The following is a 57671-nucleotide window of genomic DNA, read 5'->3' as shown; positions in this document are numbered from 1 at the left end:
TACGAGCAAGAAATCCAAATGTTGTTACAGGAGTAAACTCATGACGAAAGCGTTTTATCAACCCTTAGCCAAGGCGGCAGTGGCGTTAGCCATTGTCAGTAGTTTGGCTGGATGTTCAAGCCTAGGTGTACAACCTTGGGAAAAAGATCAATTAGCCAGAGCTGACATGGCCTTAAACAGCGAAAAACTCGATCTTGCCTTAGATGACCATATTTATTTCAGTAAAGAAGGCACCAGCGGTGGGCGTTCATTAGCGGGTGGAGGTTGTGGATGCAACTAACATCTAAGCAAAATATTGCCAGTGCATTGGCGTTAGCAAGCTGCAGTCTACTGAATCAACAGGTGAGTGCTGCTGAAGCTACTCCTGCAAATGATGATTGGAAAGTCGATGCTGCCATTATGTATTATGGTGAGCAAGACCGTGTGCAAGCTGCAGAAGCCATTGGTAATGTGCAAAAAGCCTTTGGCGAAACTTCACTCCTAGACATGAAAATTGTAGTCGACAGCTTAACAGGCGCATCGGCTTCTGGTGCGGTTGCCCAAGACGAAAGCCAAACCTTTACTCGTCCTTCAGGCGACGGCCAATATACCGTTAGCTCAGGTGAAACGCCGCTTGACGATACCTTTCACGATACCCGGGTACAGCTAAGCGCTAATTGGCAAGAAGTGCTTAACCAAGATTGGACGGGTAATGTCGGTGTGTACGGCTCTAAAGAGTTCGATTACCTCTCTATGGGGATTAATGCGGGCCTTGAGCGCAGCTTCAATAAAAACAACACGACGGTGTCGTTGTCTGGCGCGTTCAGTAATGATGTGGTTGATCCTGTTGGCGGTCGCCCAGTAGCCATGTCACAAATGGTGTTTCGGGGTAATTATGCCAGTGATGCCGATTATCAAGCCGCATTTGATCAAACTCGTTTAGCGGGTGATGATACTAAGCAAACGAGCGATATTATGTTCGGTGTCACTCAGATTATTAATCGTAATTGGTTAATGCAGGCTAACTATGGTTTATCCAGTGTGTCTGGTTACATGACTGACCCGTATAAAATTCTTAGTGAAGTTGATGCTAATGGCCAAACACAAGCTTACCGTTATGAAAATCGTCCTGATTCACGCTTGAAACACAGTGTGTTTTTACTTACCAAAGGTGCTTTAGATTCTGGTGTAGTCGATTTTTCATATCGTTACAGTACTGACGATTGGGATATTCAATCACATACGTTAGAAACCCATTATCGCTATTACTTTAGCCCAAGCATCTACGGACAATTACATTTACGTTATTACCAACAGCAGGCTGCTGAGTTTTATCGACCATTCTTAATGAGTGGCGATGCCATACCTGAGTATGCCAGCGCAGATTATCGTATTGGTGATATGACGGCTTATACCATCGGGCTTAAGTTTGGTCAGCGTTTATCCGGTGGACATGAGTTAAGTTATCGTATTGAGTATTATCAGCAAAATCCTGAAAATAATGGTACGCAATTACCGGGTCAGTTACAGAACTATGATTTATTCCCAGCAGTGAAGGCAATTGTAGCTCAAGTGAGTTATTCGTTTTAAGATGGATGTTATATCCATAAAACGAGTCACTTTACGTGCATAAACGGCTAACTACAGTGTTAAAAGCCCCAGAGGCGATGAGCTTACAGACTCGTCCTTGGGGCTTTTTAGGTTCATTTAACGCTATGGCAAGCCCATGCGAATTGTTAATGGCGGTGAATGACGAGCATGTTGCTCGGCAAATGCTCAATATTGCTTATGATGAAGCTAAGCGTATAGAACATAAATTTAGTCGTTTTATTGAAGGTAATGTGGTGTGGCAGTTAAATCATGCTCAAGGTGACACAACAGTCATTGATGCCGAAACCCTTCATTTATTTACCTTTGCTAAACAATGTTTTCAATTAAGCGAGACAGCATTTGATATCAGCGCTTGCCCATTAATGGCCCTATGGCGTTTTGATGGCAGCCATTGTGTACCGCTACAAACTGAGATTGATAAAGCCTTAGATCAAGTTGGTTTTGAACGTATTACATTGACTAACACTAGCGTTCATATGCCGGCTGGCATGAGTGTCGATTTTGGCGGTATCGGTAAAGAATATGCCGTTGATCGCACCGCAAATATATTGGCTCAACGTTGGCCTGATACCTCGGTATTAGTTAATTTTGGTGGTGATATTGCTTGTCCGGTCTCCAAAGCGGATGGCTGGCAGGTGGGGATTGAAAACCCGCAGAAGCTTGATAATGCTGCTGCACTATTAACTATCCGTCAGGGTGCTCTCGCGACCAGCGGCAATACTCGACGTTATATAGAAGTGAACGGTAAGCGTTATGGGCATATTATTAATCCTCAAAATGGTTATCCGATAGAACAGGCGCCATTATCGGTTACTGTACTCGCGCCAAATTGTGTTATGGCGGGAATGTTAGCCACGATGTCGATGTTAAAAGGGCCAGATGCTGAAGCGTTTTTACAGCAGCAAGGTGTCGATTTTAAGGTATTTAGGGGATAAGTCATCATGCGCGTGTTACTGGTTGAAGACAATAAACTACTCGCCCAAGGCGTGATGCTGAGTTTGGCCAAAGAAGGTATCCAGGTTGATCATCTGCCGTCCTATAAGCAGGCGGAGGTAGCCCTGAATAATGAAGATTTTAGCGCGATTATTCTCGATTTGGGGTTGCCTGATGGCAATGGCGCGGACTTACTAAAACTGTGGCGTCGTAACGGTATCTCGTTACCGATTATTGTACTCACTGCAAATACTGATTTTGATACACGTTTGATGTGTTTAGATATTGGCGCAGACGATTATTTAAGTAAACCTTTTGATGTCAGAGAGCTTATTGCAAGATTACGCGCTATTATTCGACGCCAGCATGGTCTAGACAATAATCAATTTAGTTATGGCGCGCTTAATATTGATTTTGCCCGCTGTGAAGTACATTTTCGCGGCGTGTTAGTGTCACTCTCTCGGCGCGAGTATCAATTATTGCTCGAGTTTGCTCAATCTGCTGGACGGGTATTAACCCGTAATCAACTTGAACAATTAACTTATGGTTGGGATGAAGTCGGCAGTAATTCGATCGAGGTGCATATTCATCACCTACGCAAAAAAACTGCCACCGAATTAATCAAAACTGTACGTGGTATAGGCTACATTTTAACGGAAACGGTATAATCTTTTTCGTGACAAGTCGTCAGTAAACAGCGTCACACCTAAATTGCGCTATGATGCTATTCAATACCATAGGACATTATGTTTTCATTACGATTATTATTAAGTTTGCTCATGCTGGTGGGGATTGTCCTCACCGTGACGTTTTCGAGCATCTTGAGCACCCGTGATGCGACGCATGAAGTTGAAGAGTTATTTGATGCGCAGATGATCCAAACTTCGAAAATGCTAGAAAAGTTTTATGTTGATCATCTAACGCAAGCGCAATTGGCTCAGCTTGTTCTCAAGCCTATCCTGTTCCATGTTGATGATTCGAAAGTCGACACATTTGCCGAACAAGCTAACCCTATTACCTTATCTTATGAGCATAAGTTGTCATTTCAATTACTGTCTAGCACCGGGCAGTTACTGGCTTACTCTGACAGTTCTGGCGATCAACTATTAACTAACTTTACTCAAGGTTATGATACTCGTCGTATCGGTAATGATTTATGGCACGTATACAGCTTTTTTTCATTGCCGCAGCAGGTATGGATTGTTACCGCACAGCGTGATGATGTCAGACAGGAGTTAGTATCATTAATCATCAGTAATACTTGGCGCTCGCCATTGATCATTACGCCGATCATGATGTTTTTTATGTTGGCGTTAACTTACTACCTATTTAAACCGGTAAAATTATTAGAACGTCATTTAGACAATCGTCCTGCCCAAGACCTAACCCCAATCAATTTCACGTTACCAACAGAGTTAGCGTCGACACAAAAAGCACTTAACAGTTATTTGCAGCGTATTAGCGAGACGATGATCCGTGAGCGTCGTTTTAGCGCAGACGCTGCACACGAGCTGAAAACACCGTTAGCGATTATTAAGTTACATAGCGACGGCTTAAGTGATGTATTGTCAAGCCAAGCCCCTGATGTTCAACTTGCGACCTTGGCCTATATAGAAGCCATAGGTGAGGGCGTAAACCGTATTAATCATATGGTAGAGCAGTTGTTGCTGTTGTCGCGGGTTGATGCGATTGAAGCGTTAAATCAAACAGATTGTAAGCTACAAGACATCATTGATAACGTGATAAATCAGTTATTACACGTGATTGCTGATTATGAATGGCATATTGATATTCCTGCGGACATGACCATTAACGCCGATGCGTTTTACCTTGAGTTAGTCCTGAAAAATATTATTGAAAATGCCTGCAAATACAGTCCTGCGGAATCATTAATTACCATTAAGGCTTCTCAGGATGATGAGTACACAATGATTTGTGTGCTTGATCAAGGTCGTGGGATGTCTGCTAAGGAGATAGCCTTAGCCAAAAATAGATTTTATCGTGTTGATGAAAATGCTTCTCAAGGAGCGGGTCTAGGTTTGTCTATTTGCCAGCACATTATCAGCTTACATCATGGGGAGTTGATCTTTAATCAGGTCGATCCTCATGGGCTTGATGTGTGTATCGTATTGCCACGAGTTTAGTTCAATATCGTTAATTTTGATGACGTTAGTTTAAAAAACAACATGGCAAACACACTTTGCTCATGTTGTTTTTTTCGCAATCGATTAAGTGCTTACTCTCTTTCTCTTGATGGCTTTATATCCCTTGATTGGCTTGTGCGATGTGATGAATTATCACGTTGCTGATTAACCGATCGTGTAACTTGCTGAGATGTGGAGCGGGATGTATCGCGCACTTGCTGTCTCTTTGGTTCATTTGTGCGTATTTGTTTCACTTGCTGTTGTTGATTGCGCATAGTGTTAACCTGCGGTTCACGTACTTTTTCAACTCGAGTATTACGCTGAGCTTGTTGTAACTCTTGAGTGCGCGGTTTGCTTGTCATATTTGCGACCGGTTTTGCCTCATATTTAGGCCCAGTTTGGGCCACATCGCGCTGACGACTGTAGCTTGACTTCATTGGTTCGCCTTTACGATCAAACGATTTTACCTGTGCAACTGGTTGACGTTGCTGACTTAATTCGCGTTTTAGTTGGGTACTTCTGTGTTCAACAGCATCATTGCGATTGACACTTTTAAGCGCTGATTTGTCACTATGCTTGTCCTGCTTAGCGTAATTGACTTGATTATGTTGATCGTTCACCTTGGTTGAGTAATGGCGTGGCTCATTGGCTAGCTGGCGCTTAGGCTCGCGTGAATAACTTACTTGCTGGTTACGTTTTTCATAATGGCCATTATAACGTTTGCTGATCACTTGGCTGTGGTACGCCACACCTTTGCGATGTTTAGGCTTATGTTGCCAATGTTGTGCACCATGGCTGTAACTTATTTTCCGTGGTGTGTAGTAACGGTAGTTTTGATGAACAGGTACGGCTATAACGCGGCGGTCATGCCAATGAAAACCACTAAAAAAGAAGTTAAAACTGATGTGTACGCCGGTGTCCCAGTAAATAGCGCTGTGGTTAGGGCGGTAGTGCACATAAGCTGGTGCACTCCAGTAAACGGGCGGGTAACGGTTCCAGCGCCAATCACCATAAACAATGCGACTGTCGTAATAAGGTACATAGACAATTTCAGGGCGAACCGACTCAATAATGATCCGACGCTCAACCCGCGACACTTTGACTTGCTCAAGGTCGGCTAAGTTATTGGCCTTATCGGCTTGTTGTCTCAGCGACTGAATGGTATCTAGCATGCGGCCTTCGTCTTGTAAAAAGGCATCTCCTACGCTTTGTGTCCAGGCTAAGTCATCATTTAAGCGTTGCAGTACATTGGGAAATGCCACTAGGGCTTTGACGCTTGGATCCCAGTCTTGTGACTCGACCTCTATCATGATTTGCTTAGTATCACGATCGCCTTGGTTTGATAACCAACGCTTAGCTTGAACAATTTCTAATGGATATGTTGACGCAATGAGGATGTGAGTTAATAAGCTGTCTGGATATAGCGCAATAGGCGCAAGCATTTGTGCCAACTCAGCATCACTGACCGCATCATCTGCAGCTGTGTAAGTGAGGTTATTAGTTGGCTGCGCCGCTTGCACACTTGTTAATGGCATACAAACCAGAGCTAAGGCAAGTAGCGCCTGAGCGGGTGCGTGAATGGCTTTTTTCATGTTATCTCCAGTGTCATTAATGACTGTTAAGCCAATCATAACGAGCCGAAGATGAACATAAGCTGAAGGCTAACCGAGAGAGTTAAAATATATAGTCAGGTTTAGCTAGAAATGAGTTATCTATTCATCAGATTATTAGACACTAATGCGTAAATTCAAATGCAAATTTGGCGCCGCCCAATGAGGTCGATTGACTTACGGTAAGCTTACCGTGATAACTATCGACCAGGTCGCGCGCAATCGCTAAGCCAATACCATGACCTTGATCGTATGTATCAGCGCGTATGCCTCGTTCGAAAATTTGCTGCTGCTTGTCTTCAGGTACTCCTGCACCGTCGTCTTCCACACTAATCAGAAGGCTATTAGGCCCTTGCTTAACCGTTAGTTTTACTTGGGCATTTGCGGCTTTACAGGCATTGTCTAACACATTGCCGAGCATTTCTGTTAAATCGGCTTCATCACCTTTGAAACGTGCATTGTGATCGCCTTGGTAATCAATGCTGAGTTGTTGCTGTTGGTATATCTTAGTTAAGGTTCTAACTAATCTCACGCTTATACTGTCAACACTGATCCCCAAATGCCACGCGCTACCCGCAGCACTTTGTGCGCGCCTAAGCTGATAGGCAATAATTTGATTTATGCGGTTAATTTGCTCGAGCGAGGCCTCGCTTAAGTTAGCTTGGGTTTGCATTACCGCCAAAGGGGTTTTTAAACTGTGGGCTAAATCGGCCAGGGCATTACGATAGCGTTTACGCTGATTTTGTTCGGTTTGTAATAAGGTGTTTAATTGCTTAGCGACTTTTTGCAGCTCAACAGGGTAGTGGGTGCTTAGCTGCATCGATGTCCCTTGCTCTACTGCACTCAGTTCTTGGCTAAATTTCCCCAAGGGTTTTAGAGTCCATAATAACCAGCTCAATTGCACTATCAACAATAGGGCCGTTAAGATCAGTAACCAAGTCCATAAGGTATTAGAGAATTTTTGGATTTGTTGAAGGTATTCCTGTTTATTTTTTATAATGTGTAGCGTCATGGTAAAAGGCTGTTCGCTGGTGGTAAAACTCACGCTAAAGCTATATATCAACTGAGGTTTATCATTAATCATGATCGAGTCGAAGGTACTTCTGCCCGTTGCTGGTTTAGGCAGATTAATGGGCGTGTTTAGGCCCAAAAATGAATTTGAGGTCCACAATAGCTGATTGTCTTTGGTGGTGATTAACGCATAAAGACCTGATCCGATGACATTAAATTGGTTTTCGAGTAAATGTGACGGCATTTGTAATTGGTTATTTTCCACTTCGGCCATGGCCAAGACCGAGTAAATATAAGCTTTTAATTGATTTTTGGCGGCGACATTCACTTGGGTCTCAAAGGCATTGTTTACTGTCATGCCAATAATCGGCAGCAACACCAATATTAACAATAAGGCGCTGACAACAATGCGAACTTTAAGCGAGTTGAGTAGATTATGCATTTGGGTCTAATTGGCGCAGACGATAGCCCTGACCGCGGAGCGTTTCAATTAATTGGTACTGATTGTCAGGGTCGAGTTTTTTACGTAAACGGCGAATGAAAACCTCAATCACATTCGAGTCTAAATCAAAATCTTGATCATAAATATGTTCAATTAAACGGCTTTTTGAATGCACTGAACCTGGATGCAACATTAGGTATTCAAACAGTTTGTATTCAGAACCACTGAGGTTAATGATTTGCTCGCCCTGTTTAATTTCTAAACTGCGAGTATTGATACTAAAGGGACCATTTTGGATAATAGGGCTTGCTTTACCTGCCGAACGGCGAATTAACGCATTAATGCGAGCAACCAGTTCTTCGAGTTGAAATGGCTTACTTAAATAATCATCGGCACCGGCATCTAATCCAACTACTTTATCTTGCCAACTGTCTCGAGCGGTTAAAATGATTATCGGGTAGCTAATGTCTTGCTCGCGTAATTGGCTGATTAATGACAAGCCATCGAGTTTTGGTAAACCGACGTCGATAATGGCGACATCGTATTGATATTCTTGAGCTTGAAATAACCCTTCTTCGCCATCATTGGCGACATCAACAGTATATTGCGCTTCGATAAGGTGTTGTTTGATGTTCTGTTGCAAGGCTAAATCGTCTTCGACTAATAATAATCTCATGGGTTAGTTCCTTGTCACTGCGCCATTGGTGGCATCGACTAATACATAGAAAATAACCCCATCATTGGTGAGTAGTTTAATCCGATACCCAGCATGTCCATTAACGTTAGCCGATTGTACTTTTAACACTTTGCCAGAATAACGACTTTGCGCTATTTGTACCGCATGTTGAGCACTTGCCACGACGAGGTTACTGTTCTGATTATTGTTTTGGCGATTATTATTAGGGCCGGGAGAGTGGCTAGCATGGGGCGATGAATACCATGCCGCATAAGACGGTACCGACGTGAGTGACAGTATCGTTAATATTAGGCCGAACATGATGGCATTTATGTTGAGCATACGCTGCATATTGTGATCCCTAATAACCTCAGTATTGCCAGTGTAAAAGATCCCTTTCTATATAGAAACATCTACTTAACCTAATCGATAAAATAGCCATAGGCACAAATAGCTGATTTGTCATCGTAGTATACGTTCTGACAGATGAACATTAGCTGAATCATTTACAGACACCTTGAGGTTTCTTGCTAGTCGCGCATAAATAGCTGATTGTTTTGGTTGTTATGATTAGCCTATGTTCAGCTTATGTTCATTTCCATTAGGTTTTAATGGCCTCAATATCAAGACAGCGAGGAATGAACATGAAGCATAATAAAACTAACATAGCCCAGATATCGGTAATGAATACCCAAATAAAATGGGGCTTAGGCTTATGTGTTGCCAGTGCGCTTTGGTTGAGCTCGCCTGTAGCACAAGGCGCCGAGCGCATAGCTGAACAAGGCCTTGGGACTTACAGCCAAGCAAGGAGCATTAACCTTAAAACCCCAGAGTCTGATGCCGATAAGCAAGCTAGGATGATGGTGTTACATGAACAAGCTAAGTTGCAAAACCTTGATGGCAACATCAAGGTAAAAATGACTCGCGAACAGGTGCTGGCTAAAAATAAAAAATCTGCGGCCACAGCTGAAAACCAGCAAAAACGAGTATTAGCGCAGCAGAATCAGGTGGTTTACTACGATTTCTCCTTCTACGGTGCCAATTCATATTTACTGGAAGATTACGATTACGACGGTTTTTATCAAACCTTTAGCGTGACTTTTGATGCAGATATAAATAGCAGTGCGGGCGATATTCAGGCCGATGTGTTTGCAGAACTCTATTTGAGTCAAGATGGTGGTCCCTGGATTCATTACTACTCAACCGATGTATTCACCTTACATGCAGACTCTAGCCATGATGACTATGAAGTGCTGACGACATTGGCTAATGGCTATCAAACCGATCATTATGATGTGTTGATCGATTTATATGAGTTGGGGTATGCCGATCCTGTCGCAACGATTAGTAGTGATCAATCTAATGCATTGTATGCTCTGCCGCTTGAAAGTAGTGATCGAGATGCGGTTTATGTTGATGAGGTCTATATCGAAACGGAACATTCTGGCGGGACCTTATCTTGGTTAAGCATTGCGTTGCTTGCCGGAGTGATAGGTTTGCGTAGACGTTTTATTAATAAAATATAACGAAAGCCTTAAGCTTTTCTGAGTTATACTTAACCTTTTTGATTTTAATTAGTTTTTATTGTGTCAGTTTCACTTATCCATGATGGATAAGTCGTTAGGAGTGAGTATGTTAGTAAAATTAAATACATCATTATTATGCAGTTCATTAATTGGTTCGGCGCTCTTGTTGTCAGGTTGCCAATTACCTAATCCTTATACCGGCGAATCAGAAAACACGAAAGCGACTAATGGTGCTATGATTGGCGCTCTGTCTGGTGCTGCTATTGGTGTACTTTCATCAAGCAAAAGTGATCGCGGTAAAGGTGCTTTAATTGGTGCTGCATCTGGCGCTGCTGTTGGTGGTGGTATTGGTTATTACATGGATGTGCAAGAAGCTGAATTACGTAAACAGCTAAAATCAACTGGTGTGAGTGTAACTCGCAACGGTGACAACATTGTACTAAACATGCCTAATGAAGTGACCTTTGCGGTTGATCAAACTGTATTAAGTGCACGCGCTAAATCAGTATTAAACAGCGTTGTATTAGTGGCCAAAGAATATGATGACACTCGCTTGAATGTAATTGGTTATACCGACAGTTCAGGTTCAGATTCTTATAACTTACGTTTGTCACAAGTACGAGCGAGTGAAGTTGCACAATATATCACTAGCCAAAAAGTCAGTGGTTCACGTGTATCTTCTACTGGTATGGGTGAGTCAAGCCCAATTGCGAGCAACTCTACCGAGCAAGGTCGTTCGCAAAATCGTCGTGTAGAAATTGTATTAACGCCAATCGGTAAGTAAACCCGTTAGTAAGCGTTAAAAATGCCATCGTAAGATGGCATTTTTATATGTGATGCGCTACGGGTTCAGTCAACATATCCGCGGTATTGTTGCTTGAATGTACCTGGAATAAAAGCATTATAAAGTGATTTGAATGACAATATTCCTAGACCAAATAGGATGAAAAAATATACCAATTGGCCTCTTGTGCGGAAATTTCTCACCTTTGGTGCCATATAATCATACGACAACAACATTTGTTGATTCATTTGCAGTTGATAAATCAATTCATCTTGTTGCCAAATCGATACCCGCATCCCCGATGTTAATGTCGCGGCAATTTGTTTGCATTTTGAACGGTGCAAATTTGGTGCAACAAAAGTATTGGGATAAGCCGAAATGACAATGTCATAGAAATCATTGATTTCACCGGTTTGTTGATTTTCAACAGCGTCCCTACGACATTCAATTTGATCAACTGTGATGTTATATCGATGTAGATTATCTAATGAACTCACCCAATAGTGAGGCATTACCCATGCTAATACCGCTATATTCGCCAACAAGTAAGCTCCGACAAAAGTCATACGCCAAACTATTGGTATCGTGGAAAATTCAAAAATAATTTCGCTTCTTCGCCAGTAATCTCGGTCGAACCCATTTTCTTTTAATTGAGGCTTAAGATTAAAACAGCCAAGTTTTTTACGTCGAGATATTTCGTCGCATAATTGCTTATATCGTTCAGGAAAAGCTTGTTTATTAATGTTGCGCTCAACATCGAGTAACTCATCATCCTTGTATTGCCGATAATCTATCTGTTTCACGCTATGTCCTTGCGCACCATTTTTTCATCGAGATCATGTTGTTTATTTGGTAGAGATATCTGTCACGGTTGAGGTGAGACTTCCTTGCTTTAACCGAGTATGAATCACATCACCATTGCTTAACTGATTGGCATTTTCAACGACATGATCATTGGTACTTGTGATTGAATAACCCCGGCTCAGTGTTGCCAGTGGGCTGACGGTATCAAGTTTATGTGCTGCTTGTGTAAGCCGTAATTCAGCTTGTTTAAAGCAGTCTTTGCTGGCGTCATTAAAACGTTCAATTAAATATCCAAGCCGCTGTTTTTCTAAGGTTAGGGTATTAATAGGTGAACGTTGTTGTAAGCGATTATGCAATTGCTGATGGCGCAATGTTAAGCGACTGAATTTATGCTGTAAGGCATTTTCTAGGCGCATTTGCATTTCATCAAATCGCTGTTCAAATTGTTGCAGTTTACGTTGTGGCTCATGACGTTGTAGATGATGAGATAACTGCGTTAATCGACCATACTGCTGTAATTGATAATGTTTCATACCCTGTTGCAAGCGTGATAACAGCAGGGCTAATTTTTCAGTTTTATTACCTTTGTCTTTTGATAATAACTCGGCACCAGCTGACGGGGTTGGTGCACGCACATCGGCAACATAATCACTAATAGTGGTATCAATCTCGTGGCCGACGGCACTAATAATGGGTAAGGCACTGTTATAAATAGCATGGGCTAAATGTTCGCTGTTAAAACACCATAAATCTTCCAATGATCCGCCGCCACGGGTAAGCAACAGCACATCAACTTCCATGCGTTGATTGGCAGTGACAATTGCTTGGCAGATTAAGTGGCTGGCCGTTGCACCTTGAACTTGAGTTGGGTATATAACCACTTCAATAGAGGGATCTCGACGTGCTAACACATGCAAGATATCTCGCAGTGCCGCGCCTGTTGCCGAGGTGATAACCCCAATACGTTGAATGTTATTTGGAATAGGGCGTTTGGTTTCTAGTGCAAACAAACCTTCAGCAGCCAGTTTAAGCTTTAACGCTTCAAATTCTTGCGCCAGTAATCCATCACCCGCCGGGAGCATCGACTCCAGCAGTAATTGATAGTCACCACGAGGCTCATAGACACTAATGGCACCTTTAACTAAGACTTGTTGACCATTGACGGGTTTAAAGCGCACCGATTGATTACGGCCCTTAAACATCGCGCAACGAACTTGTGAATGAGCGTCTTTTAAAGTCAGATACCAATGCCCTGAACTTGGCGATGAAAAGTTTGAAATTTCGCCATTTAGCCAAATTTTACCTATTTGACCTTCAAGAATATGCCGCACTTCGCTATTTAATTGCGAAACACTATAAACATTGTTTTTTGTGGCACTCATGAATATTCTCATTCTAACGTTAATAAAAATCTATTTTCCATTTACCAACTGCAATATGCAAGGTATAATCTCGCCGCAATATTTCACCCAAATCCTACTCAACTAGGGAGATGTTGCCATGCTACGTTTACTGAAAGATGCACTAACTTTTGACGATGTATTGTTAGTTCCTGCCCACTCGACTGTACTCCCTAATACCGCGGTTCTTAAAACTCGTTTAACCAATAAAATCGAATTAAATATTCCACTTGTGTCTGCTGCTATGGACACTGTGACTGAATCTCGCCTTGCTATCGCGATGGCGCAAGAAGGTGGTTTAGGTTTTATTCATAAAAATATGAGTATTGAGCAGCAAGCCGAAGAAGTCCGAAGAGTTAAAAGTTATGAAGCCGGTATTGTTCAAGATCCCGTCACTGTAACGCCAGCAACCACCTTAACCGATTTACGCTTATTAACAGAACGTAATGGTTTTGCCGGTTATCCCGTCGTTAATGATGCGCACGAGCTGGTGGGTATTATTACTGGCCGTGATGTACGTTTTGTAACCGACTGGAGCAAAACCGTTGCTGACATGATGACCCCAAAAGATCGTTTGGTCACAGTGGCTGAAGGCACCAAGCTCGATGAAGTGCAAAAATTAATGCATTCTCATCGTATTGAAAAAGTCTTAGTGGTTGACGGTAACTTCAAACTTAAAGGCTTAATCACTGTTAAAGATTTCGAAAAAGCTGAGCGCAAGCCAAATGCATGTAAAGACGAATTAGGTCGTTTACGTGTTGGTGCTGCGGTTGGTGCAGGTCCTGGTAACGAAGAGCGTGTTGATGCCCTTGTTAAAGCGGGTGTAGACGTATTATTGATTGACTCATCTCATGGTCATTCAGAAGGCGTATTACAGCGTATTCGTGATACTCGAGCTAAATACCCAGATTTACAAATTGTTGGTGGTAACGTTGCAACCGCTTCAGGCGCACTTGCGTTAGTAGAAGCTGGTGTTAACGCCGTTAAAGTTGGTATTGGTCCTGGATCAATTTGTACGACTCGTATTGTGACAGGTGTTGGCGTTCCGCAGATTACTGCAGTTTCTGATGCAGCTGAAGCTGTGCTTGCGTTAGGCATTCCTGTGATTGCTGATGGCGGTATCCGTTTCTCTGGCGATTTAGCTAAAGCACTCGCTGCGGGTGCATCATGCATTATGGCCGGTTCTATGTTCGCTGGTACTGATGAGGCTCCAGGTGAAACCGAACTTTATCAAGGTCGTGCATATAAATCATACCGTGGCATGGGTTCACTTGGCGCAATGGGCCAAACTCAAGGTTCATCTGATCGTTACTTCCAAAGCGACAATGCTGCCGACAAGTTAGTCCCTGAAGGTATTGAAGGTCGTGTGCCTTACAAAGGTAAGTTGAAAGAAATTATTCATCAACACATGGGCGGCCTACGTTCATGCATGGGCTTAACCGGTTGTGCCACCATTAAAGATTTAAATGAAAAAGCACAGTTTGTAAAAGTGACTTCAGCAGGTATGGGTGAGTCTCATGTTCATGACGTGACCATTACCAAAGAAGCACCAAACTACCGTTCTGGTTCATAATTACTGTGAGGACGACATTTGTCGTCCTTCTGTTATTAGCGTTAATTTGCCCGTATCGATGTGATACGGGGTATTACACTTAATCAATATGTAAAGGTTACCCATGAGTAATATTCACGATCATAAGATTCTAATCCTCGATTTTGGTTCTCAGTACACTCAGCTTATTGCGCGTCGTATCCGTGAAATTGGTGTGTATTGTGAGTTATGGGCCTGGGATGTGAGCGAAGCGCAAATTCGTGAGTTTGCCCCAAATGGTATTATTTTAGCCGGCGGCCCAGAAAGTGTTACAGAAGACAATTCTCCTCGAGCTCCAGAATATGTCTTTACTGCTGGAGTACCTGTATTAGGTATTTGTTATGGCATGCAAACCATGTCTGAACAACTTGGTGGTAAAGTCATTAAAGGCGTGGGTGAAGGCGAATTTGGCTATGCTCAAATTGAATTGCAAACCACGTCAGCCTTATTCAAAAGTATTGAAGATGCTGTCAGTGCTGAAGGCAAACCACTGCTTGATGTGTGGATGAGCCATGGTGATAAAGTCTCCGCTATTCCTGAAGGTTTTGTGACCGTTGCTAAAACAGCTACGTGTCCGTTTGCCGCGATGGCAAATGAAGAGAAAGGTTTTTACGGTGTTCAGTTCCACCCTGAAGTGACTCATACTCGTCAAGGTCAGCGCATGCTAGAGCATTTCGCGTTGGAAATTTGTGCCTGTAAAGCCAATTGGAAACCATCATCAATTATTGAAGATGCGATTGAGCGCCTTAAAAAGCAAATCGGTGACGATGAAGTTATTCTTGGTTTATCAGGTGGTGTTGACTCATCAGTGGTGGCGATGCTGCTTCACCGCGCGATTGGTGACAAGCTAACGTGTGTGTTTGTTGATAACGGCTTATTGCGTTTAAACGAAGCGGACCAAGTGTTAGAAATGTTTGGCGATCATTTCGGACTCAATATTATTCACGTTGATGCTGAAAACCGTTTCTTAGATGCCATGGCTGGCGAAGCAGAACCTGAAGCTAAGCGTAAAATTATTGGTCGGGTGTTTGTTGAGATTTTTGATGAAGAATCAAAGAAATGCGCGAATGCTAAATGGCTAGCTCAAGGCACTATTTATCCTGATGTGATTGAATCAGCGGGCAGTGCAACCGGTAAAGCTCATGTGATTAAGTCGCACCACAATGTTGGCGGGCTACCTGCCGATATGAAGATGGGTTTAGTTGAGCCACTGCGTGAGTTATTTAAAGATGAAGTGCGTAAGATTGGTTTGGAATTAGGCCTACCTTACAACATGCTTTATCGTCATCCGTTCCCTGGACCAGGTTTAGGTGTTCGTGTACTTGGCGAAGTGAAAAAAGAATATTGTGATTTATTGCGCAGTGCAGACTCTATCTTTATTGAAGAGCTACACAAGGCTGATTTGTATAATAAAGTGAGCCAAGCCTTTACCGTATTCTTACCCGTTCGCTCGGTAGGCGTAATGGGTGATGGCCGTAAATATGATTGGGTTGTATCGCTACGAGCGGTAGAAACTATCGACTTTATGACCGCGCATTGGGCACATCTACCATATGATTTCTTAGGTCGCGTTTCAAACCGCATCATCAATGAAGTCGATGGTATTTCACGAGTGGTGTACGACATATCAGGTAAGCCGCCAGCAACGATTGAGTGGGAATAATGTCATCTCACACAATAGCGAGTACTAACTTGCAATAAGTGATATTTAAGCCCATATTTTTATGGGCTTTTTTATTTTTATTTTTATTTTCTGAACATTTTTATTCGCACCAAGCCGCTCTAATAGAATATGACTCTGGGAATGATTTTTCGTTACCTTGGTATCTTCAGTGTCCTACTGCTCATGTGGTATATCCAACATCTTGCTAATCATCCATCAGTGACTTTCAGCCAAACATAATGGTTTTCCGGTTAGCCTTTCACACATAATTAAGTTTTATTACGACAGGTTTAATTAATGGTATCTACATGAACTATATATAATTTAATCTATGTATAGAGTGCTGTCTCATGGACTCAGCCCGTGTTACATTGCCAAGGATTTGCAGCGCTTTGGGACGTGTCATGCTTTGAAACATAGGTTTGCTCAGGTCCGCGCTGAACCCCTGAACAAAGGGAGCTATTTTGAATATTGACACTGGTATAGAGCTATTTTTAGCCTCAAACTGAAGCGGCAATCAATGGATACGGCTTTGATTTATCACTTCACTGCGAACGAAGTCTAGGTGTGGGTTATCTCACCCCGCTTAGCTAAATTAACGTCACCATCAATGGCCTGAATTGGAAAATTAAGACTTATGCAACCAATGATAAAACAAAAATTAATAGCGACTTTGGTGTCTTTAACCATACTGATCCCGGCAATGGCATCAGCACAAGAGATCCCAAAGCGGTTTCAACCTACTCTAGATGCCTTTCTTGAGGCTGCCAAATCGGAATGTGCAGCATTAGACAACGGCATATTCGAGGTTGTGGATGGTGGCATTCAATTTTACGCAGATTTCAATCAAGACGGTATCAGTGATCCTATCATCGACACCCGCGCATTCAGTTGCTCAAGTTCTGCCACGCTGTTCGTTGGTGGAACAGGCGGACATTATATTAATGCATTCGTTTCGGATGATGACAAGAGCTATAAACAATTCCAGTTTCTTGCCCAAGACAGTGCGGTTATCACACTCGGCGGTACGGCAGTATTAGTGCTCAAGCACCATGGCACAAGTTGCAACCTTCAAGGACTAAGCCCCTGTTTTGCAGCTTATAGCTGGGCAGAAGGAACGTTTAATACTGCTAATGCAATCATTCACCCACAACAGCAAACAGGAATCGATAAATAATGCCCTCTGATATAGCAAGCGACCCTAATGTATGGACAACAGGGGAGTTAATTAACATAGCACTGTTCGCAATACTGTATTTGAGTTGTTTAACATTCGCTATCCGCAAGACTTTACAAAAAGATCATGGCCGTTTTTACTTTATGGCTTGCGCTGTATTGGTGGTGGTTGGCACGCTCGCTATGGTATTAGAGCCATTTAATTCAACGATGAGTGGTGAGATGCCGCCACAAGCTGGTCTCGGAGCTTGGGTCATGTTTCTCGGTTTGTTTGGCACCATTGCCGCTATTGTCTGGGGAGTTACTCGTCGAGTCTTTAGTCAACGCTAAGCCGTGTTTTATACTCAAGATTGCGGGGGGCGAGTTATAGCAGCACCTGCGCTATCAAAACGACTGCCTAATCCTAGTTTAGTGATAGCACTTTATGGCAGTAGATACCTTCTAGCGGGGTAAAAAAAGGGGTGTTTGATACCATTTGCTATGCAAAATTCAGGTTATAATAAGCCTGTATGACAATGACCTAGGGCAGTAGAGTGACAAATATTTTAAAGGCAGACCTTGCTGCCAACACCAACTCCATCACTGATATTGAGCATGACACTCAGCAAGCCATTGATGAAAAGTGGATGCGGTTAGCCATGCAACTAGCTGAACAAGCAGAATTAAAAGGTGAGGTGCCTGTCGGTGCCGTATTGGTAAAAGATGATGTGTTAATTGCCAGTGGCTGTAATTTAAGTATTTTAAATCATGATCCTACAGCTCATGCTGAAATGGAGTGTATTCGCCAAGCGGGTAAGGTATTAGAAAATTATCGTATGCTCGACACTACTTTGTATGTCACTTTAGAGCCTTGCACTATGTGTGCAGGTGCCATGATCCACAGTCGTATTGCTAGAGTGGTGTACGGTGCCGATGATTTAAAAACCGGCGCGGCGGGTAGTGTAATCAATTTGCTGCAACACCCTGTTTTTAATCACCAGCTTGACGTGACATCAGGTGTGTTAGCAGAAGAGTGCGCTTCACAATTAAGCGCTTTTTTTAAGCGGCGGAGGGCAGAAAAAAAAGCACTCAAAAAGTTAGAGAGAAACTCAACTGATTGAGTGGCATATTTTTCTGTGGTTAACGTGAGATTATGATTCGGTTTGTACCAACAAAAAATGTGCACGTTGACGATTTTGAATACGGGTTTTGTGTACTTTAAGCATGACACGACGTCGTGACATGGTATTGCTTATCGCTCTTCTTCTCATATCGTGATCCTTTCATATTGGGTAACCTCATTGAGGTTACTGATAAACAGCATACTTTACAGTAGGCTTTCTAACGACAGATTCGGTTCCATACTACCTTATATTGATGACGATTGTCGGTCAGCTTGATGACGATAACCCCATCGATAGCACAATTATTGTGCTGATACCTTGGTTTTATCTGCCGCCTCTTCTGCAATCACTTCAACTTGATCTTGGATAACATCAATTTTCTTGGTTTGATTATCAATCCAAACTAAGGTGTCGTAGTAACGACGAATACTGTCGACATAATGCACCGCTTCACTTCCGCGAGCGTAGCCATAGCGAGTTTGCTTGTAATATTTAGCTTGCTGCAGCAAAGGTAATACTTTTTTGACGTCACGCCATGCACTGGGATCCATTCCCATTGACTCTGTTAACCGTCGCGCATCTTCAACATGACCTAAACCGATATTATAAGATGCCAGAGCGAACCAAATCCGTTGAGCTTCAGGAATTCTGTCTGGCAATCTGTCCATCATATCTTTTAAATAAAATGCACCACCACGAATACTCTGCTCTGCATCTAAGCGATCATCTACACCAACATAAGCCGCAGTCGGTTGGGTCAACATCATCATACCTCGGACACCAGTTGGTGAGCGTGCGCTTGGGTTCCAATGTGACTCTTGATAACTGGCAGCGGCTAATTTACGCCAGTCTAACTCACCTGAATACTGCTCAAAAAAACTACGGTATTCAGGGAGGATATTGTCAATGGCACGAATAAAGGCTCGTGTGTCGACATAGTCAAAACGTTTCACATGACCAAAATATTTTTCGTTTAAATGTTCAAGGGTGCCGGCACGTCTTTCTTGATGCCAAAAGGCCAGGAGTTGGCTCATTAAGCGGTCACTATTTCTCGGCGGTAACAGCCACACAACTTCAACTTTTTCTTCTAAAATCATTCCTGCGCGTAACTCAGGTAAAAAACGCTGGTTGATCAATAAACTATTTGAATCTGAAATGGTGTAGTTCAATTCTCCGTTGGCGATTAATGCAAACAGTTCTTCATTGTCTTTGTCATTAACTTGGTTCCACATCAATTCAGGATAGTCTTTTTGCAGCTTAGTTAAGGTATTGACCGAAGATGAGTTCGCCATCACGGTAATTTCACCCGACAGAGTGCCAATATCTTTGGGTTCTGGAGTACCTTCTCGATACACCAATACTTGATTAACTTTATATAAGGTCGGTCCAAGTTTAAATTGTTGACTGCGGTTGGGAGTTTTTGCGATGCCAGCAGCAATAATATCAATCTTGTTTTCTTTTAACGCAGCAAATAATTGTTTGCGATTCGTGTATGGGATCATCTCTAGCGGCACGGCTAAATAATCGGCAAAGCGCTGGGCCATTTCAAAGTCGAATCCGCTTTCACCCTGATCTGAATTTAAATAAATCTGTGGACCATATAATGTCCCAACCTTGAGTACGGTCCGTTTTGGGGCAGGCGCTGCAATATCAACCTCATGAATATCAACAGGTTGACAGGCGGATAGCATCCCGCAAAGTAAGATGATGAATAAGGTTTTGATCATATTTATTAATTGGTTATCTTAAGTTGTTTCGTTAATGTCACCAGAGTAATGCATGAGAAACGAATATAATTCCGGTTGAATAGCCTTTAAATATGTAGGGGAGTTTAGGTGTTTTTGGTTACTTTATCAGGAGTTTTCCTAAACGCCTATAGTTGGACAAATAACCCGCTTTTAACGTCGGTTTATTGAACGACAGTAAAGTCGCTGTGTCATAAATATGCATAAGCACAATTGTGGATATTTTCCCTATCAGGAAACACTGTTTTCACGGGTGCTTAAAGGTGATTTGTACTGTGCAATTCCTTATAATAGCGCCAATTCTGACCCAATATAATTTATAAGGTGAATAGACGTGATTGAGATCATTCGCGGAGCCCCAGCACTATCTGCATTTAGAGTTCAAAAACTCATGGAGGCTTGCGAAAATGCAGCACTTCCAGTATCTCAAATTTATGCTGAATATGTTCATTTAGCTAATTTGAGTGAGTCACTAGATGATAATGAGCGTCTACAGTTAGAAACTATTCTTACCTATGGACCCGCTATTGAGTCGCATGCTCCACAAGGTACTCTATTATTTGTTACTCCACGTCCTGGCACCATTTCTCCTTGGTCTTCTAAAGCAACCGACATCGCACACAACTGTGGTTTGGGCAAAGTAAAACGCCTTGAGCGTGGTATGGCTTATTATGTTGAAGCTTCAGAATTAACCGCAGAACAACAAAAACAACTGCAAGGTTTATTACATGACCGTATGGTCGAAATCATATTGCCTGAGTTTGAAGCGGCTGAGGTATTATTTGCCCGCACAGAACCGGCAAAATTTAGCAGTGTTAATATTCTTGCTGAAGGCCGTCGTGCCTTAGAAGTCGCTAACGTTAAGTTAGGTTTGGCTCTTGCTGATGATGAAATTGACTATTTAATTGAAAACTTTGTTCGTTTAAAGCGTAACCCTAACGACATCGAATTAATGATGTTTGCTCAAGCAAACTCAGAGCATTGTCGTCACAAAATTTTTAATGCAGATTGGACAATCGATGGCGAAGTGCAGCCAAAATCATTGTTTAAAATGATTAAGAATACTTTTGAAGTCACTCCTGATTACGTGTTGTCAGCTTATAAAGATAATGCCGCTGTGATGACAGGTTCGGTTGCGGGACGTTTTTTCCCAGACCCTGATGGTATTTATAACTATCACACTGAACCAATGCACATCTTAATGAAAGTCGAAACTCATAATCATCCTACTGCAATTAGTCCTTATCCTGGTGCCGCTACTGGTTCTGGTGGTGAAATTCGTGATGAAGGCGCTACTGGTCGAGGTTCTAAGCCTAAAGCGGGTTTATCTGGTTTTACGGTTTCTAACTTAAAAATTCCTGGATTTGTGCAACCATGGGAAGGGAATTACGGTAAACCCGATCGTATTGTGACTCCACTTGAGATCATGCTTGAAGGCCCACTTGGTGGCGCTGCATTTAATAATGAATTTGGTCGTCCTGCGATTACGGGATATTTCCGCACTTATGAACAATTAGTGTCTAGTCATAACGGTGTTGAAGTTCGTGGTTACCATAAGCCGATTATGATTGCCGGTGGTTTAGGCAATATTCGTGAAGAACATGTGCAAAAAGGTGAAATCACGGTTGGCGCTAAACTCATTGTGCTTGGTGGGCCTGCAATGAACATAGGTTTGGGCGGCGGTGCTGCATCTTCTATGGCATCAGGTCAGTCTAGCGAAGATTTAGATTTTGCTTCTGTACAACGTGAAAATCCAGAAATGGAACGTCGCTGTCAGGAAGTGATTGACCGTTGCTGGCAGCTAGGTGACACCAATCCTATTCAATTTATTCACGATGTGGGTGCCGGCGGATTATCGAACGCATTCCCTGAGTTAGTGAATGACGCTGATCGCGGTGGTGTGTTCAATTTACGCAACGTTCCCTCTGACGAGCCAGGCATGAGCCCGCTCGAAATTTGGTGTAATGAATCTCAAGAACGTTATGTGCTATCGGTTGCGCCAGAGAATTTACAGCAGTTTGCTGATATTTGTGCCCGTGAACGCGCTCCATTTGCCGTGGTTGGTGAAGCGACTGCAGAGATGCATTTAACGCTTGCCGACAGTCACTTTAATAACAAACCGATTGATTTACCGCTCGAAGTCTTATTAGGTAAAGCGCCTAAAATGAGTCGTGATGTGGTGTCGGTAAAAGCGGTATCACCGGCATTAGATCAATCTAAGATTGAATTAAAAGATGCGGTTAAGCGCGTTTTAACTTTGCCAACCGTAGCCGATAAAACTTTCCTAATCACCATCGGTGACCGTTCAGTGACGGGATTAGTTAACCGCGACCAAATGGTCGGTCCATGGCAGGTTCCGGTTGCTGATTGTGCGGTAACCGCATCAAGTTATGATAGCTATTGCGGTGAAGCGATGTCGATGGGTGAACGAACGCCATTGGCTTTACTCGACTTTGATGCTTCTGCGCGTATGGCGGTTGCTGAATCGATCATGAACATTGCTGGTACTGATATTGGCTCGTTTAAGCGCATTAAGCTTTCGGCTAACTGGATGTCGCCGGCGGGTCACCCTGGTGAGGATGCCGGTTTATACCAAGCTGTTAAAGCCATTGGCGAAGACCTTTGTCCAGAACTTGGTATCACTATCCCTGTCGGTAAAGACTCTATGTCGATGAAAACCGCATGGGAAGATAGTGGTGTACAGAAAACGGTAACATCGCCTATGTCATTAGTTATCACCGCTTTTGGCGTGGTACAAGACATACGTAAAACCGTGACGCCACAACTTCGCAGTGATAAAGGTGACACTACATTATTAATGCTGGACTTAAGCAATGGCCAAAATCGTTTAGGGGGTTCTTGTTTAGCGCAGGTTTACAGTGAGCTAGGTGATATTGCACCGACATTAGATGTTACCGCTAACTTAGCGGGCTTCTTTGAAGTCATGCAGCAATTAGTGGCTGAGCAAGCGGTTATGGCATATCACGACCGCAGCGACGGTGGTTTATTTACCACTTTAGTGGAAATGGCCTTTGCCGGTAATACTGGGTTAACTATTGATTTAGCCAGCTTGAATGGTACTGATTTAGAACGTTTATTTAACGAAGAACTGGGTGCTGTCATTCAAGTTGGTGTTGCTGATGCTAAAGCCATTGTCGCGCAATTTGCGGCTAAAGGCGTAGCTTGTCATCACATTGGTGGTTTACAAGCCGCTGACAAGATTAGCATTAACGATGGCCAGCGAGTTATATTTGCTGATAGCCGTACTGCACTGCGCACTATGTGGTCAGAAACCACCTATCGCATGCAAGCACTTCGTGATAATCCAGAATGTGCACGTGAAGAGTATGAGCTTAAACAACAAGCTGATGCACCTGGTTTAACGGTTAAATTAGGCTTTAATCCAAGTGAAGATGTAGCCGCACCTTATATTCTTAAAGGTGTCGCACCTAAAATGGCTATTTTACGTGAGCAGGGCGTTAACTCTCATGTCGAGATGGCAGCCGCTTTTGACCGTGCCGGTTTTGAAAGCCGCGACGTGCACATGTCGGACATTTTATCTGGGCGTATTAGTCTTGAAGAGTTCCAAGGCCTAGTGGCTTGTGGCGGATTCTCTTATGGTGACGTATTAGGTGCTGGTGAAGGTTGGGCTAAGTCGATTCTGTTTAATGATCGTGCTCGCGATGAGTTTAGTCGTTTCTTCGAACGTGATTCAAGCATCGCCCTTGGTGTGTGTAATGGTTGTCAGATGTTATCTAACCTGAAAGACATTATTCCAGGAAGTGAGCATTGGCCGCGCTTTGTGCGTAACCGCTCTGAGCGTTTTGAAGCTCGATTCAGTTTGGTTGAAGTGCAACAAAACCCATCGGTATTTTTTGACGGCATGGTCGGTTCTCGTATGCCTATCGCAGTATCACATGGTGAAGGCTTAGTTGAGTTTGCTAATGCTCAAGCGTTAGCTAATGCCGAAGCATCGGGCACTATTGCACTGCGTTATGTTGATGGCCATGGTCAAATTGCGACTCAGTACCCTGAGAACCCTAATGGTTCAGCGAATGGTCTAACCGGTATTTGTACCACGGATGGCCGAGTGACAATTATGATGCCGCATCCTGAGCGTGTATTCAGAACCGTTGCCAATTCATGGCATCCAGATAACTGGGGTGAAGATAGCCCTTGGATGCGCATGTTCCGTAATGCTCGAGTCAAGATCGGTTAATTTCAAATTAACTATCTAGTTTAGATAAAGTAAAAAGGCGACTCATTTGAGTCGCCTTTTTTATTGGTTAATTCGTTTTATCAACTAATGGCTTTGATGTCGTTGAATAAATAAAACCCCCATAGAGTAGCTCTATGGGGGTTTAGTTTCGTTATAGATAGATAATAACGATTGTCGCTTAATATGATTTCTGCGCTAACAAAAACATCTACTAAACAGGGTATAGATAAAAAAGTGAGCGATCTTACTTCACTTCTTTAGCAGTAAACATTTCAGTAAAAACGCGTTTGTACAAGTTGGCAATATTTTCGAATAATTGAGTCATAGCACTTCTCTTTAGGTTAGGTCACTGGAATTAAGACGACGACTCATCGCGCAACCACTGTTCGTTTTCTTAACTGTGTGGAAATTATACAGTTACCTTATTGCTGGCTCAAACGAGAAAAAATGATTCTTGTCATTAGTTAATCTAATGGTTTGTTGGCGTGGTTTTTTTATGTTTATTATATTTAAATTATAAGTTATTGATTATGATTATTTAATTTAATTAATTTAAAATTAACATTATTTAAATAATTTATTAATTATTATTGAGTTGTTGGTTTTTATACTTTCTTTTAACAATGGCGATGAGTTGGGTTTTTTATGGCGACCTATATTTAATCGATTTATCTTCCTAGCAATTGGCTTGTTTTTGTCAATACCTCAAGAGGGGATGCGAGAGATGTTCAAAAAGTTTTACAGAAAATATGACCATTTTTTTGATAAATTGTGATCCATCTGACAACAACTGGAGATCATTTAAGAGTGATTTTCACTGTAAAGGCCTGATTTTTTATATCAAAATATTATCCATTCGAAAAATCTAATGTTTATCACATTTTTGACTAAAAAATATGATCTCCTAGGTATTTATACCGTAAGATACAAGGCGTTTAAGATTGCACTTGAAAACACAGGCAAACAGATTAATTTATCATTTTTACTCATTGGTGAGTTATCCACTGCTTCAATATGACCGTTTTCAGGTATAACATCATCATTATAGTAACCCCGTGTTACTGTGTAGTATTTGGTTGTACTGAAGTAAGGAGCCGCCAATGATTATCGAAGAGGTCGTTGAGCTATCGCGTTTTCAATTTGCGTTGACAGCCATGTATCATTTTCTATTTGTTCCACTCACCCTAGGTTTAGCTTTCATCCTTGCGATTATGGAATCACTGTATGTGATGACGAATAAGCAAATCTATAAAGACATGACAAAATTTTGGGGTAAGTTGTTTGGGATTAACTTTGCTCTAGGTGTTTCTACGGGTTTAGCAATGGAATTCCAGTTTGGTACTAACTGGTCCTACTATTCTCACTATGTAGGTGACATTTTTGGTGCGCCTCTGGCCATTGAAGGCTTAATGGCTTTCTTCCTCGAGTCAACGTTAGTCGGGATGTTCTTTTTCGGTTGGGATCGTTTTAGTAAACGTCAGCATTTAGTGGTCACATGGCTTGTTGCCATCGGCTCTAATATGTCAGCCTTATGGATTTTGATTGCCAATGGTTGGATGCAAAATCCAGTAGGTTCAGTATTTAACTATGAAACCATGCGCATGGAGATGGTTGATTTTGGCGCCGTAGTGTTTAACCCTGTCGCGCAAGTTAAGTTTGTTCATACTGTAGCCTCTGGTTATGTTGCTGGTTCGATGTTTGTGTTAGCTATTAGCTCATACTACATACTAAAAGGGCGTGACTTACCGTTTGCTCGGCGCTCATTTGCTGTTGCAGCAAGCTTTGGTATGGCAGCGATTTTATCGGTTATCGTATTAGGCGATGAGTCGGGTTATAAAGTCGGCGAAGTTCAACGTGTTAAGTTAGCAGCTATTGAAGCTGAGTGGCACACTGAGCCTGCTCCAGCAGCCTTTACCGTCGTTGGTTTTCCTAATCAAGAAACCATGGAAACCGACTATGCGATTAAAATCCCTTATGCCATGGGTATTATTGCAACGCGAACATTAGACGAAGAAGTGACGGGTATTAAGGATCTTATTAAAGATCACGAAGTACGAATTCGTAACGGTATGGTTGCCTACGGATTGCTTGAAAAACTACGTGCTGGTGATAAATCAGCAGAGGTTAGAGAGCAATTTGAAGCGACTAAAATCGATTTAGGTTATGGTTTCTTGCTTAAGCGTTATACCGACAAAGTGGTTGATGCTACCGAAGAGCAGATTAAAGCGGCCTCTTATGATTCTATTCCAACTGTCGCACCTATGTTCTGGAGTTTCCGGATTATGGTGGCAGCAGGGGTGATTATGTTGTTTGTGTTTGCAGCCGCTTTCTGGCAAAGCACTCGTCATCAAATCGCTGAGAAGAAATGGGTACTGCGTGCAGCACTTTATAGCTTGCCACTTCCTTGGATTGCCATTGAAGCCGGTTGGTTTGTGTCAGAGTTTGGTCGCCAACCTTGGACTATTTCTGAAGTGCTTCCGACCTTTATGTCGGCGTCTAGTTTAACCACGGCGGATCTTTGGTTTAGTATTATTTCGATTACGGTGTTCTATACCATTTTACTGGTGATAGAGGCTTTCTTAATGTTCAAGTTTGCTCGTCTTGGCCCTAGTAGCTTAAAGACTGGCCGTTACCATTTCGAAACCCAAGATGCTTAATCTGAGGACCTGATTATGTTTGATTACGAAGTATTAAGATTTATTTGGTGGGCGTTAATCGGTGTATTATTGATTGGTTTCACCGTGACAGATGGCTTTGATCTGGGCGTGGGGATATTGTTACCTATTATAGGTAAAGACGATACCGATCGCCGTATCATGATCAACACAATTGCTCCGCACTGGGATGGTAACCAAGTTTGGTTAATCACTGCTGGTGGTGCATTATTTGCAGCTTGGCCTATGGTTTACGCAGTGGCGTTTTCTGGTTTTTATGTGGCAATGATGCTGGTGTTGTTCGCACTCTTTTTGCGTCCTGTTGGCTTTGATTACCGCTCTAAAATTGAAGATCCAAAATGGCGCAAAACATGGGACAAGGCATTATTTGTCGGCTGTTTCGTACCACCATTAATCATTGGTGTTGCATTTGGTAACTTACTCCAAGGTGTGCCGTTTAACTTTGATGAATATTTACGTGCTACCTACCATGGCGGTCTATTCGGTTTATTAAATCCGTTTGGGTTATTAGCCGGTCTTGTGAGTGTCACTATGGTGATAATGCAAGGGTCTACATGGTTACAAATGAAGACGGACGGCGAGCTTCGTGTGCGCAGTGCTAAGACATCACAAATTTGTGGCAGTCTATTAGTGGTTCTGTTTGGTGCAGCAGGCTTTTGGTTGGTCAATGGTATTGATGGTTATGTGATCACTTCAGCTCTTGACGTCGCTGGAGCATCAAATCCAACCACTAAAACGGTAGCGGTTGAAGCCGGTGGTTGGTTGATAAACTACGATAAATATCCTTTGACTATGCTATTTCCTGTATTAGGTTTGTTAATGCCAGTACTAGTGGTATTAGCCAGTCGTTTGAATCGTAGTGGTTTTGCATTCTTTTTCAGCTCGCTTGCTGTTGCGGGGGTGATTTTAACGTGTGGTGCTGCTATGTTCCCATTTGTTATGCCTTCATCATTAGAGCCTAATGTGAGCTTAACTATGTGGGATGCTACTGCTAGCCAAATGTCACTTAAAGTAATGACCGTTGCCGCTATCATCTTCGTACCGACTGTCCTAAGTTATACCATTTGGACTTATTACAAGATGTTTGGCCGCTTAAATCGTGAGTTTATTGAAAACAATAAAAACTCACTTTATTAAATTAAGGAGCAACATTTATGTGGTATTTTGCTTGGATTCTTGGTGTATTGTTAGCGTGTTCATTCGGTATTATCAATGCGTTATGGCTTGAGAATACTGAAAATATGGATCGTAACAGCGACAACTAATCGCGACATCTGTAATTGAAAAACCGTCTTGGTAACAAGGCGGTTTTTTATTGGCTTTTGTTTGGTAGGTAATAAAGCACACTTCTAAACAGGCTTGATAGTAGTCGAATAATCAAGCCAGTTACCAACTTATTTTGGTTATTCATTCTGCCTATAGCCAACCTTAACGAGCAAATATAAAGTCACTTTACGTTATGTTGATGTCTATAAAGATAGAGCCCAATCGATGTAGGACGCCGATGAGGGGGATTGATGCAGAAGGCTGAGAAAGATAACTGAAAACGATAACTGAAAACAATCATAACAGTGGGATGACACCACAGTAATAATGCTTTCAATATAGTGATAATTGAGACTTGCAGAAGAGATAAATCGCGCTGTGCTTTACTTGAATATTAGTGATATTTGAGTCGCGTGGTAATCGGGTATCATGGGCCTGAAGAGTATTTTATTGGATCAGAACCCAATCGCTGAGCTCTGATCCCTGTTATCAATTCCAGTCAACTACACGACTTTAAATACTCCAATTTGTTGTTTGATGCTGACCGCAAGTGCGGTTAATTGTTCTGCATCACTGACCGCTTTTGTTGCCCGTTCATCACTATTTTGTGCCAACGTCGCTATAGTATGCAAGCTATGAGACACCTCATCTGCCACTGTGCTTTGTTGATTAGTTGCACTGGCTATACTGGATGAGAATATTGCCATTTCACCGATACTCTGATTAATCTGACTGAGTTGGAGATTGACGATATTAGCTTGTTCAGCTGAAGATGCTCCTAACTGCTGGCACTCGACCATTTGTGTCGCGGTAAATTTTACTTGATGCTGTAATTTAGCTATCGTCGAGCTAATCTCACTAATTGAACGCTGCGTTCTTTGCGCAAGAGAGCGCACCTCATCAGCCACAACGGCAAAACCACGACCTTGTTCTCCTGCTCTAGCAGCTTCAATAGCAGCGTTTAATGCTAGCAAGTTAGTTTGTTCTGCAATGCCATTAATCACTTCAGTTACTTTACTAATAGCTTGGCTCTCACTGCTGACACTTTCAATATTTTTTTGACTTTGGATGAGTTGCTCACTTAAAGATTGCAGCGCGGTGACCTCTTGGCTTAACTGAGCATGCCCTTGAGCTGATGCACTATCAATTTCCTGCGCTTGCTGTGCTCCTTGACTAGCATTTTGGGCGACGTCTTTAATCGAAGAAGACATCTCTTCGATAGCCGTCGCAATTTGCTCTGTTTGGTTTAACAGTGCTTTTGCTTCATGACCATTTAACTTTGATGTTTGTTGGCTTTGATTTGCTTGGTTTTCTAAGCTAATAACCGACTGTTTTAATGATTCAATTAAACTCGCCAAACTCGCAGCCATTTGGGTCACACTGATAGTGATGTGATCAACTTCATTACCACTGCTTTCAGAGCACTGCATGAATGTTTGTGAAAGATCGCCTTGACCTAATTTAGCGATTTGTTGCTGTAGATTTTTTAATGGCTTCATCGCACGATTGATCACCATAAACAGTAAAACAGCAATCAGAACTATGCCTATCAATGCTAAAATCACGTTAATTTTTAGCATAGCTAAACTTTCATTATTTAATTCTTTGGTTGGCACATAGCCAACCATGGTCCAATTCCAACCTGCAATCTTTATTGAATAAGCATACATCTCTTCATCCGATAATGAAGTGTAAACCCAGCTGCCTTTATCTGTGAGTGCCTGTTCAAGCGATAAACCATTAAACAATGATTCAGTAAAAGGCGCTTCAGTGTTCAAATCGCGATGAGAAATAACTTGTTTATCAGAATTACGGATAATGGCATAAGATCCTGACTCTTCGAGTGTGAGTGTTTTAAGTGCATTCTGGATTTGCAGAATTGATTGGCTAATGTCATAACCGATAAAAAGGATAGCATTAACTTTGCCGCTGCTGTCTTTTACTGGGCTATAAATTGTCATGTAATCTTTGCCAAAAAGCTTGGCATAGCCTTCGTATTTTTGACCACTAATTAATTGCTTATAGCCTGGGTGATTAACCCCCAGATAAGTCCCTAGCGCACGGTTACCATCCGTTTTTTTCAGTGATGTTGACACTCGAACAAAATCATCATTATCACGAGCAAATATAGTCGCTACGCCGCCAGTTAGTTGCGAAAAGCGGTCTACATTATTATTTTCATTATTAACTTGTTCATTATCATGTAAAAGAACCGGAGTCTTAACGCCTAACACGTCAACGGATTTATTTTCTATCGAAAATTGTCCTGGATATAAAGTACGAAGAATATCGGAGCTACGTTTCGCCGAAGACAACATACTGTCGTATTCCAGTTCAAGTAAATGAGTATTACTGTCCATTTGTGATTGTATAGCTTTGATCGCTTTATCATGTAATACAGTGGAAGCGGTTAGATATGAAAAACAAGACATAGCGGTGAAAATAATAACGGATGACAACACGACAAGAGAGCCTATTTGTTTTGAAATAGGCCAGTTTTTATAGTTCATATGCTCTTTCTCATAATTATTGTGATGATTAATCTAAATAGATATGGTTCGCTCAATTTAATATACCGCGTAAATGTAAAGATTGTCTGGTATGAAGCCAAAAATGTGAAACAAATATAAATTCATGTTCTATGAGGACATTTATCGCATAACACGACTAGGAATTTTAAATTTAGACTGTTTTTTTAGGTTAATCAATAATGCTCACATTAACAGCGTCTAAATTAGCGCCTGCCTTTTTTTCTCAGGCCACTACCAGCAAGTATTTAGAGGGTAGGGCTAATCATAATATATTAAGTTGACTTGAATTATTATCTTGTTTATTTGACCAAATTGTCGATTTATACCTAATTGCACGGTACAGGTTAGGGAAGTCATGTGGCTTATAAGGCTGGACGAGAAAGTATGTTGGGCCGGTGAAATGCTCGACAAGTATTCAGATTTAACCTTGGTTGATTATGGCTTTGTTTACCTCAGAGACATTAATTTCCCCCAAGACGACACCAATTGGTTCTTGTTAGAGATAACCGTTTAATTTATGTTTGAGTTTTGTGCTTACTGCCCTAAAGCGGATTTTTACTGCCAGTTTAGGGCAAATCTTTATTTTGTATTGAACATTAAATCGAAATTGGCTTCTTGATAAGGTTGACCTTAGGTTTCATTAACAAGGTATACATTACAGGCACCCAAATTAGTGACAACATGGTCGCCAAAAGCGTACCGCCAGCAATGGCTATGGCAAATGGCGGCCAAAAGCCACCACCTGCAATAATTAGCGGTAAAAAGCCGCCTATAGTCGTGATGGTGGTGGAGCCGATATGACGACCACAACTGCTCACAGTACTGATGATCAACTCAATATTACCATGGCGCGCCTCGGGTATATCTTCTAACTCAGCCAAAATAACAATTGCAGCATTAATGGCTAAGCCCATTAATCCCAATAAGCCGATAATAACGGTAAACCCAAACGGATAGCCAAATACATACACGGATAATAAACCTAAACCCGCCGATTGAAATGCACTCAGTAAAATGATTGCCGTTAATCTAAATGAGTTAAATGACAGCACCACAGTGGCTAGTAATAAGGTGACAACTAACACTACATTTGACAATAAATTACCCACTGCCTCATTACGTTTTGCACTTTCGCCGCCAATTTCAAGATGATATCCCGCCGGAATAGACAAATTAGCAATGGTATCCTTAACCTCGTTTAATACTTGTGCAGGCAGTACTCCACTGGTGATATAAGCTTCAATAGTATTGACGCGTTCGCCATTTCTGCGGGGGATTGCGCCGCGACTCACATTGATTTCGTTATAAGATAATGCCGCTAGCGGTATACCTGAACCCGAAGGCGATACCAGATTTATCTCGGCTAAACGTGTGGCTTGTTCGCGACTGTTGTCGCCTAAACGAACACGAATGGGCAGTGATTCTGTTTGCTCTAAAATGCTGCCACCAATTATGCCGGTAGTCGCCATTTGAATTTGATTGGCAATATCGCTAAGGCTCAGGCCGCTCATTAAGCTGGCATCTTCATTGACTTGTAACCACACTTTTGGCGCGCCAGAACTTAGTGTTGCGCGAGTATGGATCACATCGGGTGTTGCAACTAAAATCCCGCGTACTTGTTCACCCAGTGCTTTCAATGTGTCCAGATTAGGGCCGTATATACGCAACTCTACCGGAGCGTTAAAAGGAGGGCCTTGTTCCAGTTTTCGAACCAAGATTTGGGCTTGTGGAAACTCCACATCAAACTCTTTCTGCAATTGTAAAATCAATCGATTAGCCGCCGCAAAATCGGTCACTTTAATCATTGCTTGGGCATAGTTAGTTGCCCCTTGCTGTCGTTGAGTTAAATTGTAATAGAAAGAGGGCGTGTTACCCCCGACAACCCAAGTCGCAGCCACAATATCTTCAATTTTTTGCAGTTTATTATCAATCAGTTTTACCTGTTCTAGGGTGTTTTCAATACTCACATGCGGCGCTAAGTAGACTTCAATTTGGAACATATCGCGGTCAGACGGAGGGAAAAATTGTTCTGTCATTTTTCCCGCGGCAAAAAAACCGACAATAGGTAATATACCGATAACAATCGCCGTCAGTATTGGCCGTGTTAATGCAAAGTAAAGGCTGGCTGTATATGCTTGGCTGATTTTGGGAAATGCCATACCTTGTTGATACCAAGCCGTTGGTTTTTCACTGCGGCTAAAGCGCCCAGCAAGGCCTGCGATAATGGTATGCGAAATAATATATGATCCCAGCAATGCAAACATCACCGAAATTGCGATACCACCCACAAACTCACCCGCAGCGCCTGGCATTAACACAATTGGTGCAAAAGCTAACATGGTGGTAATGGTTGAACCCGCTAATGGCAGCCATAAGTGGTGCAGAGTTTTAGATACCGCTTCAAGTTTGCTCATACCTTGCTGACGGCGTTGCGCAATGGCATCAACAATCACAATTGCGTTATCAACCATAATACCCAGCGCAACCACTAATCCTGTTACCGACATTTGGTGGATCGGTAGTCCAGTATATTTCATGCAGGTGAGGGTAAACAGTGCGGTTAGTGGTAATGATATTGCTACAATCACTGCATTACGTAAGCCTAATGTCAGCATTAATACCAGTAAAATAATCACAAACCCTTGCAGCAGATTAATGACCAAGTCGCCTAAGCGATCGCTGGTATAGCTTTGTTGGTCAAATAACCATTGCACCTTAATATTGGCCGGCAAGTTTACTGAAAACTCGTCAATGGCGTTACTCACGTGCTGTTGCCATACATCGACGCGGTTATTATTGAGCATGCGAGCAGAGACTAATACGCCTTGTTGACTGTCGATTAAAGCAATACTCGATGCAGGCGTTTTAGCTTGGCGGCTAATATTGGCCACATCGCCTAAGCGAATAATTTGGCCGTAATCGTCTACTTTTAACGGCACTTGGCGGATACGGTTTTGTGAGTCTAATTCACCAGAAACCTCAACCAAGGCTCTAAACTGGTTGTTATTAATTTCACCGGCGGAAATTTTGCTGTCGGCATTATTTAAAATTGCCGCGATACCTGCGGGAGTTAAATGCAGTTGACTGATTTTATTACCATCTAATTCTACTAAAATCTCTTCTTCAGGTGCGCCATACAACTTTGCAAAGTCAGTACCGCTGAGTAATCTTAAGCGACTTTGTAATTCTTTGGCGTACCGATTAAGAATATCGACTCTTACTGGGCTGTCATCGGCCCAAACCAGTCCTAAAATAGCGGTATTGGCATACCCTAGCTGATCATCTAATACACTGTTTTGTGCTGCAACGGGTAACAGTGATTTACTGTCGGCAATAAGATCTCGTGCCCGTGACCATACTGGAGCAGTATCGGTAACAGTATCTTTTAATTCTAACTGGATTACCGAAATACCCGGGCGGGAAGTTGACTGGACTAGCTTCAACTCTTCTAAACGGCGAAGTTGATTTTCGAGTACTTCGGTCACGAGTGCTTCAACGCGTTCTGCTGATGCCCCTGGGTATTGAGTAATAACCGATGAAAATCGGTTCGTAATATGTGGGTCTTCCGTACGCGGTAAGCTTGAAATTGCTCCTAAGCCAGCAACAATTAATAATGCAATAAATAAACTGGTTAGGCGGCCATTTTCTAAAAATGCTTTAATCATAATGCCCCCGTTTTCTCAGCTTGAGCTAGGGTGACTTTTTGATTAACCACTAACTTATGCAAGCCTTGAGAGACAATGATATCGGTTGGTTTTATGGCGCCTTGAATATAGGCTTGTTGTTCATTGGTATAGATAATTTCAACATCGCGACGTTCAATGGTATAAAAACCTTGCTCAGCTTTAACTAAGGCAAACACGTTCCATAACCCGCGTACGCCATCGGTTAATGCCGACATCGGCACCCAGTAACCAGATGCAGGCACATCTTGTTGATAAGCCAAATAAGCTATTTCGCCATTGATTACTCTGGCTGAGTCGGGCAAATGAATACGCAACTGCACCGTGCGACTAATGGTATTGACCTCGGCACTAATACCGGCAATTTTAGCGGTAAAGGTTTGTTTACCTACACGGACATCTACCATCTGCTCGGCGGCTAACTGCTGTGCAATATCAATCGGTACCCCAATATAAGCTAAAGGCTCACTGTTACCCACTAAGGTAAAAACCGGACTGCCTAGCGCAATCACTTCGCCGACATTATGAAACCGCTGACTGATAGTGCCATTGAATGGAGCTAACAATGTCGATTTTTCAATTTTTAAATGGGTGGCACTTAAGCTGGCTTCTATGCGCTTTTGATTCGCTTGTAAGCTAATGACTTGTTGCTGGGTTTCATCAAGCTGCTGTTCAGACACATAATTTTGTTGTTTTAGTTTTTGAGTGCGAACTAAGGTGCTTTTGGCTAAATCGATATCCGCTTGGGTTTGTAATAAACTGGCTTGCAGTTGTTGTTGTTCGGCCGTTAATAACTCGATATCAAGTAGGGCTAATGTTTGACCTTTAGTCACAGTATCGCCACTGTCGACTGAGATATTGTTGAGCTTACCCGCAAGCTCAAAGCCAATACCTGTGGTATTGGCTGAGCGAATTGTCCCAGTATAGGTTTGCATATGCTGGTAATGGTCATTTAACACTAAGCTTTGTGATAACACCGCTTGATAGTCAATTGTATGCGAGTGTTCTTTTACCTCAGAGCCACAACCGCTTAAAACGATTAAGCTTAAACTTAGCGCCCAGTATCGAATGATGGCAGTGAATGTCTTTGACGCGTTCATAAGTTTATTCCTTGCAAAGCAATTAATAGTGTCAATGTTGATTTATTTTTCGCCGTTGGCATGAAAGGCAATAAGCGCATAGATTTTCAGCACAACATAAAATGTAACTTTAATGTTAACTAGACTCGATAGTCTAATTTTATAAAACTAGACTGTCCAGTCTATTTTTGGTTACTATTAGGCTAAATGCTGATCAGCAATGCAGAGGCTTGATTTGCTTAATGAGCTAATTTATGGAACCAACATGACAAAACAACACACAGCGCTTAATCCCAGCGGACAGAACCACATCAGCCGCAGTGAACAAAAGCGTGCCCAGGTGCTCGAGTCTGCGATTGATCTTTTTTGTCATCATGGTTTCCCTAACACCAGTATGGATGAAGTGGCCAAGCATGCCGGTGTATCAAAACAAACTGTTTACTCCCATTTTGGTTCTAAAGACGATTTATTTGTGTCTGCGATTGAATCGAAATGTGTTGTGCATCAACTCACCGACGATGCCTTAATTGATGCCAGCCAACCACAACAGGTTATTTTGTTATTTGCACAGCAGTTTGGCGAAATGATTGTTAGCAAAGAAGCCATGACAGTGTTTAAAACCTGTGTTGCTCAAGCCGATACTCACCCAGAAGTGTCTAGATTGTTTTATAATGCAGGCCCTAAGCATGTACTAGGATTGGTTCGAAACTACCTAATAAAAGTCAATGAACACAACGAATACTTTTTTGAAAACCCTCATGAAAGTGCGGTTAGATTGTGTTTAATGTTGTTTGGTGAGCTAAAATTACGCCTAGAGTTAGGCTTAGAAATAGAAGATTTAATCGTCACCAGACAACAATACCTGCAAGATACCGCCGACATGTTTTTACGAGCACATAAAGTGGGCGTAAAATAAACTCAACCTCAAGTTGAACTTAATTGGCCATATAGCAGTATTACTTGAGCAATTAAGCCAAAGTAATATTCAGTTTATTTCATTATTTGAAGGGAAGCAGATTAGTATGACGCTTTACAACACTAAGGTAATTTCTTCTCCGGCACAGAGTAAGTCACTGAATTTATCTGTACGGTCATTATTGTGCGTATCGGGTCTGCTGTTAAGTCAGCATGCTTTAGCGGCACCAGAACGTTCACCGTTTTCACTCACTGTTGCTCGTACATCAACGGGCACCGCTAATGTAGGCGCAGAGAGTGCTAACCCTAATCAGTTGCAACGAGATACATGGAAAACCAGTTTTTCGGCAAACATGCCACTTAATCGTCAGTGGTCTATAGGGGCAAACTTAGGCTACGATAATCTCGATTATGACTGGGATATTAACCAAAACAGCCTGTTACGCAGCAGTACTCAACCTTGGTCGACCATCCATCAGTACAGTGCCGGTTTGTCACTATCGTATCGCTTAGATAATCATTGGATGTTTCTCATCGCACCCAAATTACAGTATGCCTATGCTGATACGGCATCATCTTCAAATGCACAAAGTTATGGTGTCGTCGCCTCGGGGATGTACCGCTTTGATTCGGGTAATATGCTTGGTTTCGGTGTGGCATATTTAAATGATATTTCAGAAGTGCGCACCTTGCCTTATTTAGCCGTACGTTGGCAGATAAGCGATAAGTGGGTACTTGCTAACCCGTTCCAAGCTGGTTTTAGTGGCCCGGCAGGATTAGAGTTAAGTTATCAATATAATCGTGACTGGGATTTTGGCGTGGGCAGCTCAATGCGAACAGAGCGTTTTTTAATTGCTGACGATGACAAAACCATTGAAGTTGAAGAATGGGTAGGCTTTGCTCGCGCAGGTTGGCAAGCAACGACTAACGTTAGCCTTAATGCTTATGCTGGTTACTATTTTGGCGGTGAAATGCAGTTAAGTTATCCCGATGTCACTGAAGACATGGAAAACCAAGCCGCATTCGGTTTAGTGTTTAAACTGAACTTTTAACGATTAGTGGTAAACCATACAATAAAAAATGCCGCTGATATCAGCGGCATTGTTGTAAAAGTTAATCTAGCGACTCAGCATTTATCTAATAAAATCGTCTTAACTACTAATGCAAATCGGCCCTAGAAGTAAGTCACTTCTTTTACCCGCTTAGGGCGATTTTGTTGTTCGTATAACTGCCATACTTGTTTAAAATCAAGTGCTAACTCAGTGACATAAAACTCACCGGCTGGGTAGGTTTTTACCACTTTAGCCCCGCGAATAATGCCACTCACGCTAGACTTAACGTTGTCGTCAGTTAATAACCACTCACTCACGTCGCTGTTTGCGGTAATCTTTTGGCCATACACTTGCTCTGCTAACTCACGATATGCAGCAATTTTTGATGCTTGCATTGCCATTAAAATACGATGCGATGGTTCTTTGCTTGGCTGAGTCGCTAAGGGTGCATAACCAATTGCGGTTAGGGTAGGGAACGAGGCTGGAGCTTCGGTTTCCCACTGGACATATTTATCCTTGCTTACACAGCCAGTTAACAGTACCAACACAATTAACATTAACGACTTCATAGCTTATCTCCTAATACAGTATAACGACTGTCGCCCTTATTTTCGTGGCGATACAGTAAACCATTACGCGATTCAATCATTTCAGAAGGTTGTAAATATCCCGATAAGCTCGACGCCGCCACAAATGATTGCACCGCAGAAACCACTCTATTATTGGTCACATTCACTATCCGGCCGTTAAAGACGATTCCTTCAGGTGTTAAGGTCATGGTTGATACCAAAACGTGCGCTACCGGTAAATCGGAACGCAACAGCTCCCAGTTTCGGCTCAACATAAATTCACCTTGCTCTGTTGCGCGTAAATTGGTTGCGACGTTTAAATCAACCAAATTAAACTCATGTGCATGGAATGCAGCAAGCAATCCTTGCTGTAATTGAAGGCCTAACTCATTGGATGTATTTAAATTGCTGGCCATTACCGGCGTAGAAATGAGCAGTGGTTCATCAGGGCGAAGGGCATCATTTTGCAATACTAATTCGTTGACTAACTTTTCTGCCCACACATTGACCTGGCCCTTAGGCGATATTCCAACAGCTTGTATATCATAAGCTAGCTTGTGCTGATAAACCTGATCTTCATCGACCACTTTGACAAATTTACCGTTATTACTAAAGGCAAGATTATTGGCAGCATTAGGCGTTTGGGTGCATGCAACTAACGTCAATGACGCCAGTATGACCGTGGGGACAACAAGCCTATTAATCATAATAATTCCTCTTACAAAAATGCCGCAAGTCTTGGTATAAATGAGTCATTTTATCGCCTTATTTATCGGTAACTAAGGTCAATTTTTTACTCTTTAATATTCGTTCCTTTATATCGGCAAATGCGTTAGAAGCTTTACTATAATTACCCTACATCTAAAAAAAACTATTAAAGCGGTTATAGGCACAATTTTTGCTTTGTAAAATATAGAGTAAGCTTAATTCATTTTATTAGGCCAAATAGACGTTTTTTTGACATTAGGACATCGTATGCTGATCCGACACAGCCCTACTAACCGAGCTAATCCCTTTAGTCATCTTGCTGTCATAGCCATATTATGTGCAAGTGGCTTGCTAGTGACAATGTCTGCATTTGCTGAACAAATTGAAGTGACTGGCAAAGCCAAAATTGTTAATGGCGATATTGATAAAGCTCGCGAAGACGCTATCAGCCAAGCATTAAATTATGCCAGTTTAAAAGCGGGAGTTAACTTTTCTAGCGAACAACAAATTAATCAAGGACGGCTTACTCAAGATACTTTTCAAATGCAGCGTATGGGCTCGGCCAATAATGTTGAATTAATGAGTGAAATGATCAGCGAGCATACTATTACTGTCATTTTACAGCTTGAGCTTAGCGAACAAGAGCCCGATGCCCAATGTAAAAGCCAATCACTCAAAGCTGCGATTATGCTGCCTCAAGCTTATTTACAAGAACGTGAACAATTACGCTATGGTCAATTAGCCCACTTTGAAGAGCGCATCACCGAACAATTAGGCAAAGCGATTAACGCGCAATCGCGATACAGTTTTGCCAGGCTACATGCAGATGAGAAAATTGATAATACCAATCAATTGGTCAATTTTAGAGGTAACCGCATACCCAGTTGGTTAGGTGAACTTACCGACAGCCAATATTTGCTGCAGCCCGAAATTATTGATATTTCAACTGAACCAGTACAAAGCAGTTATTTGGGCTTTGTAGAAGATGATCCACTGAGGCAATTTATCCTTAAATTAACTCTTTATCATGGCATTAGCGGTGAAGTGGTCTGGTCAGAATCATTTGCGACATCAGCGCCTTGGGAATTTGAACGACAAGAAATAGTTTCACCAGCTAATCAACGCTTTTGGCGATCATCTTATGGCCAGGCGATCAGTGATATTTTACAACAAAGCGTTATGTCGTTAGATAAGCAACTCAATTGCCGACCATTACTAGGCCAAATTGTGGCAAGAGATGGTGATCGCATTATCATCAATTTAGGCCGTAAAAATGGCGTTAAAATGGGTGATAAGTTCCAAATCGTCCTGCAGAAAAACATCCCAGACAGATTCAACTCTATGCGCGCTATCGCGACTAAAAGTCGGGCTAATGTGGTTATCGAACAAGTGACCGAAGACAGTTCAACGGCAATCTTTGACGGTATCGACAGTGCTTATAATATTCAAGTGAATGACATTGCGATTAAGAACTAGTTGGTTGTTAATTAAGCAATTAAATTTAAAAGGTTTAATTCGATTATAAACTCAGTATAATCACTGGGTCTCTCTATAGCTCAACAGGATAGAGCAGCCGCCTCCTAAGCGGCCGATCGGGGTTCGAGTCCCTGTGGGGAGACCATATAAACTACTTCTATGCTCATTCTCAATCTTTTCTCATCATCTGATTTATTTCATTGTCCCTTACCAGAATTAAGATATTTACTCGTATCAATATTTTTAACTACAGCATTAATCTTTTTAACAAATCATCTCATCATTTGTGTTTATCACTATCGCAGTCTGATCGGCTTTAGCGCTATAATTGTGCTTCATTTTTTATTGCTAGGAGCAGTTGTTTGTCACATTCATATATTCCGTTTGATCTTTATAAGCGTAAGTGGATTTTTAACCATAAAGATTTGCCTGTATCAGATGATGATAAGGCCTTGATTAAACCACTGACCGATAAAAGTGCCATGGAAGTGTGGGATAAGTGGATAAGCAATAAGAGCAGTCGGGCGGAATTATTTGAGAAAGGCGATTGGCCAATAAAGCAAGACGCTTGGACGGCAACAGAACATTGGCAATCGGCGTGGGACTCACTGGACAACGCGATGCCTGAAGCTGTTAGTACACATATTCAATGGCCTGATGATGTGGTGGTGTATTTTTGTTATGAAAAGTACCAAATCATTGAAACGCGTTGGGATGTCTTTGTGCGTAATTGGAAGTGCTTCTTGTTTTTCGATGATGGTCCAATTTTAATTTCACCTAAGCACAAGCAAGCGTTGATGTTTAATCAGAATGGCCAATTTAAGTTAGGTGTTCGTGGTTAACCCCTTATTCAACCTCGAAGTGCAATACTCGGCAAATAAGCAATTAACGGTTAATCGCTGAGTTTTAGTATGTGATTTGGTTGCGGTATATATTGCCAGGCATAAAACCACTTTTTATTCTTTCTGTGGTTATTTTTGTGGCGTTTTTTTAGAGAGTTTATATGAAGTTATTAGCTTTAATGGGTATGGGTTTAGTGTTGATGCTGCCGTCATTCGCACACGCTAAAGTGATTGGCGATATTGATGTGGTAGAGCAAATGACGGTTGCTGAGCAACCATTAATACTGAATGGCGCAGGAGTGCGCAGCAAGTTTTTTATTGACTTATATGTGGGCAGTTTGTATTTACCGACAAAAGTGCAAACCTTAGATGATGTATTGGCGCAGCCGATTGCGGTTATACAGTTAACCATTACCTCTGGAATGATTACCTCAGATAAAATGCGTGATGCAATTACTGACGGTTTTGATGCTGCTACCGACGGTGACACTCATTCTATTGCCAAAGATATTGAACATTTTACCCAGTTGTTTGCTGACGAGATGGTTGAAGGTGATCGATTCACTTTTGTGACTCAAAAAGGCAAGGGCGTCAGCAGCATTAAAAATGGCAAGGCTCAGGGGGATATTGCTGGTGAAGCATTTCGTCAGGCATTACTTAAGATTTGGTTAGGTGAACATCCTGCGCAACAAAGTTTACTTGAGGCCATGCTCGCTCAATAAATCTCCTGCTAGGAAGAAACGATAACAAGCGAGCACTGCGCTCACGGTGGCACTTGGCTTGTTATCGCTCGTATGGCTTGCCACCAAGATTTTAACGCTAGGCTGAAAAGTCATTCCCTAGCGTTGAAATGGTCGACGTTTTGCCTTTGTCATTGTAGGTCAAGCTTGAAGCGTTGCGGCTAGCTTGTAATGCTTGTGCGAATCTATTGAGGCTGGCGATATTGAGTTCAATTAAACTGGCATTTTGGCTATTGATGTCTTTGCACTCAGCGAGTATCGATTTTGCTTGAGCAACTTTTTGTGCCAGTTCAACATCTGTGGTGATCAGCGTGTGGTGTGGATGATTAGCCAGTTTTTCGTCAGTGGTTTTCATATTGAATAAACACTGGGTTTTATCTTTGGAAAGTGCCAGTAATTGATCGGCGTCTTGCTTTTCTAACGCAGCTTTCTCTGCTGAAATCAGCTGTTTTAGTTGAACTAACGTCTGATTTTGCGTATCAAGCAAAGTATGCAGTTCTGTAAGTAATTGCTTGTTTTGCGGATCGTTGGATTGTCCTGAGGATTGTACGTTTACTTGTGTCATAAGTTACTCTTGTTTTTTTTACTAACACTTCTCTATGATGCAAATGCGCACCTATTATTCTAGTGTTGTTAAAGCAAATTAAAGAGTAACGTTTAACGGTTACTCTTTGTCAAATGATAGACTGCCTAGCTCTGCTTCAAAACTAGCAATATTAGCCGCAAGTTTTTCTGGGTCGACTTTATATCGTCCTTCAGAGATTGCGAGTTTAATTTCAGCGACCTTTTTTTGGTCTACTTCAGGCAATGATGCCATTTTAGTTTGCGCGCCCTGAAGCTGTTGAGCTTGAGAGGTAATGCTAACCGAATCAGTTTTAACTGGAGTCGCTGTTTTTTGCGCCACAGCTGCAGTATCAGATTTGGTATTAGACTGCGTTTCACGTGCAGTGCGCAGTTGTGTATTAGTAGCAGTGTTATGCTTAATGTCAATTGCCATGGGAGGCTCCAGCGTAATTATCAGGTTTTCCAAACAGGCTATCGGCAGTCCAGGAAAAAACTTTAACTCTATTTTACATTCTTACTTCAACTTCGCCAATGCCAATTACAACAGCATCAAATTGTTTGCTCGTATTACTATTTTTTACTCTGATAACGTCATTGAGATTACCGTCCCGTAAAGCTTCACCAAGGGTTTTAATTTCAATATTAGCGGTTTTAGCATAAATAGAAATCGTGTCTCCTTTGCAAACAAAACACAAGTTATTACTTAAGACTGGAGAGTCTTTCGCAACCCGACGTTTTACTCTTGAGCCAATTAATGAGTTGATATCTGAAAAAAATTGGCCTTTTAGACTATATTGATCAATATACATGATGTGTAAATGTTGTTGGTCAATAATTTGGTCTGGTGACAGTATCTGGTTTGCCGCGACAACGGGGTATTGAATTTCAACTCGAACTGAGAGATACATCTGCCATGGGTAGTCATAGTCTGGACTATCACAGCTCAGTTTTACCATATTATTGCGACTAATCGCTCGTTCACTGGCAATTTCAGCCGTTATTGGTGGATAGCACCGCGGAGGATTGACACGACCTTCAAGGTTTTGTGGGGTGATTTCGACCTTAGCTTTTGAGTCTGCTTCGATTTTTTTTTCTATCGTCTCTTTAGCTAAGTCATAAATGGTCGATAGTGAGGGTGTTATTATCTCTTCGCTAGCAAATGCTGGCAAAAAAAATGTTATTGAACATAATAAACATAAAAAAAATACTTTCATAATGAAGATACTAGCTTGTTTTGCCAGAATACACCTATACTTTTAAAAACGGAAAATATGCGGGCTATCTCTGCATACACAATAAGCTAAAAAATATGTACCGATGACATAATAATTTCATTATGTCCCCGTCAAAAAAGTGTCAGCTCACCGTGTGTGAGTTAATTAATACAAATTAAAGCAAGTTGTATGCCCACTTTTTTAATTTAATGAATAGATAAGTATTCGCTGGGTTGTTGATGGTTTACACTGAAGGTTGATATGTCTTTAGCGATAAATGAGCTAGATGTAATGAGCTAACGTATTGTGTTGAACCTAGGTTTACTATAATTTTAATGAACAATTTTTATCCTTTTGGGTGACAGTTAACTACAAGGTCGTGTTATGTCGAGCATTTTAGATTCAGTCAATAAACGTACTCAGCTTGTCGGGCAAAACAGACTCGAGTTACTATTATTTAGGCTTAACGGCCGCCAACGGTTTGGGATTAACGTGTTCAAAGTGAAAGAGGTTTTACAATGCCCACCACTGACAACCTTACCTAAATTAAATCGTTATGTTAAAGGTGTTGCTCATATTCGTGGCGCAACGATTTCTGTTATCGATTTAAGTGCTGCAACGGGTGGTCGTCCGCTGACATCAACTGAAAATTGCTTTATTATCATTTCCGAATACAACCGAAGCATTCAAGGCTTTTTAGTGAGTTCTGTTGAGCGTATTATCAACATGAATTGGGAGGCAATTATGCCGCCTCCACAAGGTTCTGGTCGTTCTTCCTATTTAACCGCAGTGACAGAGATAGAAGGCGAGTTGGTTGAGATTTTGGATGTTGAAAAAATTCTTGATGAAATTTCACCGGTTAAGACTTCGATCAGTCAAGAACTCAACGAAACTTTAACGATTGATAGAGAACAGCATTATCACATTATGGTTATTGATGATTCTGCAGTGGCACGTAAACAGATTATTCGTTCGTTAGAGTCTTTAAATCTGCAAATCGATACTGCCAAAGATGGTAGAGAAGCGTTAGAGATGTTGAAAAATATTGCCAAAGAAATGGATGATGTATCAGTGGAAATTCCGTTGATTATTTCTGATATTGAAATGCCTGAAATGGATGGCTACACTCTAACAGCAGAAATTCGTGATAATCCAAAGTTAAAGAATATAAAAGTCGTACTGCACACATCGTTAAGTGGTGTGTTTAACCAAGCGATGGTACAAAAAGTTGGGGCTAACGATTTTATTGCTAAGTTTAACCCCGATGAATTAGCCGCAGCGGTTAACAAACATTTGAGTTTATAATTGTTTAGAATTGAATAATATTGAACGTTCGGTCGGCTCATCGGCAAACATATTAGGAAGATAATGTGACAGATAAATCACTTGCTGAAGCAGAGTACAATCAATTTAGGCTGTTTTTAGAGCAGCATAGCGGTATTGTGTTAGGTGAGAACAAACAGTATTTAGTTCGTAGCCGCTTAGCGCCACTGATGGGAAAGCATAATTTGCCTTCTCTATCTGAGGTGGTTAAAAAGTCGATGAAACCGATAGAGCGTCAATTACGCGCTGAAGTGATAGATGCGATGACTACTAACGAAACCTTATGGTTTCGAGACCGTTATCCATTTGAGTTGCTGAGTAATTCTTTGTTGCCTGAATACAGCAAGTTGGGCCGACCATTAAAAATATGGTCTGCTGCTTGCTCATCTGGGCAAGAACCTTACTCTTTAGCTATGACAGTGTTGGAATATCAACAGCGTAAACCCGGTGCTTTGCCTGGGGGCGTGACAATTCAGGCAACAGATTTATCACCTTCTATGTTAGAGCGTTGTAAGAATGCTGAATATGATGGTTTAGCTCTGGCTCGTGGTTTGTCTGAAGAGCGTAAACGTCAGTTTTTTGATGCTTTACCGTCTGGCAATATGAAAGTGAAAGATAACGTAAAACGTTTAGTGAACTTCAGAGCACACAATCTACTTGAAAGTTATAGCTTATTAGGCAAGTTCGATATCATTTTTTGCCGTAATGTATTGATTTATTTTGCGCCAGAGGCAAAGGCTACCATTTTGCGGCAATTTGCTGCCGCACTTAATCCTAAAGGTATCTTATTCTTAGGTGCGTCAGAATCTCTTGCGGGGTTAACCGAAGAGTTTAATATGGTTCGCTGTAATCCCGGTATCTATTACCAGAAAAAAACCTAGCTAAAACAGTTGATTAGATTCACCTCATGCCGACGATCGTCGGCATGTTAGTTTTTTTATTTTATTCTCCCATTATAAAAATTGTTGGCATAACCTTTGCTTTATATCTATCAGTTAGCTGATGGAGGCAATTTTATGGCGATTAATTTCGATAATGCATTAGGTGTTCACCAATATTCTTTGGGCGTACGAGCTCAAAGAGCTGAAGTGATTTCAAGTAACATCGCCAATGCCAATACTCCTCATTATAAAGCTCGAGATGTTAATTTTGCTTCTGCTATGCAAGCAGCAAGCTCACATCAGAAGGGTTTGAGCATGAGTCAAACCACAGAAAAACATTTCGATTTAACAGCGTTAAGTCAACAACATGTCCAATATCGTGTTCCAAATCAAGCCGATACAGGTGACGGTAATACTGTTGATACGCAGAAAGAACAATCAGCATTTATGCAAAATGCGCTCGAATATCAAATGTCATTAGGCTTCCTTGAAGGTAAGTTTAATGGCATGCGTAAAGCGTTGCGAGGTGATTAATCATGAGTTTATTTAATATTTTCAATGTGTCTGGATCTGGTATGTCTGCGCAGTCAGTGCGTTTGAATACCACTGCCAGTAATATTGCCAATGCGGATTCTGTATCAAGCAGTGTTGATAAAACTTATCGAGCACGTCATCCCATTTTTGAGGCTGAAATGCTTAAAGCTAATAGCCAGCAAAATAGTTCGCCGGGTGTTAACGTCAAAGGCATTGTTGAAAGTGATAAACCATTAATAAAAGAATACTCGCCAGATCATCCGATGGCAGATGGCGATGGTTTTATTTATAAACCGAATGTCAATGTGATGGAAGAAATGGCCGATATGATTTCTGCATCACGCTCTTATCAAATGAACGTTCAGGTGGCTGATGCAACTAAGTCTATGTTGCAACAGACGTTAAGGATGGGTAAATAGTATGATTATTCAAGGAGGTAACAATGAGCCTCGTTAATTCTTACAGTCAGTCTTTACCGCAACAATCCAGTAGCACATCAAATACAAGTGCTACCACGAAAAGTTCTGTACAGACAAATACAACCAGCACTACTACTGGGAACCCTTTCCTTGACGGAATTCGATTACCTGAAGAAAGTGCGATCCCTGAATCAAAAGATCAGATGTTAAAGCAAGAAGATTTTTTTGCTTTACTCAGTCAACAGTTGTCTATGCAAGATCCTTTTAAACCGGTTGATAATGATCAAATGATTGCCCAAATGGCATCGTTTTCGACGGTTGATGGTATTTCAAATCTGAATGATGAGATCCTAAACCTCAATACGGTAATGAGTTCTAGCCAAGCGTTACAAGCATCAGGCTTAGTAGGTCGAAAAGTGCTTATCCCTTCTGATACCGGGGCGATTTCTACTGAAAGCCCTGAGATTAAAGGCGTGATCAGTACGCCATCTGCAATTGAAACGATTACGGTGAAAATTGAAGATGAGTCGGGTCAGCTGATCAAGAGCTTTAATGTTGATGGCAGTAAAGGCGGCAATGTTGATGTGACATGGGATGGCTTAGGTAAGGATGGCCAACCCGTTAAAGCGGGTAATTACTCGATAAAGGCCAGTGGTAAAGTTGATGGAACGTCGGAAGATTTAGCGGTATCAACTTATGCACATGTGACAAGTGTGTCATTGGGCACTGCAGCGACTGGGGCCATTTTGAATTTGCGTGGAGTAGGCGGAATTAAGTTATCTGACGTACTCGCAGTATCTGAAACATAGTAAGGCCTGTATTGAATTATTGGCTTTATTGATAAATGAATTAATTGTGAGAGGTGAACTATGTCATTTAACATTGCACTGAGTGGTATTGCTGCCGCGCAAAAAGACTTAAATACAACGGCGAATAATATCGCTAACGTGAATACTATTGGTTTCAAAGAATCACGAGCTGAGTTTGCTGATGTGTACGCAAATTCTATTTTTTCGAACAGTAAAACCGCTGTCGGTGGTGGAGCAACCACCACTCAAGTGGCACAGCAATTTCATCAAGGTAGTTTGCAATTTACCAGTAATTCACTGGATATGGCGATCAGTGGCGGTGGTTTCTTTGTTACGTCGTCTGAGTTAGGGTCGCAAGATCAGTCATATACACGTGCAGGGGCATTTAAAGTTGACTCGGCCAACTATATGGTCGATTCAGCGGGTAACTTTTTACAAGGTTTCCCTGTTGATGAAGATGGTAACTCGACTTCTGTGAGTTTAACCACAACCCAACCGATTAAGATTCCTGACACTGCAGGTAGCCCTGTGCAAACCGGAAATGTTGGTTTGCAAATGAACCTTAATGTGGGTGAAACCGCACTAGACCCAGCTAATTTTAATCCTGCTGATTCTGATACGTTTAATAATTCTACCTCGGTGACGATTTATGATTCATTAGGTGAATCGCACATTATGACCACTTACTTTATTAAACCGACCAATGGTTCATTTACAGGTGAAAGTAATTGGGTTGCCTTTTATGCAGTTGATGGCGATCCCGTTGATGTTGCGGCTGGCGCTGGTACTTATTCAACAGATACCAATGGTGATGGCACTGCTGATGCGACGGGTACAGCATCTGCTGCTAATCCCGATGGATTAGGTGGCGTCTGGTCAGGAGCGGTGCTTAAATTTAACTCTGTAGGTGCTTATACTGGCAGTGATCCGGCTAACATTACCACTGAAGCATTAGGTTCTGGCGGTGCAGGTGCTTTGGGCCCTGGAGCCGACGGCACTCAAACACTTACGATAAAATTTAATAATCCAACTCAGTATGCTTCTCCATTTGAAGTCACTGAATTGACTCAAGATGGTATTACCGTAGGGCGATTAACCAATGTTGGTATTGGTTCTGACGGTCTGATTACCGCTAGTTATAGTAATGGTTCAACTGTGCCGTTAGCGCGGGTTGCATTAGTACGTTTTGCTAATGAGCAAGGTCTTACTCAGGTGGGTAATACGTCTTGGAAAGCCAGTTTAGGTTCCGGCGCGGCATTAGCTGGTGAGGCAAATAGTGGTACATTTGGTAGTATTCGCTCTTCTGCACTTGAACAGTCAAACGTTGATTTAACCACTGAGCTGGTCGATTTAATCTCAGCTCAGCGTAACTTCCAAGCTAACTCACGTACGCTTGAAGTTAACAATACCTTGAACCAAACGATATTACAGATCCGCTAAATGATCCTTAGGCTATAATGATCCTTAGGCTATATAGGTGTTGCCGTTTACGGCAACACCTTGCCTTTTCCACCTCGTTACTTGTCCCCGTTATTACACCCCTCGTGTCGATAGAAGCTTTTTTGACACTCATGCGCTACCTATTAATTTTATTGATTAACTGATTCATACAGTTACATCTCAATCCTCTCACTTAAAAATCGTTGGCATGATGCTTGCTTGTTCTGTGTATATAGTGTTTTTGCAGAAAGTTTGACGGAGCAAAAAATGGACAAATTTCTTTATATTGCCATGAGCGGCGCAAAGCAAGGGATGAATGCCCTAGCAGTGAGTGCGAACAATCTTGCTAACGCGAATACTGATGGATTTAAAGCTGACATGGTCCAAGCCCGTTCAATGCAGGCATTTGGTGAAGGTTTGCCTACACGGGTATTTTCGATGCTGGAAAGCCCAGGCAGTAACTTTAATAGCGGCCCCATTAAAACTACTGGTCGCGATCTTGATATTGCGGTTAAAGGAGATGGCTGGCTTGCTGTGCAGGCGGCTGATGGTTCCGAGGCATATACCCGCGCTGGTAGTCTAAAAATTGACAGTACCGGCTTGTTATTAAATAGCCGTGATCGTCCTGTTATGGGCGCTTCAGGTCCCATTGTGTTACCCATTCCAGTTGAAAAAATAGAGATTTCGGCCAACGGTATTATTTCTGTACGCCCTCAAGGGGCAACCGCAGAAGTAATAGAAGAGGTCGGAAGGATTAAGTTAGTTAATCCTGGTAACGAAAACCTTATGCGCGGTGAAGATGGTTTATTTCGTCTTATTGCCGGTGGCAATGCGCCAAACGACCCTGGCGTTCAAGTTGAAAGTGGTGCGGTCGAAGGCAGTAATGTTAATTCTGTGCATGAAATGGTCGCCATGATTGATATTCAACGTCAATACGAAATGCAAGTCAAAATGATGAAGAACGCTGAAGAGATTGATCGAGCGTCCACTTCCTTGATGAGAATTAGTTAGGAGTAATTATTATGCATCCAGCGTTATGGATAAGTAAAACCGGTGTCGACGCCCAACAAACCAATATTGCGGTTATTTCAAATAACGTGGCTAACGCCAGTACCGTGGGATTTAAGAAAAGTCGTGCAGTATTTGAAGACCTTCTTTATCAAACGGTTAACCAAGCTGGTGGCATTAGCTCAGACAATAGCAAGTTACCTAATGGTTTAAACATTGGTGCAGGTACTAAAGTGGTTGCCACGCAAAAAATGTTTACCCAAGGCAACATGCTGACCACAGATAACTCATTAGATTTAATGATTGAAGGTTCGGGCTTTTTTGAGGTGCAAATGCCAGATGGTACAGCAGCCTACACTCGTAACGGCCAGTTCAGCTTAGATGATACCGGCCAAATCGTCACACCAGGTTCTGGTTATGTGGTTCAACCGCCTATCACTATTCCAGAAAACTCCACCAGTATTACGGTGTCGGCCTCGGGTGAAGTGTCAGTGCAAACCCCAGGTACAGCTGCCAGTCAGATTATTGGCCAGTTAACCATGACCGATTTTATTAACCCTGCTGGTTTAGATCCATTAGGGCAAAACTTATACACCGAAACAGGTGCGAGTGGCACGCCTATTCAAGGTACTGCATCACAAGACGGTTTAGGTTCTATCCGCCAAGGCGCATTGGAAACCTCTAACGTTAATGTGACAGAAGAATTGGTTAACCTTATTCAAGGTCAACGTATTTACGAGATGAACTCCAAAGTTATCTCGGCGGTTGATCAGATGCTGTCTTATATTAATCAGAATCTCTAAGGAGCTAACATGATTAAATACATTGCGTTAGCGTCAGTATTGTTATTGGCTGGGTGCAGTTCTACGCCCAAGAAACCGATTGCTGATGATCCATTTTATGCGCCGGTATACCCAGATACTGTACCAACGCAAGTGGTGCCAACGGGATCTATTTATCTTGATAGCCAGGCATCAAGCTTGTATTCCGATATTCGTGCGCATCGGGTCGGTGACATCATCACTGTGACCTTAAAAGAATCAACCCAGGCGAAAAAAAGTGCCTATAACCAAATCAAAAAAGGCACTGACTTAACCGTCGAGCCAATTTATGCTGGTGGCAAAAATGTGTCTATAAGTGGTATCCCGCTCGATCTTGGTTATAACGACAGCATGAATACCAAGCGAGAATCAGATGCCGATCAATCAAACAGTTTAGATGGCAGTATTTCAGCCAACATCATTCAAGTACTTAGCAACGGCAATTTAGTTATCCGTGGTGAAAAATGGATTTCGATCAATAACGGTGATGAGTTTATTCGCGTCACAGGCATGATCCGCAGTGAAGACATTAACCCAGATAATACAATTGATTCTACACGAGTGGCTAACGCTCGTTTTCAGTATAGCGGTACCGGTACGTTTGCTGACTCCCAAAAAGTCGGTTGGCTGAGTTCATTCTTTATGAGTGACTGGTGGCCTTTCTAAGGAGTAATGCATGAAAACTAAATTGATCGTGTCGCTTGTTGCGTCGATATTAATGCTCAGTGCTTCTGCAAATGCAGAGCGGATTAAAGATATCGCCAGTATTCAGGGAGTACGAAGTAACCAACTAGTGGGTTATGGGTTAGTTGTTGGTTTGCCTGGTACCGGGGAGAAAACCCGATATACGGAGCAAACATTTAGAACCATGCTAAAAAACTTTGGCATTAATTTACCTGAATCAGTTCGTCCTAATTCAAAGAACGTAGCCGTTGTTGCTGTACACGCTGAAATGCCGGCCTTTATCAAGCCGGGTCAAAATCTTGACATTACCGTGTCTAGTTTAGGCGAGGCAAAAAGTTTACGTGGTGGCACCTTATTACAAACCTTCTTAAAAGGGGTTGACGGCAATGTGTATGCCATTGCTCAGGGCAGCTTAATTGTGAGTGGCTTTAGTGCTGAAGGCCTTGATGGGTCAATGGTGATTCAAAATACACCAACGGTTGGTCGAATTCCAAGTGGCGCCATTGTTGAACGCAGTGTGATCAGTCCGTTTGCTAGTGGTGATTACCTGACATTTAATTTACGTCGCTCAGATTTTTCTACCGCTAAACGTACTGCCGATGCGATTAACGATTTACTTGGCCCCGACATGGCAAAAGCTATTGATGCGACTTCTATTCAAGTCAGTGCACCGCGCGACGCATCACAGCGGGTATCGTTTTTATCGACATTAGAAAACATTGAGGTTATTCCGGCTGAAGAGTCAGCCAAAGTCATTGTTAACTCTCGTACCGGCACCATTGTGGTTGGTCAAAATGTCAAGTTACTGCCTGCGGCTGTGACCCACGGTGGATTAACCGTGACTATTGCCGAAGCTACGCAAGTATCACAACCCAACCCCTTAGCGGGTGGTAATACGGTTGTTACCACCAACAGTACGATTGATGTGTCAGAAAAAGATCGTCGTATGTTCATGTTTAATCCAGGCACCACTCTTGATGAGCTTGTCAGAGCCGTGAATCTAGTGGGCGCAGCACCATCAGATGTTCTTGCCATACTCGAAGCGTTAAAAATGGCAGGCGCTTTGCATGGTGAACTTATCATCATCTAAATATTGTCGGAATGACTATGGAAAAGTTGTCAGCTTCATCGAACTTTCTGGATCTAGGAGGACTAGATTCACTTCGTGTCCAAGCCCAGAAAGACGAGAAGGGGGCACTTAAAGAAGCGGCTAAGCAATTTGAAGGGATCTTTATTCAAATGCTCATGAAAAGCATGCGAGATGCCAATGCCGCGTTTAAGTCAGACAATCCAATGAACAGTGAAACAACAGCTTTTTTTGAACAAATGCGTGATCAACAAATGTCTGTCGATTTATCCAATAAAGGCATGCTAGGGCTGGCTGAAATGATGGTGCAGCAATTAGACCCAGAAAATAGCCCTATTACTCCGGCATCAGTATTACGCGGTAATAGCGACTACAAAGTAAACCCGAGCATGTTTGTTGCGCCAGCAACAGAGTTAGATAAAGACACTTTAGATGCTATAGCACCAAAAGATCAAATAGCGGCATCGCATTCTGTTATTGATCATGCGCAGTCTATGCAACCTATGACGGCCAAGCTTTCTCGGGTGTTATCTGGTGAGCAATTAGACAGTGTGTTACGCGGCGAGCAATTAACCAGCCAAGCGTTACAAATGGGCAAAAGTTTGCCGCAAGTTGATACCCCTATGGCAAAAAGCAAAGGTATTGCGGTAAGTCAATTTACCAGTCCAGAACATTTTATTTCGGTGTTGTATCCCCACGCTGAAAAAGCGGCTAAATCCTTGGGTACCTCAGCTGAAGTGTTAATCGCTCAATCAGCACTCGAAACCGGTTGGGGCCAAAAAGTGGTACGTCGTAACGACGGCACTATGAGTAATAACTTATTTAATATCAAAGCTGATAAACGTTGGCAGGGTGACAAAACCTCTGTCAATACATTGGAATTTGAAAAGGGCATAGCAGTGCAACAAAAAGCGGATTTCAGAATGTATGACAACCTTGAACAGAGCTTTAACGATTTTGTGTCGTTTATTAGCCAAGGTGATCGTTATCAAGATGCGCGTAAAGTTGCTGCAGAGCCGACTCAGTTTATTAAAGCACTGCAAAAAGCAGGCTATGCCACCGACCCTCAATATGCCAATAAAGTTATCAATGTGATGAAGTCGGTAAAAGAAGGCCTTAAATCTGTATTACCTGTGGAGACTAAATAATGTCGATTGACTTACTCAATATCGCTCGCACAGGCGTTCAAGCATCTCAAGCGCAATTAGGTGTCACCAGTAATAACATCGCCAATGCAAATACTGCTGGTTACAACAGGCAAGTTGCTACCCAGTCATCATTAGAATCACAACGCTTGGGCAATAATTTTTATGGCACCGGCACTTATGTGTCCGATGTTAAGCGTGTTTATAACGAATTTGCCGCGCGTGAGTTACGCATCGGCCAAACCAGCATGAGTGCGGCTGAAACCTCTTACAGTAAGTTGAGTGAGTTAGATCAGATTTATTCTCAAATTGGCAAAATGATGCCAGAAAATTTGAACAATTTTTTTGCTAGCATCAATAATGTAGCCGACTTACCGACCGATTTAGGTATTCGCGGCAGTAGTCTCAGCTCTGCAGAGCAGTTAGCCGCTGGTCTAAATCAAATGCAGTCGCAACTTGATGGTCAGGTAAAGCAAACTAATAGCCAAATTGAATCCGTTACCACTCGTATAAATGAGATAAGCAAAGAATTAGGCAGCATCAATTTAGAATTGATGAAATCTCAAGGCGATGACAGCCAAGTGCTAGACAAGCAAGACGCACTCATTTTAGAGCTCAGCCAGTATGCTCAGGTGAATGTTATTCCATTAGATACTGGCGCAAAATCAATTATGCTGGGCGGTTCAGTGATGTTGGTGTCAGGTGAAGTGTCGATGTCAATTGGCATGAGCCCAGGCGATCCATATCCAAATGAACCGCGCATTAATGCTTCTATTGGCGATAAAACCCTTAACATTGATCCGTCTAAATTGGGCGGTCAACTTGGCGCATTATTTTCATTTAGAGATGACACTTTATTACCGGCTAGCACTGAGCTTGGCCAATTAGCCTTAGGTATTGCAGACACCTTTAACGAAATGCAATCCAAAGGTTTTGACTTAAACGGTAACGTCGGTAGCGATATCTTTCGTGATATTAACGATCCATTAATGGCTTCAGGCCGTGCAGCAAATAATTCTACCAATACTGGTACAGCAGCAATGTCGGTCAATATTGATGATGTGGGTGCATTATCAGGTGGCAGCTACGAGTTGAGCTATACCATCGCAGATGGTTACCAATTAAAAGATACTAAAACTGGAGAGCAAACCACATTAACAGTATCGGGTAGTCAACTTACCGGTGGTGCAGGTTTTAGCATTAATATTGCCAGTGGTGCCGTAGCGGATGGTGATAAATTTGAAATCCGCCCAACCGCTGGTGCCGCTGCAGGCTTAAAAGTGGTGATGACCGATCCCAAAGGTATTGCTGCTGCTGGGCCTCAAATTACGCCAAATACAACCAACTCTGGTGAGTTAGCGGTAAAAGTGAATGCCATTAATCGTGCCGACGCTAACTTCCCGGTTACAGGAAGTGAACTGTCGGTTCGAGTTAATACCAATACCGCTACAAAAACTTTTGAAGTTTTTAATGCCGCTGGCACGAGCGTTGGTGGCCCAACCGCATTTACTCCACCACAAATTAATACGGGTTTTGGTTTTAGTTTCGAAATTGACGATCAATCCACTGCTGGTGTTACCGATACATTTACGTTTGATTTGTCATTTGCTGAAGGCGACAACAGTAATGCAGTTGAAATGGCTAAATTGTCTGATGCTAAATTGATGAATAACGGCACGGGTACCTTAAACAGCGTATTTGAAAATACTAAATTGGATATTGGTAGCCAAACTAAGTCTGCTGAAGTGCGAGTGGGCTCGGCAACGGCAATATATCAACAAGCCAGTAACCGTGTGCAAAGTGAATCTGGTGTCAACCTTGATGAAGAAGCAGCAAACTTATTGCGCTTTCAACAATCTTATCAAGCCTCCGCCAGAATAATGACAACGGCACAAACCATTTTCGACACTCTATTAAGCTCGGTTCGCTAGGAGATACATCATGAGAATTTCTACCGGACAGATGTTTCAGCAAAACACTAATAGCATATTAGAAAAGCAATCTGCCACCAACACCATAATGGCGCAAATTTCTAGCGGTAAAAAAGTCAATACAGCAGGGGACGACCCAGTTGCGGCTATTGGTATTGATAACTTAAAGCAAAAAAATGCTTTGGTGGACCAATTTGTAAAAAACATCGATTACGCCACTAGTCACATTCAACAAGCCGAAAGTCAGTTAGGCCAAGCAGATACCTTGGCTGGCAGCATGAAAGAGTCAATGCTTCGCGGCATTAACGGCAGCATGACTTCCGCCGAGCGGCAAGTGATTGCCGATGACATGCGTCAAAGTCTTGAACAATTAATGTCCATTGCCAACACCAAAGACGAATCAGGCAATTATATTTTTGCTGGCAATAAAACCAACAGCGCACCATTTGCGTTTGATAATAATGGTGATGTGGTTTACAGCGGTGATGCCGGCATTCGTAAAAGTAATATTGCCCAAGGAGTCCAAGTTAATACCAATACTCCTGGCGATGCCGCCTTTATGAACGCGCCCAATGCTATGGGCGACTATCGCGTCAATTATTTGTCAACTCAACAAGGTGATTTTGTCGTAACAAGCGCCAAAATCACTGAACCATTAACCTATACACCTGATACCTATAGTTTTAATTTTGTTGATGACGGTAATGGCGTGATGAATTTAGAGGTGCGTGACAGTGCGGCAACGCTTGTCACTACGGTTGCCCCTTTTGACGCTTCTTTGCCGGTGAACGTTAACGGCATAGAGATTCAACTCGATGGCGAACCAGCAATTGGCGATACTTTCACCATCAACGAAGTCGCACAAGTCAGTATATTCGATACTTTCAGCAAGGCTATCGCATTATTCGAAAGCGGCAACGATGCACAAACACCTGCTGGGCAGTCAGAGTTGGCACAGCTCTTGAATAACATTGATAGTGGCGTCAATCAAATGAGTCAGCAACGTAGCTTAACCGGCAACAGCCTAAAAGTGCTGCAGCAGTATAGCGACAACCATACTGATGAAAAGTTGATTAACACCTCGGCATTATCAAAGTTAGAAGATTTAGATTTTGCCTCGGCAATTACCGAATTCGAAAAGCAGCAACTAGCACTCAACGCAGCATCGAGTTTGTTCAGTAAAGTAAGTTCGACCAGTTTGTTTGACTATATATAACACGTTGTAGATTTAGTTCGTTATAAGGTCTTTTGTAAGGGTTTTTCTAAGCACTTATTTTGGTTTGTATAACAAAGGCTCTGATAAACGCTCTTATAAAAAGACATGTTTCACTACACATTAAACAGTTTAATGATTAACCGTTTAGCCAAGCTCCGAGTCTTGGCGTTCAACTAAGAAGAGGAATTTTACATATGGCTATTTCAGTTAATACCAACGTCACATCAATGAAAGCGCAAAACAGTTTAAATGGCGCTAACAGCAAACTTTCCATGTCAATGGAGCGTTTATCATCAGGCCTTCGCATTAATAGCGCTAAAGATGACGCCGCAGGTTTACAAATTTCGAATCGCATGACCAGCCAGATTAATGGTATTGGTGTTGCTATTCGTAACGCTAATGACGGCATTTCGATTGCGCAAACCGCTGAGGGTGCGATGCAAGAGTCGACTAATATTCTACAGCGTATGCGTGACTTGTCATTGCAATCTGCTAACGGTTCGAACTCATCTGAAGATAGAGCTGCGATGCAAAAAGAGGTGTCTGCATTACAAACTGAATTGACTCGAATCGCCGAAACAACATCGTTTGGTGGACAAAAATTACTAGATGGTACTTATGGCACTCAAAACTTTCAAGTAG

General features: G+C 42.1%; 52 protein-coding genes and 1 tRNA gene (1 of these 53 running past the window's edge). 38 read left to right on the top strand and 15 right to left on the bottom strand.

Features of this window, described 5'->3' with window-relative positions; translation table 11 throughout:
• The 6 genes from GW828_RS13680 to GW828_RS13655 all read left to right on the top strand — a co-directional run.
• Positions 1 to 36 carry the end of a TlpA disulfide reductase family protein gene (locus GW828_RS13680; RefSeq protein ID WP_404716469.1) on the top strand. 474 nt of this gene lie to the left of the window's left edge, so only the last 36 of its 510 coding nucleotides appear in the window; its start codon lies beyond the left edge, outside the window; it ends in the stop codon at positions 34 to 36.
• 4 nt (positions 37 to 40) lie between these two features.
• Positions 41 to 280: a DUF4266 domain-containing protein gene (locus GW828_RS13675; RefSeq protein ID WP_124016856.1), complete on the top strand. Its 240-nt coding sequence runs from the start codon at positions 41 to 43 to the stop codon at positions 278 to 280.
• On the top strand, positions 271 to 1569 hold the full coding sequence (locus tag GW828_RS13670; protein WP_182741991.1) for a DUF3570 domain-containing protein: 1299 nt from the start codon (positions 271 to 273) through the stop codon (positions 1567 to 1569). The genes GW828_RS13675 and GW828_RS13670 overlap by 10 nt, the downstream gene beginning before the upstream one ends.
• A 77-nt stretch (positions 1570 to 1646) precedes the next feature.
• A complete protein-coding gene (locus GW828_RS13665; protein WP_273058022.1) occupies positions 1647 to 2525 on the top strand; it encodes an FAD:protein FMN transferase in 879 nt (292 codons plus the stop codon).
• 6 nt (positions 2526 to 2531) lie between these two features.
• Positions 2532 to 3191 (top strand): response regulator, encoded by a 660-nt coding sequence (locus tag GW828_RS13660; protein WP_124016858.1) that lies wholly within the window; start codon positions 2532 to 2534, stop codon positions 3189 to 3191.
• 78 nt (positions 3192 to 3269) lie between these two features.
• Positions 3270 to 4667 (top strand): sensor histidine kinase, encoded by a 1398-nt coding sequence (locus tag GW828_RS13655; RefSeq protein WP_124016859.1) that lies wholly within the window; start codon positions 3270 to 3272, stop codon positions 4665 to 4667.
• Positions 4668 to 4759: 92 nt separating this feature from the next.
• On the opposite strand, the gene GW828_RS13650 is transcribed toward GW828_RS13655, so the two are convergent.
• The 4 genes from GW828_RS13650 to GW828_RS13635 all read right to left on the bottom strand — a co-directional run bounded on the left by GW828_RS13650 (position 4760) and on the right by GW828_RS13635 (position 8757).
• Positions 4760 to 6259, bottom strand: a complete 1500-nt coding sequence (locus GW828_RS13650) for a DUF3300 domain-containing protein (protein ID WP_273057970.1) — start codon at positions 6257 to 6259, stop codon at positions 4760 to 4762.
• 142 nt (positions 6260 to 6401) lie between these two features.
• Complete coding sequence (locus GW828_RS13645) at positions 6402 to 7730, bottom strand: ATP-binding protein (RefSeq protein WP_273057969.1); 1329 nt, start codon at positions 7728 to 7730, stop codon at positions 6402 to 6404.
• The gene (locus GW828_RS13640) at positions 7723 to 8406 is read right to left on the bottom strand and encodes a response regulator transcription factor (RefSeq protein ID WP_124016861.1); all 684 of its coding nucleotides are present in this window, start codon (positions 8404 to 8406) and stop codon (positions 7723 to 7725) included. Before GW828_RS13640 ends, GW828_RS13645 begins: the two co-directional genes overlap by 8 nt.
• A 3-nt stretch (positions 8407 to 8409) precedes the next feature.
• Positions 8410 to 8757: a PepSY domain-containing protein gene (locus tag GW828_RS13635; RefSeq protein ID WP_273057968.1), complete on the bottom strand. Its 348-nt coding sequence runs from the start codon at positions 8755 to 8757 to the stop codon at positions 8410 to 8412.
• Between the two features lie 293 nt (positions 8758 to 9050).
• On the opposite strand from GW828_RS13635, the gene GW828_RS13630 reads away from it, so the two are divergent.
• Positions 9051 to 9932 carry a choice-of-anchor H family protein gene (locus GW828_RS13630; protein WP_273057967.1) on the top strand — a complete coding sequence of 294 codons (882 nt, stop codon included), beginning with the start codon at positions 9051 to 9053 and terminating at the stop codon, positions 9930 to 9932.
• A 106-nt stretch (positions 9933 to 10038) separates the two neighbouring features.
• Complete coding sequence (locus tag GW828_RS13625; RefSeq protein ID WP_124016863.1) at positions 10039 to 10716, top strand: YiaD family glycine zipper/OmpA-like lipoprotein; 678 nt, start codon at positions 10039 to 10041, stop codon at positions 10714 to 10716.
• Positions 10717 to 10781: 65 nt separating this feature from the next.
• Here GW828_RS13625 and GW828_RS13620 read toward each other — a convergent pair whose 3' ends face one another.
• Positions 10782 to 11519: a hypothetical protein gene (locus GW828_RS13620; RefSeq protein WP_273057966.1), complete on the bottom strand. Its 738-nt coding sequence runs from the start codon at positions 11517 to 11519 to the stop codon at positions 10782 to 10784.
• Positions 11520 to 11561: 42 nt separating this feature from the next.
• Positions 11562 to 12902, bottom strand: coding sequence for an exodeoxyribonuclease VII large subunit (gene xseA, locus GW828_RS13615; RefSeq protein WP_273057965.1), 1341 nt, complete (start codon positions 12900 to 12902; stop codon positions 11562 to 11564).
• A 118-nt stretch (positions 12903 to 13020) separates the two neighbouring features.
• Between xseA and guaB the strand changes: the two genes are divergently transcribed.
• The 5 genes from guaB to tadA all read left to right on the top strand — a co-directional run bounded on the left by guaB (position 13021) and on the right by tadA (position 18450).
• A complete protein-coding gene (guaB, locus tag GW828_RS13610) occupies positions 13021 to 14493 on the top strand; it encodes an IMP dehydrogenase (RefSeq protein ID WP_124016866.1) in 1473 nt (490 codons plus the stop codon).
• 103 nt (positions 14494 to 14596) lie between these two features.
• Complete coding sequence (guaA, locus tag GW828_RS13605) at positions 14597 to 16174, top strand: glutamine-hydrolyzing GMP synthase (RefSeq protein ID WP_273057964.1); 1578 nt, start codon at positions 14597 to 14599, stop codon at positions 16172 to 16174.
• A 637-nt stretch (positions 16175 to 16811) separates the two neighbouring features.
• Entirely contained in the window at positions 16812 to 17351 is a 540-nt protein-coding gene (locus tag GW828_RS13600) for a hypothetical protein (RefSeq protein ID WP_273057963.1), read from the top strand.
• Positions 17351 to 17680 (top strand): hypothetical protein, encoded by a 330-nt coding sequence (locus GW828_RS13595; protein ID WP_182754800.1) that lies wholly within the window; start codon positions 17351 to 17353, stop codon positions 17678 to 17680. Before GW828_RS13600 ends, GW828_RS13595 begins: the two co-directional genes overlap by 1 nt.
• Positions 17681 to 17892: 212 nt before the next feature.
• The gene (gene tadA / locus GW828_RS13590) at positions 17893 to 18450 is read left to right on the top strand and encodes a tRNA adenosine(34) deaminase TadA (RefSeq protein ID WP_182698058.1); all 558 of its coding nucleotides are present in this window, start codon (positions 17893 to 17895) and stop codon (positions 18448 to 18450) included.
• 305 nt (positions 18451 to 18755) lie between these two features.
• Here tadA and mltF read toward each other — a convergent pair whose 3' ends face one another.
• A complete protein-coding gene (gene mltF, locus GW828_RS13585; protein ID WP_124016870.1) occupies positions 18756 to 20180 on the bottom strand; it encodes a membrane-bound lytic murein transglycosylase MltF in 1425 nt (474 codons plus the stop codon).
• Positions 20181 to 20535: 355 nt separating this feature from the next.
• On the opposite strand from mltF, the gene purL reads away from it, so the two are divergent.
• From purL to cydX, 4 genes are all read left to right on the top strand, one after another.
• Positions 20536 to 24417, top strand: coding sequence for a phosphoribosylformylglycinamidine synthase (gene purL / locus GW828_RS13580; RefSeq protein ID WP_273058020.1), 3882 nt, complete (start codon positions 20536 to 20538; stop codon positions 24415 to 24417).
• Between the two features lie 1100 nt (positions 24418 to 25517).
• Positions 25518 to 27074 carry a cytochrome ubiquinol oxidase subunit I gene (locus tag GW828_RS13575; protein WP_124016871.1) on the top strand — a complete coding sequence of 519 codons (1557 nt, stop codon included), beginning with the start codon at positions 25518 to 25520 and terminating at the stop codon, positions 27072 to 27074.
• Positions 27075 to 27089: 15 nt separating this feature from the next.
• Complete coding sequence (cydB, locus tag GW828_RS13570; RefSeq protein ID WP_182697974.1) at positions 27090 to 28229, top strand: cytochrome d ubiquinol oxidase subunit II; 1140 nt, start codon at positions 27090 to 27092, stop codon at positions 28227 to 28229.
• Positions 28230 to 28246: 17 nt separating this feature from the next.
• Positions 28247 to 28357 carry a cytochrome bd-I oxidase subunit CydX gene (gene cydX, locus GW828_RS13565; protein WP_124016873.1) on the top strand — a complete coding sequence of 37 codons (111 nt, stop codon included), beginning with the start codon at positions 28247 to 28249 and terminating at the stop codon, positions 28355 to 28357.
• A gap of 504 nt (positions 28358 to 28861) precedes the next feature.
• Here the strand turns inward: cydX and GW828_RS13560 are convergent.
• Positions 28862 to 30868, bottom strand: coding sequence for a methyl-accepting chemotaxis protein (locus GW828_RS13560; protein WP_182721993.1), 2007 nt, complete (start codon positions 30866 to 30868; stop codon positions 28862 to 28864).
• A gap of 376 nt (positions 30869 to 31244) precedes the next feature.
• Between GW828_RS13560 and GW828_RS13555 the strand changes: the two genes are divergently transcribed.
• On the top strand, positions 31245 to 31403 hold the full coding sequence (locus GW828_RS13555; RefSeq protein ID WP_273057962.1) for a hypothetical protein: 159 nt from the start codon (positions 31245 to 31247) through the stop codon (positions 31401 to 31403).
• A gap of 82 nt (positions 31404 to 31485) precedes the next feature.
• Here the strand turns inward: GW828_RS13555 and GW828_RS13550 are convergent, their stop codons facing one another.
• Positions 31486 to 34554, bottom strand: a complete 3069-nt coding sequence (locus GW828_RS13550; RefSeq protein ID WP_273057961.1) for an efflux RND transporter permease subunit — start codon at positions 34552 to 34554, stop codon at positions 31486 to 31488.
• The gene (locus GW828_RS13545; protein WP_182721991.1) at positions 34551 to 35672 is read right to left on the bottom strand and encodes an efflux RND transporter periplasmic adaptor subunit; all 1122 of its coding nucleotides are present in this window, start codon (positions 35670 to 35672) and stop codon (positions 34551 to 34553) included. The genes GW828_RS13550 and GW828_RS13545 overlap by 4 nt, the downstream gene beginning before the upstream one ends.
• Positions 35673 to 35916: 244 nt before the next feature.
• Between GW828_RS13545 and GW828_RS13540 the strand changes: the two genes are divergently transcribed.
• Together GW828_RS13540 and GW828_RS13535 are read left to right on the top strand one after the other, a co-directional pair.
• Positions 35917 to 36567, top strand: a complete 651-nt coding sequence (locus tag GW828_RS13540) for a TetR/AcrR family transcriptional regulator (RefSeq protein ID WP_273057960.1) — start codon at positions 35917 to 35919, stop codon at positions 36565 to 36567.
• A gap of 106 nt (positions 36568 to 36673) precedes the next feature.
• Entirely contained in the window at positions 36674 to 37618 is a 945-nt protein-coding gene (locus tag GW828_RS13535; RefSeq protein ID WP_124016886.1) for a DUF6268 family outer membrane beta-barrel protein, read from the top strand.
• Between the two features lie 122 nt (positions 37619 to 37740).
• On the opposite strand, the gene GW828_RS13530 is transcribed toward GW828_RS13535, so the two are convergent.
• A complete protein-coding gene (locus GW828_RS13530; RefSeq protein ID WP_182697980.1) occupies positions 37741 to 38187 on the bottom strand; it encodes an LPP20 family lipoprotein in 447 nt (148 codons plus the stop codon).
• Positions 38184 to 38894 (bottom strand): FlgO family outer membrane protein, encoded by a 711-nt coding sequence (locus tag GW828_RS13525; RefSeq protein WP_273057959.1) that lies wholly within the window; start codon positions 38892 to 38894, stop codon positions 38184 to 38186. Before GW828_RS13525 ends, GW828_RS13530 begins: the two co-directional genes overlap by 4 nt.
• Before the next feature lie 268 nt (positions 38895 to 39162).
• Here GW828_RS13525 and GW828_RS13520 point away from each other — a divergent pair, with 268 nt between their 5' ends.
• From GW828_RS13520 to GW828_RS13505, 4 genes are all read left to right on the top strand, one after another.
• Positions 39163 to 40371, top strand: coding sequence for a flagellar assembly protein FlgT (locus GW828_RS13520; RefSeq protein WP_259395201.1), 1209 nt, complete (start codon positions 39163 to 39165; stop codon positions 40369 to 40371).
• A 69-nt stretch (positions 40372 to 40440) separates the two neighbouring features.
• Positions 40441 to 40516: transfer RNA gene (locus GW828_RS13515), tRNA-Arg, on the top strand.
• A 217-nt stretch (positions 40517 to 40733) separates the two neighbouring features.
• Positions 40734 to 41213 (top strand): DUF2947 domain-containing protein, encoded by a 480-nt coding sequence (locus tag GW828_RS13510; RefSeq protein WP_182697995.1) that lies wholly within the window; start codon positions 40734 to 40736, stop codon positions 41211 to 41213.
• Positions 41214 to 41374: 161 nt separating this feature from the next.
• On the top strand, positions 41375 to 41935 hold the full coding sequence (locus tag GW828_RS13505) for a chalcone isomerase family protein (RefSeq protein ID WP_273057958.1): 561 nt from the start codon (positions 41375 to 41377) through the stop codon (positions 41933 to 41935).
• Between the two features lie 97 nt (positions 41936 to 42032).
• Here GW828_RS13505 and GW828_RS13500 read toward each other — a convergent pair whose 3' ends face one another.
• From GW828_RS13500 to flgA, 3 genes are all read right to left on the bottom strand, one after another.
• Positions 42033 to 42518 (bottom strand): flagella synthesis protein FlgN, encoded by a 486-nt coding sequence (locus tag GW828_RS13500; RefSeq protein WP_124016901.1) that lies wholly within the window; start codon positions 42516 to 42518, stop codon positions 42033 to 42035.
• 99 nt (positions 42519 to 42617) lie between these two features.
• A complete protein-coding gene (flgM, locus tag GW828_RS13495; RefSeq protein WP_182697998.1) occupies positions 42618 to 42950 on the bottom strand; it encodes a flagellar biosynthesis anti-sigma factor FlgM in 333 nt (110 codons plus the stop codon).
• 73 nt (positions 42951 to 43023) lie between these two features.
• Entirely contained in the window at positions 43024 to 43731 is a 708-nt protein-coding gene (gene flgA, locus GW828_RS13490; RefSeq protein WP_273057957.1) for a flagellar basal body P-ring formation chaperone FlgA, read from the bottom strand.
• A 384-nt stretch (positions 43732 to 44115) separates the two neighbouring features.
• On the opposite strand from flgA, the gene GW828_RS13485 reads away from it, so the two are divergent.
• The 14 genes from GW828_RS13485 to GW828_RS13420 form a co-directional block, all read left to right on the top strand.
• Positions 44116 to 45036 (top strand): chemotaxis protein CheV, encoded by a 921-nt coding sequence (locus GW828_RS13485; protein ID WP_124016904.1) that lies wholly within the window; start codon positions 44116 to 44118, stop codon positions 45034 to 45036.
• Between the two features lie 65 nt (positions 45037 to 45101).
• Positions 45102 to 45935, top strand: a complete 834-nt coding sequence (locus tag GW828_RS13480; protein ID WP_124016905.1) for a CheR family methyltransferase — start codon at positions 45102 to 45104, stop codon at positions 45933 to 45935.
• 135 nt (positions 45936 to 46070) lie between these two features.
• Positions 46071 to 46469, top strand: a complete 399-nt coding sequence (flgB, locus tag GW828_RS13475; protein WP_124016906.1) for a flagellar basal body rod protein FlgB — start codon at positions 46071 to 46073, stop codon at positions 46467 to 46469.
• A gap of 2 nt (positions 46470 to 46471) precedes the next feature.
• A complete protein-coding gene (gene flgC, locus GW828_RS13470) occupies positions 46472 to 46888 on the top strand; it encodes a flagellar basal body rod protein FlgC (RefSeq protein WP_124016907.1) in 417 nt (138 codons plus the stop codon).
• 23 nt (positions 46889 to 46911) lie between these two features.
• Positions 46912 to 47697 (top strand): flagellar hook assembly protein FlgD, encoded by a 786-nt coding sequence (gene flgD, locus GW828_RS13465; RefSeq protein WP_182742694.1) that lies wholly within the window; start codon positions 46912 to 46914, stop codon positions 47695 to 47697.
• Between the two features lie 60 nt (positions 47698 to 47757).
• Positions 47758 to 49137 carry a flagellar hook protein FlgE gene (gene flgE, locus GW828_RS13460; protein ID WP_182698001.1) on the top strand — a complete coding sequence of 460 codons (1380 nt, stop codon included), beginning with the start codon at positions 47758 to 47760 and terminating at the stop codon, positions 49135 to 49137.
• A gap of 267 nt (positions 49138 to 49404) precedes the next feature.
• Positions 49405 to 50148, top strand: coding sequence for a flagellar basal-body rod protein FlgF (flgF, locus tag GW828_RS13455; RefSeq protein ID WP_273057956.1), 744 nt, complete (start codon positions 49405 to 49407; stop codon positions 50146 to 50148).
• A gap of 11 nt (positions 50149 to 50159) precedes the next feature.
• Positions 50160 to 50948 carry a flagellar basal-body rod protein FlgG gene (gene flgG / locus GW828_RS13450; protein ID WP_124016911.1) on the top strand — a complete coding sequence of 263 codons (789 nt, stop codon included), beginning with the start codon at positions 50160 to 50162 and terminating at the stop codon, positions 50946 to 50948.
• A 9-nt stretch (positions 50949 to 50957) separates the two neighbouring features.
• Entirely contained in the window at positions 50958 to 51632 is a 675-nt protein-coding gene (gene flgH, locus GW828_RS13445) for a flagellar basal body L-ring protein FlgH (protein ID WP_182698003.1), read from the top strand.
• Between the two features lie 10 nt (positions 51633 to 51642).
• Entirely contained in the window at positions 51643 to 52740 is a 1098-nt protein-coding gene (locus GW828_RS13440) for a flagellar basal body P-ring protein FlgI (RefSeq protein WP_124016913.1), read from the top strand.
• Positions 52741 to 52757: 17 nt separating this feature from the next.
• Entirely contained in the window at positions 52758 to 53885 is a 1128-nt protein-coding gene (gene flgJ / locus GW828_RS13435) for a flagellar assembly peptidoglycan hydrolase FlgJ (protein ID WP_273057955.1), read from the top strand.
• Positions 53885 to 55813 (top strand): flagellar hook-associated protein FlgK, encoded by a 1929-nt coding sequence (flgK, locus tag GW828_RS13430; RefSeq protein ID WP_273057954.1) that lies wholly within the window; start codon positions 53885 to 53887, stop codon positions 55811 to 55813. The genes flgJ and flgK overlap by 1 nt, the downstream gene beginning before the upstream one ends.
• Before the next feature lie 10 nt (positions 55814 to 55823).
• Entirely contained in the window at positions 55824 to 57029 is a 1206-nt protein-coding gene (gene flgL, locus GW828_RS13425) for a flagellar hook-associated protein FlgL (protein ID WP_273057953.1), read from the top strand.
• A 194-nt stretch (positions 57030 to 57223) separates the two neighbouring features.
• Positions 57224 to 57671 (top strand): flagellin N-terminal helical domain-containing protein (locus GW828_RS13420; protein ID WP_475909412.1); only part of this gene is annotated, 448 nt, incomplete at its 3' end.

The organism is Shewanella vesiculosa (genome assembly GCF_009994065.1).
GTDB classification, from domain to species: Bacteria; Pseudomonadota; Gammaproteobacteria; order Enterobacterales; family Shewanellaceae; genus Shewanella; species Shewanella vesiculosa.
The sequence above is the reverse complement of the archived record's forward strand: the minus strand, read 5'-3'. Positions and strand labels throughout refer to the sequence as shown.

Excerpts from the sequence above, each read along its gene's own strand:
- GW828_RS13575 (WP_124016871.1), top strand. The coding sequence starts at position 25,518 with ATGATTATCGAAGAGGTCGTTGAGCTATCGCGTTTTCAATTTGCGTTG.
- flgC (WP_124016907.1), top strand. The coding sequence starts at position 46,472 with ATGAGTTTATTTAATATTTTCAATGTGTCTGGATCTGGTATGTCTGCG.
- GW828_RS13660 (WP_124016858.1), top strand. The coding sequence starts at position 2,532 with ATGCGCGTGTTACTGGTTGAAGACAATAAACTACTCGCCCAAGGCGTG.
- GW828_RS13640 (WP_124016861.1), bottom strand. The coding sequence starts at position 8,406 with ATGAGATTATTATTAGTCGAAGACGATTTAGCCTTGCAACAGAACATC.
- GW828_RS13525 (WP_273057959.1), bottom strand. The coding sequence starts at position 38,894 with ATGATTAATAGGCTTGTTGTCCCCACGGTCATACTGGCGTCATTGACG.
- GW828_RS13645 (WP_273057969.1), bottom strand. The coding sequence starts at position 7,730 with ATGCATAATCTACTCAACTCGCTTAAAGTTCGCATTGTTGTCAGCGCC.
- flgJ (WP_273057955.1), top strand. The coding sequence starts at position 52,758 with ATGGAAAAGTTGTCAGCTTCATCGAACTTTCTGGATCTAGGAGGACTA.
- GW828_RS13505 (WP_273057958.1), top strand. The coding sequence starts at position 41,375 with ATGAAGTTATTAGCTTTAATGGGTATGGGTTTAGTGTTGATGCTGCCG.
- flgF (WP_273057956.1), top strand. The coding sequence starts at position 49,405 with ATGGACAAATTTCTTTATATTGCCATGAGCGGCGCAAAGCAAGGGATG.
- GW828_RS13560 (WP_182721993.1), bottom strand. The coding sequence starts at position 30,868 with ATGAACTATAAAAACTGGCCTATTTCAAAACAAATAGGCTCTCTTGTC.
- flgE (WP_182698001.1), top strand. The coding sequence starts at position 47,758 with ATGTCATTTAACATTGCACTGAGTGGTATTGCTGCCGCGCAAAAAGAC.
- flgL (WP_273057953.1), top strand. The coding sequence starts at position 55,824 with ATGAGAATTTCTACCGGACAGATGTTTCAGCAAAACACTAATAGCATA.
- GW828_RS13670 (WP_182741991.1), top strand. The coding sequence starts at position 271 with ATGCAACTAACATCTAAGCAAAATATTGCCAGTGCATTGGCGTTAGCA.
- GW828_RS13600 (WP_273057963.1), top strand. The coding sequence starts at position 16,812 with ATGCAACCAATGATAAAACAAAAATTAATAGCGACTTTGGTGTCTTTA.
- flgH (WP_182698003.1), top strand. The coding sequence starts at position 50,958 with ATGATTAAATACATTGCGTTAGCGTCAGTATTGTTATTGGCTGGGTGC.
- GW828_RS13485 (WP_124016904.1), top strand. The coding sequence starts at position 44,116 with ATGTCGAGCATTTTAGATTCAGTCAATAAACGTACTCAGCTTGTCGGG.
- GW828_RS13655 (WP_124016859.1), top strand. The coding sequence starts at position 3,270 with ATGTTTTCATTACGATTATTATTAAGTTTGCTCATGCTGGTGGGGATT.
- GW828_RS13550 (WP_273057961.1), bottom strand. The coding sequence starts at position 34,554 with ATGATTAAAGCATTTTTAGAAAATGGCCGCCTAACCAGTTTATTTATT.
- cydB (WP_182697974.1), top strand. The coding sequence starts at position 27,090 with ATGTTTGATTACGAAGTATTAAGATTTATTTGGTGGGCGTTAATCGGT.
- GW828_RS13665 (WP_273058022.1), top strand. The coding sequence starts at position 1,647 with ATGAGCTTACAGACTCGTCCTTGGGGCTTTTTAGGTTCATTTAACGCT.
- flgB (WP_124016906.1), top strand. The coding sequence starts at position 46,071 with ATGGCGATTAATTTCGATAATGCATTAGGTGTTCACCAATATTCTTTG.
- GW828_RS13675 (WP_124016856.1), top strand. The coding sequence starts at position 41 with ATGACGAAAGCGTTTTATCAACCCTTAGCCAAGGCGGCAGTGGCGTTA.
- GW828_RS13595 (WP_182754800.1), top strand. The coding sequence starts at position 17,351 with ATGCCCTCTGATATAGCAAGCGACCCTAATGTATGGACAACAGGGGAG.
- GW828_RS13520 (WP_259395201.1), top strand. The coding sequence starts at position 39,163 with ATGCTGATCCGACACAGCCCTACTAACCGAGCTAATCCCTTTAGTCAT.
- GW828_RS13530 (WP_182697980.1), bottom strand. The coding sequence starts at position 38,187 with ATGAAGTCGTTAATGTTAATTGTGTTGGTACTGTTAACTGGCTGTGTA.
- GW828_RS13535 (WP_124016886.1), top strand. The coding sequence starts at position 36,674 with ATGACGCTTTACAACACTAAGGTAATTTCTTCTCCGGCACAGAGTAAG.
- GW828_RS13635 (WP_273057968.1), bottom strand. The coding sequence starts at position 8,757 with ATGCAGCGTATGCTCAACATAAATGCCATCATGTTCGGCCTAATATTA.
- GW828_RS13630 (WP_273057967.1), top strand. The coding sequence starts at position 9,051 with ATGAAGCATAATAAAACTAACATAGCCCAGATATCGGTAATGAATACC.
- GW828_RS13650 (WP_273057970.1), bottom strand. The coding sequence starts at position 6,259 with ATGAAAAAAGCCATTCACGCACCCGCTCAGGCGCTACTTGCCTTAGCT.
- flgK (WP_273057954.1), top strand. The coding sequence starts at position 53,885 with ATGTCGATTGACTTACTCAATATCGCTCGCACAGGCGTTCAAGCATCT.
- guaB (WP_124016866.1), top strand. The coding sequence starts at position 13,021 with ATGCTACGTTTACTGAAAGATGCACTAACTTTTGACGATGTATTGTTA.
- GW828_RS13625 (WP_124016863.1), top strand. The coding sequence starts at position 10,039 with ATGTTAGTAAAATTAAATACATCATTATTATGCAGTTCATTAATTGGT.
- cydX (WP_124016873.1), top strand. The coding sequence starts at position 28,247 with ATGTGGTATTTTGCTTGGATTCTTGGTGTATTGTTAGCGTGTTCATTC.
- xseA (WP_273057965.1), bottom strand. The coding sequence starts at position 12,902 with ATGAGTGCCACAAAAAACAATGTTTATAGTGTTTCGCAATTAAATAGC.
- GW828_RS13440 (WP_124016913.1), top strand. The coding sequence starts at position 51,643 with ATGAAAACTAAATTGATCGTGTCGCTTGTTGCGTCGATATTAATGCTC.
- flgG (WP_124016911.1), top strand. The coding sequence starts at position 50,160 with ATGCATCCAGCGTTATGGATAAGTAAAACCGGTGTCGACGCCCAACAA.
- guaA (WP_273057964.1), top strand. The coding sequence starts at position 14,597 with ATGAGTAATATTCACGATCATAAGATTCTAATCCTCGATTTTGGTTCT.
- flgM (WP_182697998.1), bottom strand. The coding sequence starts at position 42,950 with ATGGCAATTGACATTAAGCATAACACTGCTACTAATACACAACTGCGC.
- GW828_RS13545 (WP_182721991.1), bottom strand. The coding sequence starts at position 35,672 with ATGAACGCGTCAAAGACATTCACTGCCATCATTCGATACTGGGCGCTA.
- mltF (WP_124016870.1), bottom strand. The coding sequence starts at position 20,180 with ATGATCAAAACCTTATTCATCATCTTACTTTGCGGGATGCTATCCGCC.
- flgD (WP_182742694.1), top strand. The coding sequence starts at position 46,912 with ATGAGCCTCGTTAATTCTTACAGTCAGTCTTTACCGCAACAATCCAGT.
- GW828_RS13555 (WP_273057962.1), top strand. The coding sequence starts at position 31,245 with ATGTGGCTTATAAGGCTGGACGAGAAAGTATGTTGGGCCGGTGAAATG.
- GW828_RS13500 (WP_124016901.1), bottom strand. The coding sequence starts at position 42,518 with ATGACACAAGTAAACGTACAATCCTCAGGACAATCCAACGATCCGCAA.
- flgA (WP_273057957.1), bottom strand. The coding sequence starts at position 43,731 with ATGAAAGTATTTTTTTTATGTTTATTATGTTCAATAACATTTTTTTTG.
- GW828_RS13540 (WP_273057960.1), top strand. The coding sequence starts at position 35,917 with ATGACAAAACAACACACAGCGCTTAATCCCAGCGGACAGAACCACATC.